The 55,270-nt window shown below is 64.7% G+C and carries 57 protein-coding genes (2 of these 57 running past the window's edge); 31 read left to right on the top strand and 26 right to left on the bottom strand.

Annotation, left to right across the window (positions count from 1 at the left end; genetic code table 11):
* Together ACVWY3_RS27805 and ACVWY3_RS27800 are read right to left on the bottom strand one after the other, a co-directional pair.
* Positions 1–472: the start of a hypothetical protein gene (locus tag ACVWY3_RS27805; RefSeq protein WP_456841309.1), read on the bottom strand. Its footprint begins 2,984 nt before the window's first position; only the first 472 of its 3,456 coding nucleotides appear in the window; the start codon lies at positions 470–472; the stop codon falls past the left edge of the window.
* Between the two features lie 306 nt (positions 473–778).
* Positions 779–1,366, bottom strand: coding sequence for a PadR family transcriptional regulator (locus tag ACVWY3_RS27800; RefSeq protein WP_456841308.1), 588 nt, complete (start codon positions 1,364–1,366; stop codon positions 779–781).
* Positions 1,367–1,565: 199 nt separating this feature from the next.
* On the opposite strand from ACVWY3_RS27800, the gene ACVWY3_RS27795 reads away from it, so the two are divergent.
* From ACVWY3_RS27795 to ACVWY3_RS27780, 4 genes are all read left to right on the top strand, one after another.
* Complete coding sequence (locus ACVWY3_RS27795; protein WP_456841307.1) at positions 1,566–1,949, top strand: nuclear transport factor 2 family protein; 384 nt, start codon at positions 1,566–1,568, stop codon at positions 1,947–1,949.
* Between the two features lie 38 nt (positions 1,950–1,987).
* On the top strand, positions 1,988–3,778 hold the full coding sequence (locus ACVWY3_RS27790) for an acyl-CoA dehydrogenase C-terminal domain-containing protein (protein ID WP_456841306.1): 1,791 nt from the start codon (positions 1,988–1,990) through the stop codon (positions 3,776–3,778).
* 47 nt (positions 3,779–3,825) lie between these two features.
* Positions 3,826–5,034, top strand: coding sequence for an acetyl-CoA C-acetyltransferase (locus ACVWY3_RS27785; protein ID WP_456841305.1), 1,209 nt, complete (start codon positions 3,826–3,828; stop codon positions 5,032–5,034).
* A gap of 145 nt (positions 5,035–5,179) precedes the next feature.
* A complete protein-coding gene (locus tag ACVWY3_RS27780) occupies positions 5,180–7,393 on the top strand; it encodes an FAD-dependent oxidoreductase (RefSeq protein WP_456841304.1) in 2,214 nt (737 codons plus the stop codon).
* A 400-nt stretch (positions 7,394–7,793) separates the two neighbouring features.
* On the opposite strand, the gene ACVWY3_RS27775 is transcribed toward ACVWY3_RS27780, so the two are convergent.
* Positions 7,794–8,102: a hypothetical protein gene (locus ACVWY3_RS27775; RefSeq protein WP_456841303.1), complete on the bottom strand. Its 309-nt coding sequence runs from the start codon at positions 8,100–8,102 to the stop codon at positions 7,794–7,796.
* A 591-nt stretch (positions 8,103–8,693) separates the two neighbouring features.
* On the opposite strand from ACVWY3_RS27775, the gene ACVWY3_RS27770 reads away from it, so the two are divergent.
* From ACVWY3_RS27770 to ACVWY3_RS27760, 3 genes are all read left to right on the top strand, one after another.
* Positions 8,694–9,191: a MarR family winged helix-turn-helix transcriptional regulator gene (locus tag ACVWY3_RS27770; RefSeq protein ID WP_456841302.1), complete on the top strand. Its 498-nt coding sequence runs from the start codon at positions 8,694–8,696 to the stop codon at positions 9,189–9,191.
* Positions 9,192–9,289: 98 nt separating this feature from the next.
* On the top strand, positions 9,290–10,660 hold the full coding sequence (locus ACVWY3_RS27765) for a glutamate--cysteine ligase (protein ID WP_456841301.1): 1,371 nt from the start codon (positions 9,290–9,292) through the stop codon (positions 10,658–10,660).
* Positions 10,661–10,774: 114 nt separating this feature from the next.
* Positions 10,775–11,353 (top strand): PAN domain-containing protein, encoded by a 579-nt coding sequence (locus tag ACVWY3_RS27760; protein WP_456841300.1) that lies wholly within the window; start codon positions 10,775–10,777, stop codon positions 11,351–11,353.
* A 98-nt stretch (positions 11,354–11,451) separates the two neighbouring features.
* On the opposite strand, the gene ACVWY3_RS27755 is transcribed toward ACVWY3_RS27760, so the two are convergent.
* Genes ACVWY3_RS27755 through tldD form a run of 4 tightly spaced genes read right to left on the bottom strand, consistent with a single transcriptional unit; the run spans position 11,452 to position 14,585 of the window.
* Entirely contained in the window at positions 11,452–12,018 is a 567-nt protein-coding gene (locus ACVWY3_RS27755; RefSeq protein ID WP_456843476.1) for a nucleotidyltransferase family protein, read from the bottom strand.
* An 8-nt stretch (positions 12,019–12,026) separates the two neighbouring features.
* A complete protein-coding gene (locus tag ACVWY3_RS27750; protein ID WP_456841299.1) occupies positions 12,027–12,374 on the bottom strand; it encodes an MmcQ/YjbR family DNA-binding protein in 348 nt (115 codons plus the stop codon).
* Positions 12,375–12,384: 10 nt separating this feature from the next.
* Positions 12,385–13,161 carry a signal peptidase I gene (gene lepB / locus ACVWY3_RS27745; protein WP_456841298.1) on the bottom strand — a complete coding sequence of 259 codons (777 nt, stop codon included), beginning with the start codon at positions 13,159–13,161 and terminating at the stop codon, positions 12,385–12,387.
* Positions 13,158–14,585, bottom strand: coding sequence for a metalloprotease TldD (gene tldD, locus ACVWY3_RS27740; RefSeq protein WP_456841297.1), 1,428 nt, complete (start codon positions 14,583–14,585; stop codon positions 13,158–13,160). Before tldD ends, lepB begins: the two co-directional genes overlap by 4 nt.
* 170 nt (positions 14,586–14,755) lie before the next feature.
* Here tldD and ACVWY3_RS27735 point away from each other — a divergent pair, with 170 nt between their 5' ends.
* Positions 14,756–15,043, top strand: a complete 288-nt coding sequence (locus ACVWY3_RS27735) for a hypothetical protein (RefSeq protein WP_456841296.1) — start codon at positions 14,756–14,758, stop codon at positions 15,041–15,043.
* A gap of 6 nt (positions 15,044–15,049) precedes the next feature.
* Here ACVWY3_RS27735 and ACVWY3_RS27730 read toward each other — a convergent pair whose 3' ends face one another.
* Positions 15,050–15,610 (bottom strand): invasion associated locus B family protein, encoded by a 561-nt coding sequence (locus tag ACVWY3_RS27730; RefSeq protein WP_456841295.1) that lies wholly within the window; start codon positions 15,608–15,610, stop codon positions 15,050–15,052.
* Between the two features lie 447 nt (positions 15,611–16,057).
* Between ACVWY3_RS27730 and coxB the strand changes: the two genes are divergently transcribed.
* The 9 genes from coxB (at position 16,058) to ACVWY3_RS27685 (ending at position 23,168) form a co-directional block, all read left to right on the top strand.
* Positions 16,058–16,912: a cytochrome c oxidase subunit II gene (gene coxB / locus ACVWY3_RS27725; protein WP_456841294.1), complete on the top strand. Its 855-nt coding sequence runs from the start codon at positions 16,058–16,060 to the stop codon at positions 16,910–16,912.
* An 87-nt stretch (positions 16,913–16,999) separates the two neighbouring features.
* Positions 17,000–18,628: a cytochrome c oxidase subunit I gene (gene ctaD / locus ACVWY3_RS27720; protein ID WP_456841293.1), complete on the top strand. Its 1,629-nt coding sequence runs from the start codon at positions 17,000–17,002 to the stop codon at positions 18,626–18,628.
* Between the two features lie 59 nt (positions 18,629–18,687).
* Positions 18,688–19,632, top strand: coding sequence for a heme o synthase (locus tag ACVWY3_RS27715; protein WP_456841292.1), 945 nt, complete (start codon positions 18,688–18,690; stop codon positions 19,630–19,632).
* 7 nt (positions 19,633–19,639) lie between these two features.
* On the top strand, positions 19,640–19,804 hold the full coding sequence (locus ACVWY3_RS27710) for a hypothetical protein (protein ID WP_018644977.1): 165 nt from the start codon (positions 19,640–19,642) through the stop codon (positions 19,802–19,804).
* 5 nt (positions 19,805–19,809) lie between these two features.
* A complete protein-coding gene (locus tag ACVWY3_RS27705) occupies positions 19,810–20,463 on the top strand; it encodes a cytochrome c oxidase assembly protein (RefSeq protein WP_456841291.1) in 654 nt (217 codons plus the stop codon).
* Between the two features lie 80 nt (positions 20,464–20,543).
* Complete coding sequence (locus tag ACVWY3_RS27700) at positions 20,544–21,440, top strand: cytochrome c oxidase subunit 3 (RefSeq protein WP_456841290.1); 897 nt, start codon at positions 20,544–20,546, stop codon at positions 21,438–21,440.
* A gap of 96 nt (positions 21,441–21,536) precedes the next feature.
* Positions 21,537–21,938: a DUF983 domain-containing protein gene (locus ACVWY3_RS27695; protein WP_456841289.1), complete on the top strand. Its 402-nt coding sequence runs from the start codon at positions 21,537–21,539 to the stop codon at positions 21,936–21,938.
* A complete protein-coding gene (locus ACVWY3_RS27690) occupies positions 21,935–22,687 on the top strand; it encodes an SURF1 family protein (RefSeq protein ID WP_456841288.1) in 753 nt (250 codons plus the stop codon). The genes ACVWY3_RS27695 and ACVWY3_RS27690 overlap by 4 nt, the downstream gene beginning before the upstream one ends.
* Positions 22,688–22,802: 115 nt before the next feature.
* Positions 22,803–23,168 carry a nuclear transport factor 2 family protein gene (locus tag ACVWY3_RS27685; protein WP_456841287.1) on the top strand — a complete coding sequence of 122 codons (366 nt, stop codon included), beginning with the start codon at positions 22,803–22,805 and terminating at the stop codon, positions 23,166–23,168.
* A 213-nt stretch (positions 23,169–23,381) separates the two neighbouring features.
* On the opposite strand, the gene ACVWY3_RS27680 is transcribed toward ACVWY3_RS27685, so the two are convergent.
* Complete coding sequence (locus ACVWY3_RS27680; protein ID WP_456841286.1) at positions 23,382–24,722, bottom strand: histidine kinase; 1,341 nt, start codon at positions 24,720–24,722, stop codon at positions 23,382–23,384.
* 86 nt (positions 24,723–24,808) lie between these two features.
* Here ACVWY3_RS27680 and ACVWY3_RS27675 point away from each other — a divergent pair, with 86 nt between their 5' ends.
* The 5 genes from ACVWY3_RS27675 (at position 24,809) to ACVWY3_RS27655 (ending at position 30,122) form a co-directional block, all read left to right on the top strand.
* Entirely contained in the window at positions 24,809–25,453 is a 645-nt protein-coding gene (locus ACVWY3_RS27675; RefSeq protein ID WP_235541153.1) for a response regulator transcription factor, read from the top strand.
* A gap of 547 nt (positions 25,454–26,000) precedes the next feature.
* A complete protein-coding gene (gene thrC, locus ACVWY3_RS27670; protein WP_456841285.1) occupies positions 26,001–27,419 on the top strand; it encodes a threonine synthase in 1,419 nt (472 codons plus the stop codon).
* Positions 27,416–28,705: a M16 family metallopeptidase gene (locus tag ACVWY3_RS27665; RefSeq protein ID WP_456841284.1), complete on the top strand. Its 1,290-nt coding sequence runs from the start codon at positions 27,416–27,418 to the stop codon at positions 28,703–28,705. The genes thrC and ACVWY3_RS27665 overlap by 4 nt, the downstream gene beginning before the upstream one ends.
* A gap of 40 nt (positions 28,706–28,745) precedes the next feature.
* A complete protein-coding gene (locus tag ACVWY3_RS27660) occupies positions 28,746–29,333 on the top strand; it encodes a GNAT family N-acetyltransferase (RefSeq protein WP_011084002.1) in 588 nt (195 codons plus the stop codon).
* A gap of 132 nt (positions 29,334–29,465) precedes the next feature.
* Positions 29,466–30,122 carry a hypothetical protein gene (locus ACVWY3_RS27655; RefSeq protein ID WP_456843475.1) on the top strand — a complete coding sequence of 219 codons (657 nt, stop codon included), beginning with the start codon at positions 29,466–29,468 and terminating at the stop codon, positions 30,120–30,122.
* A 165-nt stretch (positions 30,123–30,287) separates the two neighbouring features.
* On the opposite strand, the gene ACVWY3_RS27650 is transcribed toward ACVWY3_RS27655, so the two are convergent.
* The 5 genes from ACVWY3_RS27650 to ACVWY3_RS27630 form a co-directional block, all read right to left on the bottom strand.
* Complete coding sequence (locus tag ACVWY3_RS27650) at positions 30,288–30,773, bottom strand: F0F1 ATP synthase subunit B family protein (RefSeq protein WP_456841283.1); 486 nt, start codon at positions 30,771–30,773, stop codon at positions 30,288–30,290.
* Between the two features lie 5 nt (positions 30,774–30,778).
* Entirely contained in the window at positions 30,779–31,345 is a 567-nt protein-coding gene (locus ACVWY3_RS27645; RefSeq protein ID WP_456841282.1) for a F0F1 ATP synthase subunit B family protein, read from the bottom strand.
* Positions 31,346–31,406: 61 nt separating this feature from the next.
* Positions 31,407–31,634: a F0F1 ATP synthase subunit C gene (locus tag ACVWY3_RS27640; protein WP_018643436.1), complete on the bottom strand. Its 228-nt coding sequence runs from the start codon at positions 31,632–31,634 to the stop codon at positions 31,407–31,409.
* Between the two features lie 53 nt (positions 31,635–31,687).
* Positions 31,688–32,437: a F0F1 ATP synthase subunit A gene (locus ACVWY3_RS27635; RefSeq protein WP_456841281.1), complete on the bottom strand. Its 750-nt coding sequence runs from the start codon at positions 32,435–32,437 to the stop codon at positions 31,688–31,690.
* A gap of 111 nt (positions 32,438–32,548) precedes the next feature.
* Positions 32,549–32,923 (bottom strand): AtpZ/AtpI family protein, encoded by a 375-nt coding sequence (locus ACVWY3_RS27630; RefSeq protein ID WP_283082468.1) that lies wholly within the window; start codon positions 32,921–32,923, stop codon positions 32,549–32,551.
* Positions 32,924–32,998: 75 nt separating this feature from the next.
* Here ACVWY3_RS27630 and ACVWY3_RS27625 point away from each other — a divergent pair, with 75 nt between their 5' ends.
* The 3 genes from ACVWY3_RS27625 (at position 32,999) to ACVWY3_RS27615 (ending at position 34,414) form a co-directional block, all read left to right on the top strand.
* The gene (locus tag ACVWY3_RS27625; RefSeq protein WP_456841280.1) at positions 32,999–33,241 is read left to right on the top strand and encodes a hypothetical protein; all 243 of its coding nucleotides are present in this window, start codon (positions 32,999–33,001) and stop codon (positions 33,239–33,241) included.
* Positions 33,242–33,346: 105 nt separating this feature from the next.
* The gene (locus ACVWY3_RS27620) at positions 33,347–33,808 is read left to right on the top strand and encodes a hypothetical protein (protein WP_456843474.1); all 462 of its coding nucleotides are present in this window, start codon (positions 33,347–33,349) and stop codon (positions 33,806–33,808) included.
* 132 nt (positions 33,809–33,940) lie between these two features.
* Positions 33,941–34,414, top strand: coding sequence for a secondary thiamine-phosphate synthase enzyme YjbQ (locus tag ACVWY3_RS27615; RefSeq protein WP_456841279.1), 474 nt, complete (start codon positions 33,941–33,943; stop codon positions 34,412–34,414).
* A gap of 66 nt (positions 34,415–34,480) precedes the next feature.
* Here ACVWY3_RS27615 and ACVWY3_RS27610 read toward each other — a convergent pair whose 3' ends face one another.
* Entirely contained in the window at positions 34,481–36,106 is a 1,626-nt protein-coding gene (locus ACVWY3_RS27610; protein ID WP_456841278.1) for an MFS transporter, read from the bottom strand.
* Between the two features lie 339 nt (positions 36,107–36,445).
* On the opposite strand from ACVWY3_RS27610, the gene ACVWY3_RS27605 reads away from it, so the two are divergent.
* Positions 36,446–37,117, top strand: a complete 672-nt coding sequence (locus ACVWY3_RS27605; RefSeq protein WP_456841277.1) for a response regulator — start codon at positions 36,446–36,448, stop codon at positions 37,115–37,117.
* Between the two features lie 126 nt (positions 37,118–37,243).
* On the opposite strand, the gene ACVWY3_RS27600 is transcribed toward ACVWY3_RS27605, so the two are convergent.
* The gene (locus tag ACVWY3_RS27600) at positions 37,244–40,084 is read right to left on the bottom strand and encodes an ATP-binding protein (protein WP_456841276.1); all 2,841 of its coding nucleotides are present in this window, start codon (positions 40,082–40,084) and stop codon (positions 37,244–37,246) included.
* Positions 40,085–40,280: 196 nt separating this feature from the next.
* Between ACVWY3_RS27600 and ACVWY3_RS27595 the strand changes: the two genes are divergently transcribed.
* The 3 genes from ACVWY3_RS27595 (at position 40,281) to ACVWY3_RS27585 (ending at position 42,387) form a co-directional block, all read left to right on the top strand.
* Complete coding sequence (locus ACVWY3_RS27595) at positions 40,281–40,700, top strand: organic hydroperoxide resistance protein (RefSeq protein WP_456841275.1); 420 nt, start codon at positions 40,281–40,283, stop codon at positions 40,698–40,700.
* A 31-nt stretch (positions 40,701–40,731) separates the two neighbouring features.
* Complete coding sequence (locus ACVWY3_RS27590) at positions 40,732–41,760, top strand: alpha/beta fold hydrolase (RefSeq protein ID WP_456841274.1); 1,029 nt, start codon at positions 40,732–40,734, stop codon at positions 41,758–41,760.
* A gap of 72 nt (positions 41,761–41,832) precedes the next feature.
* Positions 41,833–42,387 (top strand): cytochrome P460 family protein, encoded by a 555-nt coding sequence (locus ACVWY3_RS27585; protein ID WP_456841273.1) that lies wholly within the window; start codon positions 41,833–41,835, stop codon positions 42,385–42,387.
* A gap of 29 nt (positions 42,388–42,416) precedes the next feature.
* Here ACVWY3_RS27585 and ACVWY3_RS27580 read toward each other — a convergent pair whose 3' ends face one another.
* Positions 42,417–45,926, bottom strand: coding sequence for a PAS domain-containing hybrid sensor histidine kinase/response regulator (locus ACVWY3_RS27580; RefSeq protein ID WP_456841272.1), 3,510 nt, complete (start codon positions 45,924–45,926; stop codon positions 42,417–42,419).
* A gap of 185 nt (positions 45,927–46,111) precedes the next feature.
* On the bottom strand, positions 46,112–47,341 hold the full coding sequence (hemA, locus tag ACVWY3_RS27575) for a 5-aminolevulinate synthase (RefSeq protein ID WP_456841271.1): 1,230 nt from the start codon (positions 47,339–47,341) through the stop codon (positions 46,112–46,114).
* 128 nt (positions 47,342–47,469) lie between these two features.
* Between hemA and ACVWY3_RS27570 the strand changes: the two genes are divergently transcribed.
* A complete protein-coding gene (locus ACVWY3_RS27570; protein ID WP_456841270.1) occupies positions 47,470–47,661 on the top strand; it encodes a type II 3-dehydroquinate dehydratase in 192 nt (63 codons plus the stop codon).
* Between the two features lie 63 nt (positions 47,662–47,724).
* Here the strand turns inward: ACVWY3_RS27570 and ACVWY3_RS27565 are convergent, their stop codons facing one another.
* From ACVWY3_RS27565 to ACVWY3_RS27550, 4 genes are all read right to left on the bottom strand, one after another.
* On the bottom strand, positions 47,725–48,786 hold the full coding sequence (locus tag ACVWY3_RS27565; protein ID WP_456841269.1) for an MBL fold metallo-hydrolase: 1,062 nt from the start codon (positions 48,784–48,786) through the stop codon (positions 47,725–47,727).
* 216 nt (positions 48,787–49,002) lie between these two features.
* A complete protein-coding gene (locus ACVWY3_RS27560; protein ID WP_456841268.1) occupies positions 49,003–51,156 on the bottom strand; it encodes a methyl-accepting chemotaxis protein in 2,154 nt (717 codons plus the stop codon).
* Positions 51,157–51,323: 167 nt separating this feature from the next.
* Positions 51,324–52,049: an outer membrane protein gene (locus ACVWY3_RS27555; protein WP_456841267.1), complete on the bottom strand. Its 726-nt coding sequence runs from the start codon at positions 52,047–52,049 to the stop codon at positions 51,324–51,326.
* Positions 52,050–52,272: 223 nt separating this feature from the next.
* Positions 52,273–52,593, bottom strand: a complete 321-nt coding sequence (locus ACVWY3_RS27550; protein ID WP_456841266.1) for a hypothetical protein — start codon at positions 52,591–52,593, stop codon at positions 52,273–52,275.
* Between the two features lie 307 nt (positions 52,594–52,900).
* Between ACVWY3_RS27550 and ACVWY3_RS27545 the strand changes: the two genes are divergently transcribed.
* Positions 52,901–53,182: a hypothetical protein gene (locus tag ACVWY3_RS27545; RefSeq protein ID WP_456841265.1), complete on the top strand. Its 282-nt coding sequence runs from the start codon at positions 52,901–52,903 to the stop codon at positions 53,180–53,182.
* Positions 53,183–53,194: 12 nt separating this feature from the next.
* Here ACVWY3_RS27545 and ACVWY3_RS27540 read toward each other — a convergent pair whose 3' ends face one another.
* The 4 genes from ACVWY3_RS27540 to ACVWY3_RS27525 all read right to left on the bottom strand — a co-directional run.
* Positions 53,195–54,124, bottom strand: a complete 930-nt coding sequence (locus tag ACVWY3_RS27540) for an AEC family transporter (protein ID WP_456841264.1) — start codon at positions 54,122–54,124, stop codon at positions 53,195–53,197.
* A 112-nt stretch (positions 54,125–54,236) separates the two neighbouring features.
* On the bottom strand, positions 54,237–54,446 hold the full coding sequence (locus ACVWY3_RS27535; RefSeq protein WP_027561994.1) for a hypothetical protein: 210 nt from the start codon (positions 54,444–54,446) through the stop codon (positions 54,237–54,239).
* Positions 54,443–54,604, bottom strand: coding sequence for a hypothetical protein (locus tag ACVWY3_RS27530; RefSeq protein WP_456841263.1), 162 nt, complete (start codon positions 54,602–54,604; stop codon positions 54,443–54,445). Before ACVWY3_RS27530 ends, ACVWY3_RS27535 begins: the two co-directional genes overlap by 4 nt.
* 288 nt (positions 54,605–54,892) lie before the next feature.
* Positions 54,893–55,270: the end of an ABC transporter ATP-binding protein gene (locus ACVWY3_RS27525; protein WP_456841262.1), read on the bottom strand. Its footprint extends 1,245 nt past the window's final position; only the last 378 of its 1,623 coding nucleotides appear in the window; the start codon falls outside the window, past its right edge; its stop codon occupies positions 54,893–54,895.

Here is a 55,270-nt window from a genome sequence, read left to right as displayed (position 1 = left end):
GCATCTCGACCGGCGAGGGCGCCGGTCGCGGCGCCTGGGGCTGCTGCGCCTGAGGCTGTGGGCGCGAGATTTGCGACAGCCGCGCATCGAGCCGCGAGATCGCGTCGTTGAGTTGGCGCGCGACGCCCTGCTCGCGCGAGACATCTCTGTCACGAGAAGAGTCTTGTCTTTCACGAGAAGAGTCTTGGCGCGGCGCGGGCTTCGAGATCCGTTCGATCTGCTGGGTGATCGCGTCGAGCCGCTGGTGAATGTCGGCGACTTCGCGGCTCGCCTGGCTAAATTCCTGGCTCGGCGTGTGTTGCTGTTGCTGGCGCGGATCGTAAGGCGGGCGAAAGTTCGGTGGGGCAGTCTCGCCGAGCGTGGAGTTCAGCCAATCGTTGAGTGACATGCCGGCACGACGCGCAGCAGCTTCGGCCCGCTCCCTGACGGATGGATCGATGCCGTCAACACTCCACGATACGCGCGAATTCATGACTCTGTCCGGTTCCGACTTCAGCGCCCCACCCCGGCGCCTCCAGCCTTCCCTCGCGTGCCGGTTGCAAAGACAATCGGATTTGGCGCGGGTCGTCTGCCTCGAAAACCGACTTTTTCCTGTTACGGTAAATAACGGGTTAAGGAATGCAGGCCGGGTGTCTTAAAGTTGGGCGGCGGGAACTAGCGGCGCCGTTGAGGCGCTCGTCCGGTTGGCCTGACAACCGGGGTCATGCCCCGTCCCAGTGTGCGCAAGTGCGGCACAAGGCGGGCGATGACAGCGGAGAGGGAGGCATCACCTCCCGCCTCAGCTCTTCTCCCGCTTGCCATCCTCCAGCGGCACCACGGTGCCTTTGCCTGACATCGCCGACAGCGCCTCAAGCGCTTCCTCGCAGAAATCGGCCACCATCTGCTCGTGCCGGGCGCCGAGGCGCAGCAGCAGGAGATTGCCGAGGTCCAGCACAGCTTCCGCCTTGCCGTCAGGGAAACGCTTTTTCAGAATCCGCTCGTAGTTCTCGTGGCGGTCGCGGTGGTGCTCGAGCCGGTCCATCAAATCGGTGCGGATCGGCTCGATGTCGATGCTGTCGAGCGCATGCAGCCGGACCAAGAGGTCGTCCTTGATCGACGGCGGGGTGCTCGGCCGCGCGGCCCAGTGCCGCAGCGCTGTTCGGCCCTCCGGAGTGAGCGTATAAATGAGCTTATTGGGCTTGCCTGTCTGCACGACCTCGCGGCCCTGGATATAGCCGCGGTCGCGCAGCTTGGAGAGCTCGCGGTAGATCTGCTGGTGGTCGGCCTTCCAGAAGAAGCCGATCGAGGAATCGAATGTCTTGGCGAGCTCGTAGCCTGTCATCGGACGTTCCGTCAGGCATGCGAGGATTGCGTCGCCCAGCGCCATGGCAGCTGCTCCTTCCTGAGGTCCCGACCAATTGACTTGACTTTATGCGTATTGGTGCATATGCGTCAATGTGCATATGAGGTGAATCGGGGGGCGGGCCGGAGGCTCGACCCAAAAAAACAGCGGAATCAACCTGCGCCCTACTGTGCATGGGGTTGTTTTCGCAGCTTTGCCCAAGGCCCTAGGGAGGCACCTGAGAATGATCGGCCTCGAGTGCTGGTACGCCTACATGAGGTCTCACGACACCAAGGCGCTGTGGGAGCTTCTGCATCCCGACGCGGTGTTCGAGAGCCCCGTCGTGCACACCCCGCAGCGTGGGCGCGACATCACCTTCAAATATCTCGCAAGCGCCGAGAAGGTGCTCGGCGGTCCCGGCTTCAGCTATGTCGGCGAGTGGAAAAACGAGAGCGGCGCCGTGCTCGAATTCAAGACCATCATCGACGGCATCGAGATCAACGGCGTCGACATCATCACCTTCGACGCCGAGGGACGCATCACCCATTTCAAGGTGATGGTGCGTCCGCTCAAGGCGATCAACATGCTGCATCGCCTGATGGCGGAGCAACTCGCCGCCCAATCCTAGAGAATTCCACCAATCCAAGCCCGTGCCGGGAGAACGCAATGCCGATCTATAAAGCCCCTGTCGAAGACGTGAACTTCCTGCTCAACGACGTCTTCCAGATCGACCGCTACGACAATCTCGCCGGCTTCTCCGATGCGTCGAGCGACGTGCGCGAAGCGATCCTGGGCGAAGCCGCCAAGCTCGCCGAAGAAGTGCTGCAGCCGCTGAATCGCGTGGGCGATCTCGAAGGCTGCAAGCGCGCCGATGACGGCAGCGTCACCACGCCGAAGGGCTTCAAGGAAGCGTTCAAGCAGGTCGCCGAGGGCGGCTGGCTCGGCCTGTCGGCGCCGACCGAGTTCGGCGGCCAGGGCCTGCCGGTGACGCTCTCGCAAGCCGTCAACGAATTCCAGATCTCCGCCAACATGGCGTTCTCGATGTATGGCGGCCTCACCATGGGTGCGACCGCGGCGCTGCTCGTTCACGGCTCGCCCGAGCAGAAGCAGACCTACGTGCCGAAGATGATCGCCGGCGAATGGACCGGCACCATGAACCTGACCGAGCCGCATTGCGGCACCGATCTCGGCATGCTCCGCACCAAGGCGGTGCGCCAGGCCGACGGCAGCTTCAAGATCACGGGCACCAAGATATTTATCTCGGCCGGCGAGCATGACCTCGCCGACAACATCATCCATCTCGTGCTCGCCCGCATCGAGGGCGCGCCCGCCGGTATCAAGGGCGTGTCGCTGTTCGTCGTGCCGAAATTCCTGGTCAATGCCGACGGTTCGGTCGGCGCACGCAACGGCGTCGTCTGCGGCTCGATCGAGCACAAGATGGGCATCCACGGTAATTCCACCTGCGTGATGAACTACGACAACGCCACCGGCTGGCTGATCGGCGAAGAGAACAAGGGCATGCAAGGCATGTTCGTGATGATGAACGAGGCTCGCCTCGGCGTCGCCGTGCAGGGCCTCGCGCAGTCCGAGGTTGCCTATCAGAACGCCGTCGCCTATGCCCGCGAGCGCATCCAGGGCCGCGCGCTCACTGGCGCGAAGGCGCCGGACAAGCCGGCCGATCCGATCATCGTGCATCCCGACGTGCGCCGCACGCTGCTCTCGATCCGCGCCTTCAACGAGGCCGCGCGCGCCTTCGTGATGTGGACCGCGCTGAAGAGCGACGTCGCCCACCGCTCCGAGGACCCGAAGGACCGCCAGGCCGCAGACGACCACATGGGCCTGATGACGCCGGTGCTGAAGGGCTTTCTCACCGATTACGGTTTCGCCAACGCGGTGCAGGCGCAGCAGATGTATGGCGGCCACGGCTACATCGCCGAGCAGGGCATGGAGCAGTTCGTGCGCGATGCCCGCATCGCGATGATCTATGAGGGCGCCAACGGCATCCAGGCGCTCGACCTCGTCGGCCGCAAGCTGCCGCGCGACGGCGGCCGTGCCATCATGGCGTTCTTCGGCGAGGTCATGGCCTTCGCCAAGGAGAACGGCGGCGACGAGGCGATGAAGCCGTTCATTACCCCGCTTTCCACCTCGCTCGGCCATCTCCAGCAGGCCACGACCTGGCTGATGCAGAACGCGATGGCGAAGCCCGACAATGCCGGTGCGGCCGCGACCGATTATCTGCATCTCTTCGGCTTCGTCGTGCTCGGCTACATGTGGGCGAAGATGGCCAAGGTGACCCAGGCCAAGATTGCCGCGAGCGGCGCTACGCCCTATCTCTCGACCAAGCTCGTCACCGGCCGCTTCTTCATGGAGCGGATGCTGCCGGAGACGGCGGCCAATCTCGCGCGCATCCAGTCCGGCTGTGTCACCATCATGGAATTGCCGGCGGAAGCGTTCTGAGGTGCTTCCGCGCCATCGAAATTCGAACAACAGATCAGGAGGGCGTCATGCCTGAGGCATTCATCTACGACCACGTTCGTACTCCTCGCGGTCGCGGCAAGCCGGACGGCGCGCTGCACGAAGTCACCGCGCTGGCGCTCGCCACAGTGCCGCTGAAGGCGCTGAAGGACCGCAACAACCTGCCGGAAGATTCGGTCGACGACGTCGTGCTCGGCGTGGTCGATCCGGTCGGTGAAGCCGGCTCTGATATCGCGCGCTTTGCGGCGCTGAAAGCAGGTCTCGGCGAAGCCGTGCCGGGCGTGCAGATCAGCCGCTTCTGCGCCTCCGGGCTCGACGCCGTGAACTTTGCGGCAGCCCAGGTGATGAGCGGCCAGCATGAGCTGGTGATCGGCGGCGGCGCCGAATCGATGAGCCGCGTCGGCATCGGTGCCTCCGGCGGCGCCTGGCCGATGGACCCGTCGATGGCGGTACCGGCCTATTTCATGCCGCAGGGCGTCTCGGCCGACCTGATCGCCACCAAGTATGGCTTCTCCCGTGACGACGTCGATGCCTACGCCGTGCAGAGCCAGCAGCGCGCCGGCAAGGCCTGGGACGAGGGCCGCTTCAACAAGTCGGTGGTGCCGGTGAAGGACATCAACGGCCTCACTATCCTCGCCAAGGACGAGCATATGCGTCCCTCGACGACGATGCAGTCGCTGGCGCAGCTGCAGCCGTCGTTCACAATGATGGCGCAGATGGGCGGCTTCGACGGCGTTGCGGTGCAGTCGCATCCCGAGATCGAGCGCGTCAACTACGTGCATCATGCCGGTAATTCCTCCGGCATCGTCGACGGCGCCGGCGCCGTGCTCCTCGGCAGCAAGGAAGCAGGCGCGAAGTACGGCATGAAGCCGCGTGCAAGAATCCGTGCGTTCGCCAACATTGGCTCTGAGCCGGCGATGATGCTGACCGGTCCGGTCGACGTCACCGAGAAGCTGTTCGCGCGCTCCGGCATGAAGAAGTCGGACATCGATCTGTTCGAGCTCAACGAGGCCTTCGCCTCCGTGGTGCTGCGCTACATCCAGGCCTTCGAGATCGACAACGACAAGATCAACGTCAATGGCGGCGCGATCGCGCTGGGCCATCCGCTGGGGGCGACCGGCGCGATGATCTTGGGCACTGTGCTCGACGAGCTCGAGCGCACCAACAAGTCCACGGCCCTCGTCACGCTCTGTATCGGCGGCGGCATGGGCACCGCGACCATCATCGAGCGGGTGTAACTGCCGTAGGGTGGGCAAAGCGAAGCGTGCCCACCATCACGAGCACAGCAAGAAATGGTGGGCACGCTGCGCCTTGCCCAGCCTACGAGATCGAGAATTCAACCGCCGCGCCTGGGATCGGCTGCGGCACCGAGGGAGCAACCAAATGGCCTTCAAGAACTTCGAGCTAGAGACCGATTCCGACGGCATTGCACTCGTCACCTGGGACATTCCGGGCCGTTCGATGAACGTGCTCGACGAGACCTCGACCAACGAGTTGGAGGCGATCGTCAAGGCGACCACGGCTGATGCCGCAGTGAAGGGCGTGGTCATCACCTCGGCCAAGGAGGCGTTCTGCGCCGGCGCAGATCTCTCCATGCTCGAAGGCATGAACCAGGCCTACGCCAAGGTTCTGAAGGAGCAGGGCGAGACCGCCGCGAACCAGATGCTGTTCGACCAGAGCCGCCGCTTCTCGCAGGTGCTGCGTTCGATCGAAACGTCAGGCAAGCCGTGGGCGGCCGCGATCAACGGCCTCGCGCTCGGCGGCGGTTTCGAGATCACGCTGTGCTGCCACTATCGCGTCGCCGCGGACAACCCCAAAACGCGCCTCGGCCTGCCCGAGGTCAAGGTCGGCCTGTTTCCCGGCGCCGGCGGCACGCAGCGCGTGCCGCGCCTGGTGCCGCCGCAGGATGCGATGACGATCCTGCTCAAGGGCGATCCGGTCACCGTCGAGAAGGCCAAGGCGCTGAACCTGATCCACGCCGTCGTTCCCGCCGCCGATCTCATCAGGGCCGCGAAGGACTGGATCAAGGGCGGTGGCAAGGCCGTCGCGCCCTGGGACGAGAAGGGTTTCAAGCTGCCCGGCGGCCCGGTGTTCTCCAAGGCCGGCATGATGATGTTCCCGGCCGGCAACGCGATCTATCGCCGCGAGACCTACGACAATTATCCGGCCGCGCGCGCGATCATGAGCTGCGTCTATGAAGGCCTGCAGCTGCCGATCGACGCCGCGCTGCGCGTCGAGTCGCGCTACTTCACCTCGGTGCTGCGTTCGAAGGAAGCGGCCGCGATGATCCGCAGCCTGTTCCTGTCGATGCAGGAGCTCAATAAGGGCGCGCGACGTCCGAAGGACGTGCCCGCGACCAAGGTGAAGAAGATCGCCGTGATCGGCGCCGGCTTCATGGGCGCGAGCGTCGGCTACGTCTCGGCCCGCGCCGGCCTCGACGTCGTGCTGATCGACCGCGACCAGGAAAGCGCCGACAAGGGCAAGGCCCATGCGCAGAAGGTGATCGAGGAGCAGATCAAGAAAGGCCGCGCCAAGCCCGGCGACGCCGAAGCGCTGCTGGCGCGCGTTACGGCGACCGCTGACTACGCCGCGCTGAAGGACGTCGACCTCGTGATCGAGGCGGTGTTCGAGGACCGCAAGGTCAAGGCCGAGACCTTCGCCAAGGCGCAGGAATATCTCAAGCCGGACGTGATCTTCGCGTCGAACACCTCGACGCTGCCGATCACCTCGCTGGCCGAGAACTTCAAGGACCAGGGCAAGTTCGTCGGCATCCACTTCTTCTCGCCGGTCGAGAAGATGATGCTGGTCGAGATCATCCTCGGCAAGAACACCGGCGACGTCGCACTCGCGACCGCGCTCGACTATGTCCGGCAGATCGGCAAGACGCCGATCGTCGTCAACGACAGCCGCGGCTTCTTCGCCAATCGCTGCGTCGGCCGCTACGTCGCCGAAGGCAACGAGATGTTCCTCGAAGGCGTGCCGCCGGCGATGATCGAGAACTGCGCCAAAATGGCCGGCATGCCGGTCGGCCCGCTCTCGCTGTCGGACGAAGTCGCCCTCGACCTCGGCCTCAAGATCATGAAGGCCACCGAAGCCGATCTAGGCCCCAACGCCATCAATCCCGATCAGAAGAAGCTGATGGTGGAGATGGTCGAGAACCAGGGCCGTCTCGGCCGCAAGAACGGCAAGGGCTTTTACGACTATCCCGAGAAGGGCAAGGGTCAGAAGAGCCTGTGGCCGGGCCTCTCGGCGCTGCAGCCGAAGCAGCTTGATCCTGACACCCTCGACGTCGAGGAGCTGAAGCAGCGCTTCCTGGTGGTGCAGGCGGTGGAAGCTGCGCGCACGGTCGAGGACCACGTCATCACCGATCCGCGCGAGGCGGATGTCGGCTCGATCCTCGGCTTCGGCTTTGCGCCGTTCACCGGCGGCACGCTGTCCTACATCGACTTCATGGGCACGAAGACGTTCGTCGAGCTCTGCCACAAGCTGGAGGCGAAATACGGCTCGCGCTTCACCCCGCCGAAGCTGCTCGAGGAGATGGCAGCGAAGGGCGAAACCTTCTACGGCCGGTTCGCGCCGAACAAGACGGCGGCCTGACGGCCTGCCGACGACGCAGAAACAACATGGGCCGGATCCTTGATCCGGCCGTTTATTTTCCGTCGCCGAACGGGGAGACCGCGCGGCCTCGTCACCGCGGTCAATGCTCCGACCCATTTGCCGTCCTGTCACATCGGCTCATGTGTTTCCGTGCCACACTAGGGTCGCTGCAAATCCCCGCTACGGCCACGCCCGCTCCGCACTGGCACCGCTCTTGCTAACGAATCCACACAGCGACCATTAGCATCGAAGGTGTCCCGCAATGAACCTCACCGTGTTTCAAGATAGCGCAGCCGGCGTTGCGGTCAGATACTCGCCGCTGTTGCTGCTGGGACGGCCATGGTCGCGTCGCAAGACGCTCAGGCGCCGCAGGAAAATTCCCTCGTGGGTGGGCCTGGCCCTACTCGTCCTGGTCGCCGATGTGGCGATGTCGGTGCTTGCCTGGTTCGCCGTCAGCGTCGTCCTGCATTGAGAGTTCCCCTCTTTGCAGGTGGAACGCCCCCGCCACATAGGCGAGCTGGCCAACCAGCAGGCAGCCGACGACGATTGGAATGCCCGTCCAGAATCCGAAGTTCGAGCTCTGCAGAACGATCGCTGCAAGAATTGCGATGGCCGGCGAGACGAGCACCAGCGCCCAGACCCGGAAGAATAGGCCTGTCGCCAGTCCGGTGATTCCGCTCGCGAGCAATAAGAAAAATACGATCGTCACGACAGCTTCCCAGTTCAGCGGTCCGCATTCGCGTCCCTAGCTGAGGTTGAGCCAACTGGATTGCTCTCACAAGGATGCTAATGTTCGCAGAGTATACACGGCGGAGTTATTGTTAACTCTGCCAATGCTCGTAAAATTGATATGGCAACGCCTCAGACCCTCCCGGGTTCCGCAAGGAAGGGCCGTCATCTCTTCGCCGCTGCTGACGTGATGCGCCTTTGCTTCGCGGCGCCAGCGCCCAGGCGAAAGCCCGATCGGCGGTCATCTGGACAATCACCGGACCTTCGGTCACGATCTCACCGCTGTCGAGGCCAGCTGGCCCTTGGAGTTCAGCTTCAGATAATCCTCGCATTTTCGAGCTTCTTGGCCCGGATATTCGACCTTGACCAGCTCGCAAGGCAGGCCGGCTTCCAGGAGCGATGCGGGGGACAGGGAGCCGACGCCGGGCGAATATTACAGTTTTATGGAATTTCCTCCTCTTGCCGCTTGGCCGAGGCGAAAGAACGACTACATGCGCCTGCATGAAATAGTCAAGATTGATGCAGCTGCATCAAATAGGGTAAGAGACGGACGACGAGCTTGAGCGGGACCATGAAACGCAAACCATCGACCGAGGCGACTGCCGCCTGGATCCGCCTGATGCGGGTGCAGAGCCGCGTGCTCGATTGCGTCGAGCAGGATTTGAAGAAGGCGGGGTTCCCGCCGCTCGCCTGGTATGACGCGCTGCTGGAATTGTCGCGTGCGCCGAGCGGAGAGCTGCGGCCGGTCGAGCTCGAGCGGCAGATGCTGATCCCGCAATACTCGACCTCGCGCCTGATCGACCGCCTGGTCGACGAGGGCCTTGCCTCCCGGCGCGAATGCAAGATCGACAAGCGCGGCCAGTTCGTCGAGATCACGGAAGCCGGCCGCGAATTGCAGAAGCGGATGTGGGGCGCCTATTCTGCCGCCATCGAGAAATATGTCGGCTCGAAACTGTCCGATGCCGATGCCGTCAAGCTCTGCGGTCTGCTCGACCGCCTGGGCTGCTCGTGCGGCGAGATGAAACTGCCGCCCGCCGCCAACGTCAACGAAACCTCGCCGACGCGATGATCGCGCGGCAAACCAGCACGTCTGCGCGCCCGGTGGGTTCGCGGACCATCCCGTCACCCGCGCGCATTCGGTCGAAGCGCTTTTGATTAGAGTTTGATATGGCGCGAGACCAGATCGATATGACGCCGCTGCAATCGCGCGACGAGCTTGTCGCGTGGTTCGAGGCCGGCTGCAAGGACCCGTCCGAATTCCGCATGGGCACCGAGCACGAGAAGACGCCGTTCACGCTCGAGGGCCACCATCCCGTGCCTTACGAAGGCCCGCGCGGCATCGGCGCGCTGCTCGAAGGCATGAAGCTCCTGCTCGGCTGGGAGCCGATCATGGAGAAGGGCAACATCATCGGCCTCTACGACGTCACCGGCGGCGGCGCGATCTCGCTCGAGCCCGGTGGACAGTTCGAGCTCTCCGGCGCGCCGGTCGAGAACGTGCACCAGACCCAGAGCGAGCTAATGGCGCATCTGGCACAGGTGCGCGAGATCGCGGCCCCGCTCGGGATCGGCTTCCTCGGCCTCGGCATGACGCCGTCCTGGTCGCGCGCCGACATCCCGGTGATGCCCAAGGGCCGCTACAAGATCATGACCAATTACATGCCGAAGGTCGGCCAATACGGCCTCGACATGATGTACCGGACCTGCACGGTGCAGACCAATCTCGATTTCTCCTCCGAAGCCGACATGGTCAAGAAGCTGCGCGTCTCGCTCGCGCTCCAGCCGGTCGCGACCGCCCTGTTCGCCAATTCGCCGTTCACGGAGGGCAGGCCGAACGGCTTCCTCTCGTTCCGCTCCGAGATCTGGCGCGACACCGACAATGCGCGCTCGGGCATGATGCCGTGGGCGTTCGAGGACGGCATGGGGTTTGAGCGCTATGTCGACTATGCGCTCGACGTGCCCATGTATTTCGTCAAGCGCGGCGAGGAGTATATCGACGTCTCGGGCTCCTCGTTCCGCGCTTTCTTCGACGGCCGCAACAACAACCTTCCCGGCGAGCGTCCGACCCTGTCGGACTGGGCCAACCATCTCTCGACCATCTTCCCGGAGGTGCGGCTGAAGCGCTATCTCGAGATGCGCGGCTCCGACGGCGGCCCGTGGGGCCGGCTGCCGGCACTGCCGGCATTCTGGGTTGGGCTGCTCTATGACGATGTCTCGCTTGATGCGGCCTGGGAGATCGTCAAGCACTGGAGCGCGCATGAGCGTCAGGCCCTGCGCGACGACGTGCCGCGCTTCGGCTTCAAGGCGCGGATCAAGGACCGTTATCTGTTCGAGATCGCCAAGGAATGCCTCGTCCTGGCACATGCCGGCCTGCGCCGGCGCGGCCGGATCGACCAGCTCGGCCGTGACGAGACGCGGCATCTAGAGCCGCTCGATCGCATCATCGATTCCGGCCGCACCCCGGCCGAGGAGATGCTCGAGAAGTTCAACGGTCCTTGGAACGGCTCGGTGGAACCGGCCTACGCGGAATACGCTTTCTAGACAGATAGGCCAACGCCCAGGAGTTTGAGCCGTTCATCGCCCATACAGGTTTGCGGCGATCAAATGACCGGCTGAAAAAACCTGAGCGTCGTCAATAACTCGAAAGCTGTTCTGATGGGGAAGGGCCGCCCGTCCAGGGCCGTCATGCCGAAGGTCTTGGCAAGCGTCGCGGCCTGCGTCGCGTTGCTTTCGTTCGCATTTGCGAGCTGGCCCGCGCGCGCCCAGACGGCGTTCGATCGGCCTGGCGGCGACTATTTCAGCGCGCCGGTCACCTCGGGCGATCCCGAGGATTGCGCGCTGCTCTGCGAGCGCGACCGCCGCTGTCGTTCCTGGAGCTTCAACTATCCCGACGTCGAAGGCGGCTCGGCTGTGTGCTGGCTCAAGAACGCCGTGCCGCCGCGTGTGCCCGGCAATTGCTGCATCTCCGGTGTGCGCGGTGCCGGCGTGATCGAGCCGCGCGTCGAAGGCGTGGAGACGTCGATCGACCGCCCCGGCGGCGATCTGCGCAATTTCGAGCTCAAGGACGGCGAAGGCGAGGAGGCCTGCAAGGCGGCCTGTATCGCCGACAACAAATGTCGCGCCTTCACCTATGCCCGCCCCGGTTACACCGGGCGCGAGGCGCGCTGCTTCCTCAAAAAGGAAATCAAGCCGCCGCGCCGCAAAGCGGGATTCACGTCGGGCGTGGTGCGGTAGGTAAGGTGCCGCAGGGGCAAAGGCGCGAAGCGCCGTGCCCGCCATCTTTCCGTGATCGCGAAGAAATCGTGGGCACGCTTCGCTTTGCCCACGACAACTCACTCCGCGGCAATCACCGTCAGCTCCGGCCATAGCCTCTTCCATCGCGCGGTCTTTGCGGCGTAGTTCGCGGCGGAAAAATTCAGCGCCCGATTGGGCCGCGCGATCAGCCCTGCGATATCGTCGAAGCCGTGCGGTGCGTAGACCTCATGGCCATCGCCCCTGCGCCTGACACCGACTTGCGTGTTCTGCGTCAGGAAGCGGTCGATGCCGTCGCTCGAACGCATCAACGGTGGATAAGGCAGGCCGTGCTTGTCGGGATACCAGAGGTGCACGCGTGCCTGGTTGCGGATCTCGATCCTGGCGCCGAGATGCCCGAGCCGTTCGTGCAGCGTGCGGATCACGGCATCCTCGGCTTCCCACGAGGTGTCGGGGTCGAAATAGAACACGTCATAATCCGAGATGCCGTGGTCGATCGCGCGCATCGTCAGCACGTTCCATACCGTCTGCGCGAGACACCCAGCGACCAGCCACGCATCCGGCAGCGCGAGGCGATGGAGTTCATCGACGATCGCGGCATTGACCGGATTTTTCAGCGCCAGTGCGAGAAAGCGCGCCTCGTCCATCGCGTGGCTCACGCGCCCTCGCGCGCGTCATACTGGGCCCGCGCCGCCTTCGATGCCAGTGCGCGCCAGCGCCGCCGCAGGAACGGCTCGACGATCCCGCGCTTGGCCTTCGACAGGCGGATCAGCACGATCGGATAGTCGGCGTAGTGATCGGTGAAATAGAAGATTTTTGGTTGGCGATCGACCAGCATGGCACGCTCGTCGATCGGCACATCCGGCATCACCAGGCTGTCGCCGTCTTCCTTCAGGCGCGCCAACAGCTTCTTGCGCACCTTCAGCGCCGGCGTGCCGTATGAGGTGCCGTCCTCGACCTCCGGCCACGTCAGCGCGAATTTTCTGACGTCGTCGAAGGTCATGAGGATCAGCTCAGTGCACGGCGGTGAAGAACCGCGCGAGCCGGAAACCGGAGAGCCAGGTCCACACCGGCTGGCCGCGCATGCCGAGATCCCAGGAGCCGAGCACGGCATCCGCGCGTCCGACCAGATTGTCGATCGGCAACAGGCCGACCCCGCCGGAACGCAGCGGCACGCGGCTGTCGGCGGAATTGTCGCGGTTATCGCCGAGCACGAAGAGATGGCCGGGGGGTACCGTCACCTCGGGCGTGTTGTCGAGCGGACCGTTGTCGCGCATCTTGAAGATCAGATGCGAGACGCCGTTCGGCAGCGTCTCGACATAGCGGTGGGCGGGCTCGCTGCCGCCATTGTCGTCCTCGGCCTGGCCGATGCCATCCGGCTTCAACTCGGCGGGACGGTCGTTGATGAAGAGCTGGCCCTGCCGCATCTGGATGCGATCGCCGGGCAGCCCCACGACGCGCTTGACCCAGGCCTGCGAGCGGTCGCCGGGCCAGCGGAACACGACGACGTCGCCCTGCTTCGGCGTCTCCGCGAACACGCGGCCGCTCTCGGGCAGGTTGATCTGGATCGGTAGCGACGAGGTACCGTAGCCGTAGGGGAATTTCGAGGCGAGCAGGGCGTCGCCGATCAGCAGCGTCGGCTCCATCGAGCCCGACGGCACGTAGAACGGCTCGGCGAGCGCGCCCTTGGCGATGAACACGGCCGCGACGATGCCGGCGAGCTGCATCAGCTGGCCGCCCCAGCCGCTGGTCTTCCGCTTGGCGGGGACAGTTACCTTCTCGACACTCATGCGCCTGTTCCACCCACCGTAATGCGTTCCATCAGAAGTGACGGCTGGCCAACGCCGACAGGCACGCCCTGGCCGTTCTTGCCGCAGGTGCCGATACCGGTATCGAGCGCCAGATCGTTGCCGATCATGCGGATGCGATGCAGGTCGGTTGGCCCGTTGCCGATCAGCATGGCGCCTTTCAGCGGCGCGCCGATCTTGCCGTTCTCGATCTTGTAGGCCTCGGTGCACTGGAACACGTATTTGCCCGAGGTGATGTCGACCTGCCCGCCGCCGAAATTTGCGGCGAACACGCCGTTCTTCACGGAGGCAAGGATCTCGGCCGGGTCGCGGTCGCCCGCGAGCATGTAGGTGTTGGTCATGCGCGGCATCGGCACATGGGCATAGCCCTGGCGGCGGCCGTTGCCGGTCGGCTTCATGTTCATCAGCCGCGCGTTCTGGCGGTCCTGCATGTAGCCGACGAGGATGCCGTCTTCGATCAGCACCGTGCGGTTAGTCGGCGTGCCCTCGTCGTCGATCGACAGCGAGCCGCGGCGCGAGGCGATGGTGCCGTCGTCGACGACAGTGACGCCCTTCGCGGCGACCTGCTGGCCCATCAGGCCGGCGAACGCGGACGTTTTCTTGCGGTTGAAGTCGCCTTCGAGGCCGTGGCCGACCGCTTCATGCAGCATCACGCCGGGCCAGCCGGCGCCGAGCACGACGTCCATCTCGCCGGCGGGGGCGGGGATCGATTCCAGATTGACCAGGGCCTCGCGCAACGCGCCGTCGGCGGCCTCGCGCCAGTTCTTGCTCTCGATGAATTCGGCATAGCCGGCGCGGCCGCCATAACCCTTGCTGCCGCTCTCCTGGCGGTCGCCTTGACCTGCGACGACGGAGATGTTGACGCGCACCAGCGGGCGGATGTCGCGATAGCTCTCGCCGTCGGGCCGCAGGATCTCGACCACCTGCCAGGTCGCGCCAAGGCTGACGCTGACCTGCCGCACCCGCGGATCCTTGTCGCGCAGATAAGCATCGATCTCGGCGAGCAGCTTGACCTTGGTCTCGAAGCCCGGCGCATCCAGCGGATTGTCGTCGCCATAGAGCCGCACATTGGTGTGCGGAGGCGGGGCGGCGAAGCTGCCGGAATAGCCGCCGCGCACGGCCGCGACCGCGTCGGCGGCGCGAATCAGCGCCGGCAGCGACACATCGGAGGAATGCGCATAGCCGACCGCGTCGTCCTTGACGGCGCGCAGGCCAAAACCCTGCGAGGTGTCGTAGGTCGCCTGCTTCAGCCGCCCATTGTCGAACATCAGCGCTTCGGTCTGGCTGTATTCCAGGAACAATTCGCCGTCGTCGGCGCCGGCAAGCCCGCGCGCGACCTCGTTGCGAACTTGGTCGCGATCGAGATTGGCGCGGTCGAGCAGGGAGGTTGTGGCAGGATTGGTCATGCGTCCGTCCATTATCGGGGGATGTTGGGCAAGATAATGGTTTCCCGCGCGTTCCGCGAGGGCCGGGCCGTCACATTACGGAAACGATAGGTACGGCTTCCGCTTAAGCCGGCTTTCAGGAATTACGGCTATCGAGGGCGACTCTTGATGAGAGATCTGCCGGCAAAAGCATGAGGAATTCCCTGCTTGTGTTCTGGGATCAGTATCACGGCCTGGTCATCGGCTTTGGCGCACTGGGGCTGGTCCTGCTCTTCAACCAGTTCGTCTATCGCCGCTTCTGGGCCTCCTATCCCACACGCGAGGATTATGTCGCAGCTCACCCTGGCTGCGACACCGCGGACGGCGTGGTCTGCGCGACATGCCGGCGCAAGGCGCTGGTCGGGCCGGTGGCCGGGAGAGGCGGCATCTACCGCTGCGGCTGGTGCGACACGGAGCTCTATCGCGTCGACGCGGCGTGAGCGCTGCTACGGCAGCTTGTCGTAGCCCTCGCCGAGCCCGTTCAGGCTGAGCGGGAAGCCGATGCCTTCTTCCGGCGTCTCGAAGATGATGAAGGTCGCGGTCTTGGCGTTGCGCAATTGGCCGAGCAGCTTGTCGTCCATGACGACCTCGGCGACGCAGCCATTGGGCAGGCAGCGGACGAAGCCGGCGCGGCCGACATCCTGGTTGTCGAGCTTCAGCCCGAGGCCGGAGGGCAGCAGCACGCCGAGCGGGGCGACCACCCGCATCAGCCGGCTTTTCTGGTCGGCGGTCTTGAGCACGATCACGGTCAGGCCGGCATTGGAGCGGTCCTCGGCCACCACGCTCTGGATCAGGGCGCATTGCTCAGTCTGGGCACCCGGCGGAGTGTCGCAGCGGATCTGCCAGTCGCCATGGACCGAGCGCACCGCGCCCTGCGCATGGGCAAGGCTTGGTACGAAAAGGCCCGGCAGCGCCAGCAGGACCACCGCGGCCAGCAGGGCTGCCAGCGACGTGAGGCCGTCAGCCTGCCTTTTGGCCTCCCTTGCCATGCATCTCGAAAACCCCATCGGGTCGATCCCTCTGCTCGCCTGGGTCGCTCGCACCTGGCGGACTGATACGGGAATGACGGCGGCTTGAAGGCGATTCCCTAGCAAATTCCGCGCCGCCCACACCGCCACCATCAGCACGAATCAGGTTCCTGCGCGGCTGTTCGCCAGTGCCTACCGCGGGCAATGCGGCTGTCAAGCCGCAGCATCCCGGGAAACGGTATTTTTGTCTGATGTTACTAGGAAATATCCTGCGGGTGATCGCTGACAGACCGGCCTCAAGACTGCATTGCGATAGATCAAGAATTATGGTTTGAGAGGCTTGATTTCGGCGTTCTAGCGATCTGGCCCCAATTCCTCTTAGAGGTATTCTTGCGCGGCGGTTTGTCAGACGGGCGGATCGAATAAGCGTTTCCCAGAAATAGGGAAACGCACTTGGGGTGATTTCGTAAGGGGAGCGCGAACGGCATGAGGATGTCGATGGGTCGGGTGGGCCGGCATTTGCTGGGATTGGCCACCATCGCCTTGGTGGCGGCTGGCATGACGCTGGCGACGGGCGGGGCGGCATTCGCCGAGCTCGGGCAGCCGGCGCCGTGGGAATGGACGCTCCAGCAATCCGGCTCGCCGGTGATGGACAACATCGTCTGGTTCCACAATTTCCTGTTTGTGCTGATTACCCTGATCACGCTGTTCGTTCTGGCGCTGCTGGTGATCGTGGTGCTGAAGTTCAACGCGAAGGCCAATCCGGTGCCGTCGCGGACCACCCACAACACGTTGATCGAGGTGGTGTGGACGCTGGTTCCTGTGCTGATCCTGGTCGGCATCGCGGTGCCGTCATTCCGGCTCCTGTTCCTGGAGCTCGACGTGCCGAAGGCGGATATCACCGTCAAGGCAACCGGCAAGCAGTGGTACTGGTCCTACGCCTACCCGGACAACGGCAAGTTCGAGTTCGACTCGCTGATGGCCCAGGACAAGCAGCCCCGCCTGCTCGGTGTCGACAACGAGATGGTGGTGCCGGTCAACAAGGTGATTCGCGTCCAGGTCACCGGCGCCGATGTCATCCACGCCTTCGCGCTGCCGGCCTTCGGCGTCAAGATCGACGCCATTCCGGGTCGGCTGAACGAGACCTGGTTCAAGGCCGCCAAGACCGGCATGTTCTACGGCCAGTGCTCGGAACTGTGCGGCAAGGATCACGCCTTCATGCCGATCGCTATCCGCGTGGTCAGCGATCAGGAGTTCGCCTCCTGGGTCGAGACGGCGAAGAAGAAATTTGCGAGCGGCGGCACCAGCACCTACGCCTCGGCGGCCGCCCCGACGCAGTAAGCGCCTGGCGACGGCTCGAGGGACTGAAAGCGACATAAAGGGCGGGACCTCCAAAGGTCCGAACGGGACGCAAGGCAGGATTTGAAAATGGCAACGAGCGCAGCGACACACGGCGATCACGCGCAAGACCACGGACATGACCACGAGCACGCTCATCCGACCGGATGGCGGCGCTACGTCTATTCGACCAATCACAAGGACATCGGCACGATGTACCTGATCTTCGCGGTCGTCGCCGGCATTATCGGTGCCGCGATGTCGATCGCGATCCGTGCCGAGCTGATGTATCCGGGCGTGCAGATCTTCCATGAGACGCACACCTACAACGTCTTCGTGACCAGCCACGGTCTGATCATGATCTTCTTCATGGTCATGCCCGCGATGATCGGCGGCTTCGGCAACTGGTTCGTGCCGCTGATGATCGGGGCGCCCGACATGGCGTTCCCGCGCATGAACAACATCTCGTTCTGGCTGCTGCCGGCCTCGTTCGCGCTGCTGCTGATGTCGACCTTCGTCGAGGGCGAGCCGGGCGCCAACGGCGTCGGCGCCGGCTGGACCATGTACGTTCCGCTGTCGAGCTCCGGCCATCCGGGCCCGGCCGTTGACTTCGCGATCCTGTCGCTGCACCTTGCCGGTGCCTCGTCGATCCTCGGCGCCATCAACTTCATCACCACCATCTTCAACATGCGCGCGCCGGGCATGACCCTGCACAAGATGCCGCTGTTCGTGTGGTCGATCCTGGTGACGGTGTTCCTGCTGCTGCTGTCGCTGCCGGTGCTCGCCGGCGCGATCACCATGCTGCTCACCGACCGCAATTTCGGCACGACGTTCTTCGCGCCCGACGGCGGCGGCGACCCCGTGCTGTTCCAGCACCTGTTCTGGTTCTTCGGCCACCCCGAGGTGTACATCCTGATCCTGCCCGGCTTCGGCATGATCAGCCAGATCGTCTCGACCTTCTCGCGCAAGCCCGTGTTCGGCTATCTCGGCATGGCCTACGCCATGGTCGCGATCGGCGGCATCGGCTTCGTGGTGTGGGCGCACCATATGTACACGGTCGGCATGTCCTCGGCGACGCAGGCCTATTTCGTCGCCGCGACCATGGTGATCGCCGTTCCGACCGGCGTGAAGATCTTTTCCTGGATCGCCACGATGTGGGGCGGCTCGATCGAATTCCGCGCCCCGATGATCTGGGCGGTGGGCTTCATCTTCCTGTTCACGATCGGCGGCGTCACCGGTGTCGTGCTGGCGAACGCGGGCGTCGACCGCGTGCTCCAGGAAACCTACTACGTCGTCGCGCACTTCCATTACGTGCTGTCGCTCGGCGCGGTGTTCGCGATCTTCGCCGGCTGGTACTACTGGTTCCCGAAGATGACGGGCTACATGTACAACGAGACGCTGGCGAAGGCGCATTTCTGGGTCACCTTCATCGGCGTGAACCTGGTGTTCTTCCCGCAGCACTTCCTCGGCCTGTCGGGCATGCCGCGCCGCTACGTCGACTATCCCGATGCCTTCGCCGGCTGGAACTTGGTCTCGTCGCTCGGCTCCTACATCTCGGGCTTCGGCGTCCTGATCTTCCTCTACTGCGTGATCGACGCTTTCGCCCGCAAGGTGCCGGCGGGCGACAATCCGTGGGGTGCGGGTGCGACCACGCTGGAGTGGACGCTGTCCTCGCCGCCGCCCTTCCACCAGTTCGAAGTGCTGCCCCGCGTGCAGTAAGCCATCTTCCGCGGCGCCCGCATGGGCGCCGCGGCTCTATAACGAAGCGAGCTAGATTAGTGTCCGTCCTCGACCACAACGCCATCGACATCAATCCGCGCATCTCCGAGGCGGAGGTTCGCGACTACATCGCGCTGCTCAAGCCGCGGGTGATGTCGCTGGTGATCTTCACCGCGCTGGTCGGCATGGCTATGGCGCCCGGGCATTTCCACTGGGTGCTTGCGATCACCTCACTACTCTGCATCGCCGTCGGCGCCGGCGCCTCCGGGGCGCTCAACATGGCGCTCGAAGGCGATATCGACGCGAAAATGTCGCGCACGGCGAACCGGCCGATCCCGCGCGGCCGCATAACCCGTCCTGAAGCCATGGCGTTCGGTACGACCCTCGCCTTCTTCTCGGTGATGACGCTCGGCATCCTCGTCAACTGGATCGCGGGCGCGCTGCTCGCCTTCACCATCTTCTTCTACGTCGTGATCTACACGATGCTCTTGAAGCGCTGGACCGCGCAGAACATCGTGATCGGCGGCGCCGCCGGCGCGCTGCCGCCGGTGGTGGCCTGGGCCGCGGTGACGGGCACGGTCGACGTCGAGCCGCTGCTGCTGTTCGCCATCATCTTCTTCTGGACGCCGCCGCATTTCTGGGCGCTGGCGCTGTTCCGCTCCGACGATTACGCGCGCGCCGGCATTCCGATGCTGCCCAACGTCGCGGGCCCCGACGCGACGCGGCTGCAGATCCTGCTCTACACCATCGTGCTGATCGCGGTCGCCGCCGCGCCGTGGGCGCTCGGCTATTTCGACGCCGTCTACGGCGTGGTCTCGCTGATCCTCGGCACCGGCATGCTGCTGCTCGCGATCAACGTCTACGTCCGCCGCGAGCGCAGCCAGTCCTTGCGCGCGACGCGGAAACTGTTCGCCTTCTCGATCCTGTATCTGTTCGCGCTGTTCGCGACCCTGCTGGCCGAGGTCGTGTTCCGGGCGCTTGCTCCGATGGTTGGGGGCGCATGAGGCAGGAATGGCCGACAAACCCGAGCCAGATGGAATCGTCCTCACCGAGGCGCAGAAAAAGAGTCGTCGTCAGCGCTCCATTGCCATTGCTTTGGCGCTCGGCGTGCTCGTCGTGCTGTTCTTCGCCGTCACCATGGTCAAGGGACCGGCAGTGCTAGTCCGGCCGATGTAGGAATCATGGATCACGATCCGACCATATCGCAGGACGTCAGCGCCAAGCCGGCCAATCGTAAGCCGGCAAAAGGCCGCGGGCTGGGCCGCGATGTGGTGGTTGCCTCCATCTGCGGCGGCGTGGTCGCACTGATGGTCAGCGCCTCCTATGCGGCGGTGCCGTTCTACAACTGGTTCTGCCGCGCCACCGGCTTCAACGGCACGACGCAAGTCGCGACCGCCGCGCCCGCCAACGGGCCGATCGCGCGGAAGATCGCCGTGCGCTTCGATTCCAACGTTGCGCCCGGCCTGCCCTGGAAGTTCGAGCCGGAGCAGAGCGAGATCGAGGTCAATATCGGCCAGGTCGTCACCGTGTTCTATACCGTCACCAACCAGGCCGCGCGCACCACCGCGGGCCAGGCCGCCTACAATGTCGCGCCGCTGACGGTCGGGTCCTACTTCCAGAAGATCAACTGCTTCTGCTTCACCGAGCAGACCATGGCGCCGGGCGAGAAGCGCGAGATGCCGGTCGTGTTCTATGTCGATCCGTCGATCGCCGACGATCACGAGAACGACGGGCTGAACACGATCACGCTGTCCTACACGTTCTATCCGGTGAAGGATCCGGTGGTGAAGCCGCTCGCATCCGGCGAGGACGACAAACGCAAGGGAAATCTCTGATCGCCGGGCTTCGCGCCACGGGGGTTGGAAACAAGGGGATAAGTGCCGGACAGGCACGGGATTGAGGAGAGAGACCGCAAATGGCTACCGCGCAAGGCAAGCATCACGACTACCACCTGGTCGATCCCTCTCCTTGGCCGGCCGTCGGCTCGCTCTCAGCCTTCATCATGGCGGTCGGCGCGATCGCCTGGATGCACCATATGTTCTCGGCAGCGCCGATCGTGTTCGGTGTCGGCACCGTCGGCGTGCTCTACACCATGGCGAGCTGGTGGGCCGACGTGATCAAGGAAGCCCAGTACAAGGGCGATCACACCCGCGTCGTGCAGCTCCATCACCGCTACGGCATGATCCTGTTCATCGCCTCCGAGGTGATGTTCTTCGTGGCCTGGTTCTGGGCCTATTTCAACGCGGCGCTGTTCCCGGCCGACGCCGTCCACGCCACCCGCGATGCGGTGTTCGGCTGCGGTCTCGGCACCCAGGCCGGCGCCTGCTCGGTCCCCGGCACCTGGCCGCCCCACGGCATCGAGACTTTCGATCCCTGGCATCTGCCGCTGCTGAACACGCTGATCCTGCTCACCTCGGGCACCACCGTGACCTGGGCCCACCATGCGCTGCTCGAGAACGATCGCCAGGGCCTGAAGTACGGCCTGATTCTCACGGTCTTGCTCGGCGCCGCCTTCACATGCGTGCAGGCCTATGAGTACAGCCATGCGGCGTTCTCCTTCGCCGGCAACGTCTACGGTGCCACCTTCTTCATGGCGACCGGCTTCCATGGCTTCCACGTGCTGGTCGGCACCATCTTCCTGATCGTGTGCCTCGCGCGCGCTTATGCCGGCCACTTCACGCCGAAGCAGCATCTCGGCTTCGAGTTCGCCGCCTGGTACTGGCATTTCGTCGACGTGGTCTGGCTGTTCCTGTTCCTCTGCATCTATGTGTGGGGACACGGTGCCGAGACCATGGCCCACGGCGCGCACTAAGTCGTCGTGAATTGATCAGAAGGGGCGGTCGCAGGGCCGCCCTTTCGCTTTTCGCCCGCCGCAAGCTCGGCGGAAACTGTGATAGAGTCCGCGATCATGAACGACACCACCGGCACATCCGAGCCCGAGACCACGGTCCTGCAAAGCGCGATGCGCGGGCTTGCCTGCAAATGCCCCCGCTGCGGCCAGGGCAAGCTCTATGCGGGCTTCCTGACGCTCGCGCCGTCCTGCGACCGCTGCGGCCTCGATTACGCCTTTATCGACAGCGGCGACGGTCCGGCGATCTTCATCATCATGCTGGCCGGTGCGATCGTGGTCGGCTGCGCGCTTGTCGTCGAGGTCAAGTACCAGCCGCCGTTCTGGCTGCATGCGGTGCTGTGGCTGCCGCTGATCCTCGCCACCACGCTGTTGCCACTGCGCTCCATGAAGTCGCTGCTGATCGCGCTGCAATTCCACCACAAGGCGGCGCCGGGCCGGCTGATCGACCGCGCGAAATGAACGAGACGGCGCGCAAGCCTCGCGTGGCCGGCTTCGCGCTGTTCACGCTCTTGCTGACGGCGATCTTCATCTCGCTCGGAGCCTGGCAATTGCAGCGCCGGGTCGCCAAGCACGAGCTGATCGCGGCACTCACCGAGCGGTTGGCCGAGGCGCCGATCGCGCTGCCGCCGCCGGCGCAATGGACCGCGCTCGATCCCGCGCACGACGAATTCCGCCGCGTCAGCTTCACCGCGACCTATGCACCGTTGCCTGATGCGATGATCTATTCCTCCGGCTCGGCCGTGCGCAAGGACGCATCCGGCCCCGGCACCTGGGCCTTCCTGCCTGCGCGCCTTCCGAACGGTGAGATGATCGTGATCGACACCGGCTTCGTCGACAACACGATGCAGGACCGCGGTGTCGAGGATCGTGCGGTAAAGAAGCTCGTCACCGGGCAGCCGGTCGCGCTCACCGGCTATCTGCGCTTTCCCGAGGCCCCTGGCTGGCTGACGCCGGCGGCGAATCGCGACAAGCGGCTATGGTTCGCGCGCGATCATCTGGCGATCGCAAGTGCGCTTGGCTGGGGCGCGGTTGCGCCGTTCTATATCGATCTGGAGCGGCCTGCGCCCGAGAACGGCATCCCGCGTCCGGGGCCGCTCGACGTGCATCTGAAGGATGATCATCTGCAATACGCCATCACCTGGTTCGCGCTCGCAGGCGCGGTGCTGATCGGGCTCGGCGTCTGGATGAGGGGCCGACGCCCCGCCTGACATGACCGTAGGTTCCGGAAGCAACCCGGGATCACCCGGGCTTTATTATTCAGCGCATATTCACGACTGTGGTCCTAAGCCCCGCGCACGTTTTCGCGGCAAACAGGATGTTGGCGTGAGCGATATTGATCAGATGGGAATTGTCGTCGACTGGGTCGACGCCTGCCGCACGGGCGACCTTGCGAGCCTGCTCGACCTCTACACGGACGACGCCCGGCTCGAATGCACCTGCAACGGCACGCAGCATTATCGTGGCCGAAGCGAGCTCGAAACCTACTGGAGACCCCGGCTCAGCACCTTCTCGTCGGTCGGATTCGGCCTCGAAGAAATCAATCCCGTGCCGCACGGCATCGATCTCGAATATTCCGTCGCTGGCTCACTGCGCATCCTCGCCTCGTTTCGCTTCAGTGCGGAAGGCAAGATCAACAGCACCCTGTGCACCCCGTCGCCGCAGAACTCCCACGACGGCTGCGCGTGCTAACTAAAACGCGATAAGTTTTGGTGCATCGATGCGTGCCCGGGAATCTGTTCGCCTCTTCCCCACGGGGAGAGGTGAACCACGGATAGCGCGCCGAACCTGATTTCATTATGCTCTAAAGCGCGATGAGATTTGGATGAATCGTCATCGCGCTTTAGGTTGTTGTTTACGCATGATCTTTCCGGAAAACCGCTTCGCACTTTTCCGGATCATGCTTTAGCTCTGCGGCGGCTGTTCTCGCGTCGCATCCACCGGCAGTCGGCAGCGCACATAGGTTCGCTCGTCCGCGCGCAGCAGTGACAATGAACCGCTGAGCGCGCGCACACGCTCGTGCATGCCGGTGAGGCCCCGGCCAAAGACGTTGTTCTCCGGAAAGCCGCCGCCATCGTCGGAGATCTCGATGGCGAGCGCCTCGTTTGCGCTGGTTGCCTGCACATGGGCATTGCGGGCATTGGCATGACGCAGGACGTTGGTCAGCGCCTCCTGGATCACGCGATAGACGGTCTGGGCCAGCGGTCCGTTGATCTCGTTCAGCGCGGGATCGATCGCGGCCGTCAGGCTGATATGCGGCGCCTGCCTGCGAAAGTTCTGGAGCAGCGTCTGCACGCTGGTCTCGAGCCCCAGTTGCTCGATGTAGAGCGGCCGCAGCCGGTCCAGGATGCGGCGATTGGCCTGCTGCAGCGCCTCGACCGATCGCATCACCTCCTGCGCCGAATTGCCGAGATTTCCTGCTTGCGGCGAGGCCTCGGCCAGCGCGATGGCGCTGGCGCGGATGCCGAACAGCAGCGGTCCGAGCTCGTCATGCAGCTCGCGGGCGAGGTCGCGCCGCTCGTCGTCCTGGAGCGACACCAGGCGATGCAGCAGGTCGCGATTGTCCTGGCTCAGTCGCGCAAGCGTCGTTGCCAGCGCGTTGGCCTCCTCGCAGCTCTGCCGGATCTCCGGCGGCCCTGCCACCGGGATCGGCATCGCGTAATCGCCGCGCCGCATTCGGGTGAGGCCTGCGCCGAGCTTTTGCAGAGGGCGCAGCGCCGATTCCGCGAACAGATAAGCGATCGTGCCGGTCAGCACCGTCAATACGGCGATCAGGCTCGTCAGCGCCAGAAAGCCGATCCATTTCTCGAACAGGTCGGCCGATAGATCGGGCATGAAGACGATGTCGCCGACACGCTTGCCATCGATGATGACAGGTGAGGCCGCATCCATATCCGGAATGACGATCAGGTCGGCGAACCATTGGGGTACGCCATGCGGATCGTGCAGACGGTCCTTCACAGCGGGCGCGGGACCTGCTTCCATGGGGCGGAATTGGATATCAGAGGAGGGATCCAGCGAATGGACGAACGCATCGAGGATCTTCCGTGGATTGTCCGAGGCGCCGAGGGCGTTGTTGAGCGCGACGGCGACGGTCCGGGTCGAACGGCGACCCGGCTCGTTCTCGTCGACCAGCTGGCCGGTCGCGAATGTCTGGAGCAGCACGCCGCCCATGGCCAGCGCGGCTAGAAAGCTCAGGCCGAGCGGAAGAAACAGTTGGGTTCTGAACGAGAGCCGTTGCCACATTAGGTCAATTCTAACGCGCATCGGGGCGATTTGCTCTTTCCATTTGTTCCCGCCGGTCTATGAGTCGAAAAACAAGAGAGCGCGCGATGCAAGATACCGCCAAGCCGGCGACCAAGGTTCTGATCGTCGACGACCATCCTGTGGTGCTGTCCGGATGCCGGACGCTTTTCGCGTCCGACCATTCGATCCGCATCGACGAGGCGACGGATGCCAAATCCGGGCATCGCGCCTATGTCAGCAAGCGGCCTGACGTCACCGTGATCGATATCAGCCTGCCCGACGTCTCCGGCTTCGAGCTGATGCGACGCATCCGCAAGGACGATCCCGAGGCCAAGATCATCATGTTCAGCATGAATGACGATCCGGCGTTCGTGGTGCGGGCGGTCGAGCTGGGCGCACAGGGCTATGTTTCCAAGGGCGACGATCCCAGGATCCTGCTGAAAGCCGTACGCAAGGTGGTCGCGGGTGACAATTTCATCTCGCCGCAGCTTGCCGAAGCCGTGACGTTCTCCGGCGCCGCGATCAAGGCCAATCCGGCCTCGCAGATGACGCCGCGGGAGCTCGAGATCCTCCGCCTGCTCGGGCGCGGCGACAAGATCGTCGAGGTCGCCGAGGCGCTCGGCATCTCCTACAAGACGGTGGCCAACACCACCTCTCTTCTCAAGCAGAAGTTAGGGGCCAAGAACCATTCCGACCTGATCAGGATCGCGGTGGAAATCGGGATGAACTGAGGTCCGATAGCGACCGAACCGGCTGCTCCAGGATGCAGCGGTTCGGTCGACGGATCGGCGCCGCCGTCGGCCGGGCAATGCATGGATGACGGCGGATACGATCCGCCGACACAATCGGCCGCCGGATCATTCGTTCCCGAGGCAACCGAAAAATTCGGGAAAAAGTGGCAGGTCCGGAACGAACCTGCGCGGGAAAGCGCAGGGACCGGCCCGAAACATCCCGGGAAAAACAGGGAACATCTTTCGGCGTACGCAGTTTTCGCTCTTGACGATCTGATGACGGGCAACGAAAGCTGGCGCCGACAGTTTAGTGGGCCTCGCCACCCGCACGAGCCAACCGGTCTGCACACATCAACGACAGACCTTCCAAGAGAGGGCTGCGGCATCGCCGCAGCCCTTTTCGTTGCAAAGGCCTCGGTGGGAAGCGGTTTCCCGACGCCGCAAAACACTTTATGGTGGCCCAAAGCCTCTGGCTGTTAACAAGTATTTTCGTGAAATCAAAGGCTTACGGATCGAGCTTCGGCCCGGGCGGCCTTTGGAGGGCAGTTTGACTCGTTATATCTCGACCCGGGGCGAGGCCCCCGAACTCGGCTTCTGCGACGTGATGCTGACCGGGCTCGCCCGGGATGGCGGGCTGTATGTGCCGGCCATTTGGCCGCAGCTCTCGACCGAAACCATCGCCGGCTTCTTCGGTCGCCCCTATTGGGAGGTCGCGGTCGACGTGATCCGCCCCTTCGCCGCCGGCGAGATATCGGACGCCGAACTCGGCCGCATGGCGAACGAGGCCTACGCCACCTTCCGTCATCCCGCGGTGGTGCCGCTGCGCCAGATGGCGCCGCACCAATTCGTGCTGGAGCTGTTTCACGGTCCGACGCTCGCCTTCAAGGACGTGGCGATGCAGCTGATCTCGCGGCTGATGGACCACGTGCTCGCCAAGCGCGGCCAGCGCACCACCATCGTGGTCGCGACCTCAGGCGACACCGGCGGTGCCGCAGTCGAAGCCTTCGCAGGCCTCGAGAATGTCGATCTCATCGTGCTGTTTCCGCACGGCCGCATCTCCGAGGTGCAGCAGCGGATGATGACGACGACGGGTGCGGCCAACGTCCATGCGCTCGCCATCGAAGGGACCTTCGACGACTGCCAGGCGCTCGTGAAGGGCATGTTCAACAACCATCGCTTCCGCGATGCGACCTCGCTTTCTGGCGTCAATTCCATCAACTGGGCGCGCATCGTTGCCCAGGTGGTCTACTATTTCACCTCGGCCGTTGCCGTCGGCGCGCCGGCGCGCGCGGTGGACTTCATCGTTCCGACCGGCAATTTCGGCGACATCTTTGCCGGCTATGTCGCCAAGCGCATGGGCCTACCGGTGCGCACGCTATGCATCGCCGCCAACGTCAACGACATCCTGGCGCGAACGCTGAAGACCGGCATCTACGAGGTGCGCGAGGTGCATGCGACCGCCTCGCCGTCGATGGACATCCAGATCTCCTCGAATTTCGAGCGGCTGCTGTTCGAAGCCGGCAAGCGCGATGCGGCCGGCGTGCGCCGGCTCATGGACTCGCTGAAGCAGTCGGGGCGCTTCGTGCTGCCCGATGCGACGCTCGCCGCCATCCGCGAGGAGTTCGACGCGGGCCGCGCCGACGAGACCGAGACCGCGGCCGCGATCCGCGCCGCCTGGCGCGAGGCGGGCGAGCTGGTCGACCCGCACACCGCGGTGGCGCTTGCTGTTGCCGACCGCGACACCACCGACACCACGGTGCCCAGCATCGTGCTCTCGACGGCCCATCCGGCCAAATTCCCTGACGCGGTCGAGGCGGCCTGCGGCCAGCGGCCGCAACTGCCGGCCTGGCTCGACGGTCTCATGACCAAATCCGAACACATGAAGGTGATGAAGAACGATCAGGCCGAGGTCGAGCGGTTCGTGCTGTCGGTCAGCCGCGCCGCAAAACAGGGAGTTGCCGGATGAGCGTCGAGATCTCCAAGCTTGCCTCCGGCCTGACCGTCGTCACCGACAAGATGCCCCATCTCGAGACCGCGGCGCTCGGCGTCTGGGCGGGCGTCGGCGGCCGCGACGAGAAGCCGAACGAGCACGGCATCTCGCATCTCCTGGAGCACATGGCGTTCAAGGGCACCACCAGGCGCTCCTCGCGCGAGATCGTCGAGGAGATCGAGGCGGTCGGCGGCGACCTCAATGCCGGCACCTCGACCGAGACCACGTCCTATTACGCGCGGGTGCTGAAGGCCGACGTGCCGCTGGCGCTCGACGTGCTCGCCGACATCCTCGCCAATCCCGCCTTCGAGCCCGACGAGCTTGAGCGCGAGAAGAACGTCATCGTGCAGGAGATCGGCGCCGCGCAGGACACGCCCGACGACGTCGTGTTCGAGCATCTCAACGAGCTCTGCTATCCCGACCAGCCGATGGGCCGCTCGCTGCTCGGCACCGCGAAAACGCTGCGCAGCTTCAACCGCGACATGCTGCGCGGCTATCTGTCGACGCATTATCGCGGCCCCGACATGGTGGTGGCGGCGGCGGGGGCGGTCGATCACAAGCAGGTGGTCGCCGAGGTCGAGAAGCGCTTTGCAAGCTTCGAGGCGACGCCGGGTCCGAAGCCGCAGTCGGCGCAGTTCGGCAAGGGCGGCGCCAAGGTGGTGCATCGCGAGCTCGAGCAGGCGCATCTAACGCTGGCGCTGGAAGGCGTGCCGCAGACCGACCTGTCGCTGTTCTCGCTCCAGGTCTTCACCAACATCCTCGGCGGCGGGATGTCGTCGCGGCTGTTCCAGGAGGTGCGCGAGAAGCGCGGCCTCTGCTATTCGATCTACAGCTTCCACGCTCCCTATACCGACACCGGCTTCTTCGGCCTCTACACCGGAACCGATCCGGCCGACGCGCCGGAGATGATGGAGGTCGTGGTCGACATCATGAATGATTCGGTCGAGACCCTGACCGAGGCCGAGATCGCGCGCGCCAAGGCGCAGATGAAGGCAGGCCTGCTGATGGCGCTGGAGAGCTGCTCGTCCCGCGCCGAGCAACTCGCCCGGCATGTGCTGGCCTATGGAAGGCCGCAGACGGTGCAGGAACTGGTCGCCCGGATCGACGCGGTCAGTGTCGAATCGACCCGGGATGCCGCGCGCGCGCTGCTTTCGCGTAGCCGCCCTGCAGTTGTCGCATTAGGCAGCGGCAGGGGTCTGGACACGGCGGTGTCTTTTGCGGAAGGATTGACGCGGGCGCGCGCCAAGGCGCGGCTGCATTAGGAGCCGCGCCACGGAGCCTCCGCCCCCGGGAAGCATCACCATGGCTCTCTTTCGCCTGCCTTCCAGTGGACCCGCCGCCCTTGCTCCGCGCGGCAACGGGCTGCTGCTGCGTGCGCCGCAGATGTCGGACTTCCTGCAATGGGCCCATCTGCGCGAGAGCAGCCGCGATTACCTGACGCCCTGGGAGCCGATCTGGCCGTCGGACGATCTCACCCGATCCGGCTTCCGTCGCCGCCTGCGCCGCTATTCCGAGGACATCGCCGCAGACCGCTCCTACCCGTTTCTGATCTTCCGCGAGCTCGACGGCGCGATGGTCGGCGGCATCACGCTCGCCAATGTCCGCCGCGGCATCGTGCAGGCCGGCACCATCGGCTATTGGGTCGGCCAGCCCCACGCCCATCGCGGCTACATGACGGCTGCGCTTCGCGTGCTGCTGCCGACGCTGTTCGGCGAGCTCAATCTGCACCGGGTCGAGGCCGCCTGCATCCCCACCAACGCGCCGTCGATCCGTGTGCTGGAGAAGTGCGGCTTCTCCCGCGAGGGGCTGGCGCGCCGCTATCTCTGCATCAACGGGGTCTGGCAGGACCATTTGCTGTTCGGTCTCCTGCACGAGGACTTCCGCGGCTGAACCCCGGCTATTCCTGTAGCCAAAGTCGCATTGCGACGGCCTTTTGCTGCCTTGGGTTCGCCGATTTTGACGATATAACGCGCAAGGCCGGTCGGCGATCGGCCGATGTTTGTCCATGGAGTATGAGTGTCGATGGTGCAGGAGCTTCGGTCATCGCGGATGACGTTGCGACGGGGGACGGCGGTCGCGCTGGCGTTGTCAATTGCACTCGCCTCGGTCTCGCCGGTGGCGGCCCAGTCGCTCACCGATCGCTTCAAGAACCTCTTTGGCGGCAAGTCCGACGAGCCGGCCCAGCCCAAGCCGGCGCCCGCGCCGGGCCAGCCGGCCGCCGACGACGACGTCGATTGCCCGCAGGTCACGGTGCGCGCCGGCGCCTCCACCTACGGGGTCGGCGCCACCGGCAAGCCAGCGGTCGGCAACGACGTCCGCTTCCAGGCCTCGATCACCAAGATGGCGCGTGAATGTACCCGGAACGGCGCCGAGATCACGGCCCGGATCGGCATCCAGGGCCGCGTCATCGCGGGTCCCGCCGGCGCGCCGTCGACGGTCGAGGTACCGCTGCGCGTCGCCGTGGTGCAGGGCGGCGTCGGCGAGAAGGTGATTGCCTCGAAGGCCTACCGGACCACGGTCGAGATGTCCGAGGGCGGCAGCGTGCCGTTCACCTTCGTCGCCGAGGATCTCTCTTATCCGGTGCCGTCGCCCGCGGTCGCCGATTCCTACATCTTCTATGTCGGCTTCGACCCGCAGGCGCTTTCGCCCGAGCCGAAAGGGCGAGGGAAGAAGAAGTAGCTACCAGCACGAAATTCAGCCGTCATGGCCGGGCCATCCACGTTCATCTTGCGGAGAAGACGTGGGTGCCCGGGACAAGCCCGGGCATGACGATGAGGAAGCATCTCGCACAAGCAAAAGCCGGCGCTTGTCGCGCCGGCTTGTTGATTGGGGAAGGCTATCCTGTCAGTTCAGCTTCTGCCTGACTTCGTTGATGCCCTTGGCGAGCAGATCGTCGGCGACCTGGCCCTTGACCGACTGCGACAGAATCGTCGAGGCGGCCTGCACGGCGGCTTCCGCGGCTGCGGCGCGGACGTCGGCCAGCGCCTGGGCTTCGGCGAGCGCGATCTTGCTCTCCGCGGTCTTGGTGCGGCGGGCGACGAAGTCTTCCATCTTCGCCTTGGCCTCGGCCGCGATGCGCTCGGCTTCGGACTTGGCATTGGCGATGATGTCGGCAGCCTCGCGCTCGGCCGTTGCGCTGCGCGCCTTGTAATCGGCGAGCACCTTGGCCGCTTCCTCCTTGAGGCGCCTCGCCTCGTCGAGCTCGGCCTTGATGCGGGCGGCGCGATGATCGAGCGCGGTCATCGCCGACTTGAAGACGCCGAGATAGCCGAACACGATCATCAGGATCACGAAGGCGACGGCGACCCAGGTTTCAGGATCGAAGAACATCTCGACTAACCCTTCAAGGACGCATCAACGGCGGCATTGACCGACGCCGCATCCGGAACGATGCCGGTAAGCTGCTGCACGATCTGGCCTGCCGCATCGGCCGCGATGCCGCGGACGTTGCTCATGGCGGTCGTGCGGGTCGAGGCGATGGTCTTTTCCGCCTCGGCGAGCTTGGCCGCCAGCTGCTCTTCCAGCGCCTTGCGCTCGACTTCCGCCTGCGCATTCGCCTTGTCGCGGGATTCGTTGCCGATCGCCTGCGCCCGCGAACGCGCCGAAGCGAGCTCGCCTTCATAGGCCTTCAGCGCCGCCTCGGACTGGTCCCTCAGCCTCTGAGCCTCAGCGAGGTCACCCTCGATCTTGTTCTGACGCGCTTCGATCGCACCGCCGACCTTCGGCAGAGCGAGCTTGGACACGATCACGTAAAGCGCGACGAAGAAGATCGCGAGCGACACCAGCTGCGAAGCAAAGGTGCTGCTCTCGAACGGCGGAAAGCCGCCGCCGTGATGACCGCCATCGGCTTCGGTGTGGGCGTCAGTCGCCGGACCTTTCGCCCCGCCATGACTCTCGGCCATGGAGTACTCCTGTTGCTGTCACGCGCCGCTTCGGATGAAGCGGCGCGGAAGAAGTCGTTCTTTAGAAAACGAACAGCAAAAGCAGAGCGATCAGCAGCGAGAAGATGCCGAGCGCCTCGGTCACGGCGAAGCCGAAGATCAGGTTGCCGAACTGGCCCTGAGCGGCGGACGGATTGCGGACGGCCGCGGCGAGGTAGTTGCCGAAGATCACGCCCACGCCGACGCCCGCACCGCCCATGCCGATGCACGCGATGCCCGCGCCGATAAGTTTTGCTGCTGCCGGATCCATTTTAGACTCCTTGGAAGAAAGATTGGGTTGTGGGTGGAAATTCCCCGGACCGCTCAGTGTCCCGGATGAATGGCGTCGTTGAGGTAGATGCAGGTCAGGATCGCAAACACGTAGGCTTGCAGGAACGCGACCAGAATCTCGAGGGCGTACAGCGCGATCGTGAGCGCCAGCGGCAGCACGCCGCCGACCCAGCCGATGGCACCGAGCGAGAAGCCCAGCATGGCGACGAAGCCCGCGAACACCTTCAGTGCGATATGGCCGGCCAGCATGTTGGCGAACAGACGAATGCTGTGCGAGACCGGCCGCAGGAAGAACGACAGGACCTCGATGAACATGACCAGCGGAAGGACGTAGCCGGGGACGCCGTGAGGAACGAAAATCTTGAAGAATTTCACCCCGTTCTTGGCGACGCCGTAGATCAGCACGGTGAAGAAGACCAGCAGTGCCAGCCCGGCGGTGACGATCAGATGACTCGAGACCGTGAAGGTGTAGGGGATGATGCCGACCAGGTTCGAGACGCAGATGAACATGAACAGCGAGAAGATCAGCGGGAAGAACTTCATGCCTTCCGCGCCGGCTGTCGAACGGATGGTCGACGCGACGAATTCGTAGGAGATCTCGGCGACCGACTGCAGGCGCCCGGGAACCAGCTGCCTGCCGCTGGCAAGCATCAGAATCGAGATGATGGCGACTGCCACCAGCATGTAGAGCGACGAATTGGTGAAGGCGATCGTGTGATTGCCGATATGGCCCAGGGTGAAGAGAGGCTCGATGTTGAACTGGTGGATCGGGTCGATTTTCATCAGCGCGGCATCTCTTGGTCTGCCGGGCGATGCCGGCGGGTCTCGGTCTGCCGGCCGGGCCGGCCCGCACCGGCAAGGCCGGCGCGATCATTCCTCTCCTGTACGGATCGGCTAAGAACCACCGCGCCTGTTTTGACCCGCGCCCGCAGATCTCACCACATTCACCACGCCGGCGACGAAGCCCAGCAGCAGGAACACGATAAACCCGAAGGGCGACGTCGACAGCAAGCGGTCGAACCCCCAGCCAATCCCCGCTCCGACAGCGACACCGGCGACCAACTCCGAAGATAACCGAAAACCAAGCGCCATCGCCGAGGCTCTGGCCGCTCCGTCTCCACCGTCACCTGTGGGTTGCTCGGTCTTGATGTGGCGGCCGCGAATTTCGGACAACCGCTTATCAAGACTTCCGAGCCGTTCGGAAAGCGCAGCTTCCTCAGGCGATCTATCGCGATTTCCATTCTCGTCGTGTCCCGTGTCTTGAGCCATGCCACGAAGACCAGAAACGCCACGGTTGAATGGAAATTACGCCCGCCACCCTCAAAAGCCGCGCGGACCATACTGATGGCCTATAATCAAGTCAAGCCAAGTCACGATTGCGTCGCTTTCAGCTATCTGACTGATTTTGTTCATGATATCGGCGCGCGCGGCAGCGCTGCACACAGCGTGACGCCGCACCGCAGCAGCTCTCGGCACGATCAGGGGAAGCGGTCGCCATTTCGCCGTGCTGCCGGGATCAAACAAGCCTCCGCGATCGTTGATGTTGGACGCGTGTTTTGGGCGGCGGATGGCCGGGCCGGGGTGTAGAATTGCCACAGCGCCACCGGCGCGTCGGAGAGCGCGATGAGACCTGCGAAACCATCCACAACTTGCACGGCATCTTGGCTTGCAGCGGCGGCGTTCGCCGCGGCCATGACCGCCGGCGGCGGCATCGTTGCCGCCCAATCCGTGCCCGACAGTGAAAACGGCCATTACAGCATGACGCCGATCCCCGAGGGCGTGCTGCGGCTCGACACCCGCACCGGCACGGTGTCGACCTGCACCAAGAACGGCGCCGGCTGGGCCTGCTACGCGGTGCCCGACGAACGGACCGCGCTCGACGCCGAGATCGGCCGGCTCCAAGCCGAAGTCGAGAAGCTGAAGGGGCAGCTCGCGGCCGGGCCGACCGTGTCGGGCAAGACCGAGGAGGCGCTGCCGAAATCCGATCCGCTCAAGAAGGCCGAGCCGAAGGTCGCCGAGGGCGAGCGCAAGATCGAGATCCCGCTGCCGAGCGACCAGGACATGGACCGCGTGATGTCGTTCCTGGAAAAGGCCTGGCGCCGGCTGATCGACATGGCCAACCGCGTGCAGAAGGACGTGTCGGGGAAGATTTGACGCGCGACGTGGTGCCGTAGGGTGGGCAAAGGCGTTCTTACGCCGTGCCCACCACCTGATTATCGTCGCGCGGATTCGTGGGCACGCTTCGCTTTGCCCACCCAACGGCACCTTTCGCGTTGAGAGACTTCGATGCCAATAGCCAAATCCATCTCCCGCTCGGCGCCATCGTCAGTGCAAGCCACCACGATCGCATCGTCGTTGCTGACCGTGCAGACGCCGGGCCGCGGCTTCACCGATCTCACCAGCGAAGCTGCGAAATTCATCGACGAGGCCCGCGCGCGCGAGGGCGCACTGGCCCTGTTCATCCGCCACACCTCTGCCTCGCTCACGATCCAGGAGAATGCCGATCCGTCCGTGCTGGTCGATCTCACCGCGGCATTGTCGCGTCTTGCGCCCGAGAATGCCGGCTGGACACACGACACTGAAGGACCCGACGACATGCCCGGCCATGTCAAGACGATGCTGACGCAGACCTCGCTCCAGGTGCCGGTCCTGAACGGCAGGCTCGCGCTCGGCACCTGGCAGGCGATCTACCTGATCGAGCATCGCGCGCGCCCGCACCGGCGCGAGGTGGTGCTGCAATTCATCGGCAGCAATCAATAACTTCCAAAACGAAACCGGCCGCGGATCGCTCCGCGGCCGGTTCGTGTTGTCGTTCGCTGCGTTCGATCAGGTCGCCTTGATGTCGACGTCCTTGGTCTCGGGCAGGAACAGGAAACCGATCACGACTGTGATGGCCGCGAAGACGACCGGGTACCAGAGACCCGCATAGATGTCGCCGGTGGAGGCCACGATCGCGAAGGCGGTTGCCGGCAGGAGGCCGCCGAACCAGCCGTTGCCGATGTGGTAGGGCAGCGACATCGAGGTGTAGCGGATGCGTGTCGGGAACAGTTCGACCAGCATCGCGGCGATCGGGCCGTACACCATGGTGACGAAGATCACCAGAATGAACAGCAGCCCGATGGTCGCGGCCACCTGCGGACGGAAGATGTCGAACGGATGTGCCATCTTCACGATGCCCGCATCGCCGGCTTTGGGATAACCGGCCGCCTGCACCGCGGCGAGCACGGCCGGGTTGCTGTCCTTGGCGCTCGTGTACGGAACTTCCTTGCCGTTGACCACCACCTTCACGCCGGAACCGGCCGGGGCCGACGTGGTGGAGTACTTGACCGACGATTGCGACAGGTAGGCGCGCGCGGTGTCGCAAGGCGCGGTGAAGACACGGGTACCGACCGGGTTGAACAGGTCGCCGCACCCTGCGGGATCCGCCACCACCTCGACCTTGATCGATTCGATCGCCTTTTCCAGCGCCGGATTGGCGTTGGTGGTGATCATCTTGAAGATCGGGAAGAAGGTCAGCGCCGCGATCAGGCAGCCGCCGAGGATGATCGGCTTGCGGCCGATCCGGTCGGAGAGCATGCCGAACACGATGAAGAAGCCGGTGCCGAGCAGCAGCGACCAGGCGATCAGGAGGTTGGCGGTGTAGCCGTCGACCTTCAGGATCGATTGCAGGAAGAACAGCGCGTAGAACTGGCCGGTGTACCAGACCACGCCCTGGCCCATGACGCCGCCGAGCAGCGCCAGCAGCACGAGCTTGCCGTTCTGCCAGTTGCCGAACGCTTCCGTCAGCGGCGCCTTCGAGCTCTTCCCTTCTTCCTTCATCTTCTGGAAGATCGGGGATTCATTGAGGCGGAGCCGGATCCAGACCGAGATGCCGAGCAGCAGCACCGAGACCAGGAACGGGATGCGCCAGCCCCACTTGGCGAACTCGGCTTCGCCGGTCGCGGTGCGGGTGAACAGGATCACCAGCAGCGACAGGAAGAGGCCGAGCGTCGCGGTGGTCTGGATGAAGGAGGTGTAGTAACCGCGCTTGCCGTTCGGGGCATGCTCCGCGACATAGGTCGCCGCGCCGCCATATTCGCCGCCGAGCGCCAGGCCCTGGGCGAGGCGCAGCGCGATCAGGATGATTGGCGCTGCGATGCCGATCGTCGCCGCGTTGGGCAAGAGGCCGACGATGAAGGTCGACAGACCCATGATCAGGATGGTGACGAGGAAGGTGTATTTGCGGCCGACAATGTCGCCGATACGGCCGAACACGATCGCGCCGAACGGCCGGACCAGGAAGCCCGCAGCGAACGCCAGCAGGGCGAAGATGTCGCGAGTGGCCGGCGGATAATCCGAGAAGAATTGCACGCCGATGATCGAGGCGAGCGAACCGTAAAGATAGAAATCGTACCACTCGAAGACGGTACCGAGCGAGGAAGCGAGAATGACGAAACGTTCGTCCTTCGTCATCCCTCCTGCGCCGGTCTGAGACACAGCCATTGTCGACATATTGAGTCGCTCCCCGAAATGCGTTTCCTCGCGTCCCGGATGTCCGGACATGCCGGATCAACCCAGGTCTTAGGCCCAAGGTAACATCGGCGTGAAACCAGCCCCAATACGACTTTCGGCCTTGGGCACTGACGCGCACCTGACGGCGCGCAGCCGCGAGGTGGCACGACTGGGTCCGACTTTGGATTAACCCCGTTCCCGCAAAGGGATATTGTTTGCTTGCATGCCACGGCGCGTCGGGAAAGAATTGACCGAGGCCCCGGACCGGCTTACTGGCCGGCGATTGCCAGCAAGAGAACGATGAACGCTCCCTCGACCCATCTCGTCATCGCCGATGACCATCCCCTGTTCCGCGATGCACTGCGGCAGGCGGTGGCGGGCGTCCTGACCTCGGCCAGGATCGATGAGGCCGGATCGTTCGAGGATCTGACCGGGATTTTGGAACGGGCCTCCGACGTCGACCTGATCCTGCTTGACCTGTCGATGCCGGGGATCTCCGGTTTTTCCGGCCTGATCTATCTGCGTGCGCAATATCCGGCGATTCCGGTCGTGATCGTCTCGGCCTCCGACGACAATGCCACGATCCGCCGCTCGCTCGATTTCGGCGCCTCGGGCTTCATTCCGAAGCGGTTCGGCGTCGAGACCTTGCGCGACGCCATCCTCAAGGTGATGGAGGGCGATGTCTGGGTTCCCGCCGACACCGACCTGTCCGCCGCCGCCGATCCCGACATGACGCGCCTGCGCGACCGCCTGGTGACGCTGACGCCGCAGCAGGTGCGGGTGCTGATGATGCTGTCGGAGGGGCTGCTCAACAAGCAGATCGCCTACGAGCTCGGCGTCTCCGAGGCCACCATCAAGGCGCATGTCTCGGCGATCCTGCAAAAGCTCGGCGTCGAGAGCCGGACCCAGGCCGTGATCGCCGCCGCGAAGATCGCCGGCGGCCAGTGGAAGCAGGGTACGCCGACGGCGTAGAGCATGATCCGGACCCGAAGGGCTGCGTTAGCGCAAAGTGCGCAGCGGTTTTCCGAAAAGATCCTGCTCAAACAACAACCTGAAGCGCGATGATGATTCCTCCTGATCTTATCGCGCTTCAGGTCGCTACAGCGTCGCCAGCAGCATGCTGGCCGCCGTGATATCGGCCGTTTCGGAGCCATCGGCAAAACCTTCGAGCGCCGCCTGGAGCAATTGTCTTGCATCTCTGCGGCCGCGCCGCTCAGCGAGAAGCTGCGCAAAATCAATCGCGGCTCGCAGCTCCCAGGCTTTCGCGCCCTTGTCGCGGCTGAGCTTCAGCGATCGCATGAGGCAGGCCTCGGCGTCCGCAATGTTCGGCTCCGGCAGCGACAGCAACACCCTGGCCCTCATGCGCAGCAGCTCGGGCATGTAAAGATGGTCGCCGCTCCGCTCGACGAGGCGGATCGCGTCGTCGATCTGACGCGCGCTCTGCTCGATCTGGCCGAGCGCCAGCAGGCCGTGGACCAGCGCGATGTTGAAGGTCGTGGTGAGCAACTCGTAGCCGGCGTCGTGAAGCTCGCGCAGGCAGGCTGTTATCGTCTCGACACCGCCCGCGGCGTCGCCCCGCAGGATCGCGATCTCGCCTTTGACGCCCCGGCCGACTGCGAGATACGGACCCATCGAGCGCGAATTGGCATGCGCGATGAAACGGTCGATGTTCGCTTCGGCGGCGTCGAGATCTCCGCTCCAGAGATCGATCGACACTGCCCAGATCAGCGCAATGCAGAGCGTGATCGGATGGTCCATCTGCGCAGCCTCGGCGATCGTCAGCTGCGCCAGTCGCGAAGCATCCGTGGGCCGGCCCTGCAACCAAAGCTCGCGCGCGAGCGAGATGCCGGCCCTGTTGCGGTGATCGAAGCCGTGGATCGTGCTGATCCGCTCCGTGCCCGGGCCTTGCCAAGCCGCCTTCAGCATGGGCATCGCGTCGCGATGCTCGCCGGCCAGATGCAGAGAGACACCCAGGAGCGACCTTGCGAGCGCAATTGAAGCGACATCGCCGAGCTCTTCGGCAATCTCGAGGCTCTGCTGGGCGTAACCGAGCGCGGCGTCGAACTGTCCCATCCGCTCGTGAAAGATATGCATCCGGCCGAGCAGCTGGAGGTGGTTCGGCACATCGCCGCGCGCCTTGGCGATTGCAAGGCTTCTCTCCAATGCTCCACGCGCCGCCTCGCTGCCACCGCGCGTGAACATCAACGTCAGGCCGAGTGCGGCCTGGATGTGCATTTCCTCCGCACTGCCGCGCGTTGACGGATCGATCGCGAGCAGTGCCCGTTCCGACCAGCGCCGGCATTCCGTCAGCAGCGACATCGCCAGGAACATGGGGGATGCCGATGCCGCGAGCGCGATGCCGATGCCGGCATCGCCGCCCGCGCCAAAGCACCAGTCGAGCGCGGCGCGCACATTGTGAAGCGCGGAGAAATGGATCGCGCGCTCGTCGGCGCTCGGCACGGTGGCCCATATCGCGCCGGCCTGTTCCAGCCATCGCCGATAGTAACTTGCGTGGCGGGCCGCGAGTGCCGCCTCATCAGGCTCGATCTCGAGCAGATAGGCGCGCGTCGTGTCGAGCAGGCGATAGCGCATCATGGCGCCCAAGGGGCGCGGTGCGACCATCGACTTGGCGACGAGGCTGTCGATGGCGTCGAACAGGCGGGAGCGGTCGACGCGCTCGTCCGGCACGACTTCCAGCGCGGCGTCGATGGTGAAGTGGCCTGCGAAGACCGCAAGGCGGCGCAGCACGAGGCGCTCGGTGTCGGACAGGAGGCCGTAGCTCCAGTCCAGCGTCGCCTGCAACGTCTTCTGGCGCGGCGGCGCGGTGCGCTGGCCCTGCCAGAGCAGGTTGAGGCGCTCGTCGAGCAGCGTGGCCGTCTGCTCCAGGCCGTAGGCTTCGACCCGGCCCGCAGCGAGCTCGATCGCCAGCGCCATACCGTCGAGCTTGCGGCAGATGTTCGCGATGATCGCGGCATTGGCATCGTCGAGCCCGATCTGCGCGCCGCCGGCGGAGGCCCGTTCGAGGAAGAGCTGGAGCGCTGGATAAGTCTGCGCCGTTGTCGCCGTCAGCTCGCTGCCGTCGGGCGGAACGGCAAGCGGTGCCAGGCGATAGACTTGCTCGCCCTCGACGCGCAGGGCTTCGCGGCTCGTCGCGAGGATATGGACATGCGGCGCGGCGCAGAAAATCTCCGCTGCGAGAGACGCCGCAGCCGCGATGACATGCTCGCAATTGTCCAGGATCAGCAGCATCCGCTTGTCCCGAAGATGGGCGAGCAATGCGGGCAGCGGGTCGTCAGCCTGCGCCGGCAGGCCGAGCATCAGCAGGATCGAGGTGATCACGAGATTGGGATCGCTGAGCGCAGCTAGGTCAACGAAATGCGCCGCGTCCGAGAATGTTTCGAGCAGGTCGTGAGCGATCGCCACTGCGACAGCGGTCTTGCCGACACCGCCGGGGCCGGCGATCGTGACGAATCGTGAGGTCGTGAGCCTGTCAGAGATGGCTGCCATCGCATCGTCACGCCCCACCATCCGCTGCAGCCGGTTCGGCAGTTTGACCGGCGGGAGCTCGCGCCGCGGTGCTGTGCGACGTTCTGCGGGAATCTCCGCTTGCGAGATCGGTGCCACGAAGCAATAGCCGCGGCCCGAGAGCGTGGTGATGTAGCGCGCGCCGTCTTTCCCGTCGCCGAGGGCTTTGCGAAGCGCTGCAATGTGGAAGCGCAGGTTGGCTTCCTCGACGGCCATACCGGGCCAGACCTGCGCCATCAGGTCCCATTTGCTGATGACCTCGTTCGGCCGCGACATGAGCGCGATCAGCGTATCGAAGCTCTTGGCGCCCATCGGCAGCGCGACGCCCTCGCGCATAACGAGCCGCTGATGCGGCGTCACGGTGAATGGCCCGAACGACAATGTCGATGCCGCGGGCGGAGCCGGTTCAGTCATCACGAAATCTTGCCCATTTGCACGACCGCATAACGAGCAGGCGCCGATCCCGCAAGACCGGCTTTGCATCGGCATCAGACCGCGTCTGCAGGTATCCCTGACGGGTTCCCTGCCGGTCTCACAATTTCTCACAACTCCCAACGAGCGCGCTGCGGAGCTGACTGCTAGTCAAGTGCGCGGCGGCAAGGAGACTTTCATGACACAAGCGGCAAAGCTGCTCTACACGGCGAGGACCCACACCAGCGGCGGACGCGGGGACGGCATGTCCCGCAGCTCCGATGGCCGCCTGGATGTGAAATTGTCGCCGCCGGGCGGAGCAGGCGTCGGCACCAACCCCGAGCAGTTGTTCGCGGCCGGCTGGTCGGCATGTTTCGAAAGCGCGATGGAGATCGCCGCGCGGAAGCGGAAGATCGCGCTTCCCAGGAGAAGTGCGATCGATGCGGAGATCGACCTTCTGCACGACGATGGCACTTACGCCCTGCGGGCACGCCTCAATGTCAGCCTGCCGGGCCTCGATCATGACGTCGCGCGCAGTATCGTCGATGAAGCGCATCAGACCTGTCCTTACTCCAAGGCCGTGCGCGGCAACATCGACGTTACGGTCGCACTGATCTGACCATCATAATCACCAACCGGGTAGCACCATCATGAAGCAGCTCATCGACCAGCATCGTCGCAAGTTTTTTGGCGTCGCCGCAGGAACCGTCGCCGTCGGCCTCGGCGTGATCGACCTCGCCCTCGCGCAAACGGAAGCGCAGCGATCCCGAGCGTCGAACGCGTCCTTCGGTCCGATCAAGCAGATCGATGCCGGCGTCCTCAACGTCGGTTATGCCGAGGCTGGCCCGTCGAACGGTCCCGTCGCGATCCTGCTGCACGGCTGGCCCTACGACATTCACGCCTTCGTCGATGTCGCGCCGATCCTGGCAAAATCCGGCTATCGCGTCATCATCCCATATCTGCGTGGCTACGGTTCGACGCACTTCCTCTCCAGCGAGACGCCGCGCAACGGCGAGCCCGCCGCAATGGCTGTCGACATCATCGCGCTGATGGACAAGCTCGACATCAAGACGGCTGTCGTTGCCGGCTTCGACTGGGGCGCACGCACTGCCGACATCATCGCCGCGCTGTGGCCGGATCGCTGCCGCGCACTGGTGTCGGTCAGCGGCTATCTGATCTCGAGCCAGGCTGCGGGAAATGCGCCGCTGCCGCCGTCGGCCGAACTGCAATGGTGGTACCAGTTCTATTTCGCGACCGAGCGCGGCCGCGCCGGATACGAGAAGTACACGCATGATTTCGCAAAACTGATCTGGAAGCTCGCCTCGCCGCAATGGAAGTTCGACGACGCCACGTTCGACCGCAGCGCGGCGGCGCTGGACAACAAGGATCACGTCGCCATCACGATCCACAATTACCGCTGGCGGCTCGGGCTCGCCCAGGGCGAAGCGAAGTACGAAGAGATCGAAAAGAAGCTCGCCGCAGCTCCGGTGATCCGCGTTCCGACGATCACGATGGAAGGCGACGCCAACGGCGCGCCGCACCCCGACCCCAGCGCCTACGCCAAGAAGTTCTCCGGCCGGTACGATTTCCGCCTGATCACCGGCGGCATCGGTCACAATCTTCCGCAGGAAGCGCCGCAAGCCTTTGCCAAAGCCGTCATCGAAGCTGGCGGCGCCTGAGCATTTATCCAATGCCCCGGTCCAGTACGTCCGGACCGAAAGACGCGCAGTGATCCCCCTTGAAGAAACCTCATGATGCCAACCGAATCTGAAAAGAAGAGATTCTCGTTCTCCACGGTGATCGTGCTCACCTTGCTGCTTCTCGTCGTTCTCCTGACGAGCGTGCCATATCTGGTTTCGATCGCGCTCGCGGAAGGCGACACGGCGGCCGCCGCTTCGCCGATCTTCGGCGTCACGATTCCGCCCGGTTACAAGCAGTGGGAGCTGATCGCGCCGGCCGAAGAGGCAGCGCCGCTCGACGAGCTTCGCGCCGTTGTCGGCAACCAGACCGCAATCGAGGCCTATCAAGCCGGAAACCTTCCGTTCCCCGACGGCACCATCCTGGTCAAGCGCGCCTGGAAGCGAAAGCAGTCGCCCGAGTTCGCATCCGCGACAATTCCCGGCGCCGCCACCACGGTGCAGGTGATGGTCAAGGATTCCAAGAAATATGCCTCGACCGGTGGCTGGGGCTTTGGCCGTTTCGTGAATGGCAAGCCGGTGGATGAGGCGCAGCACCGCACCTGCTGGGGCTGCCACGAGGCCCGCGCCAAGAGCCGGGATTACGTCTTCACGCGGCTCGAGCCTTAGGTCGCGAAGCCTGGCGTACCTCCATCAACTCACTCCGCCGCCACCATCTGCTGCGTTCGCCACTGGCCGAGAAGGGCGCGCAGCGAAGCCGGCTTCACCGGCTTGTTGAGCACTGCGATCTTTTCATCGCGCGCGGCGACCTGCACGGCCGGGCTGCGGTCGGCGGTGATCAGGATCGCCGGAATGGTGTCGCCGAAGCGGCGGCGGATATCGCGGATCGCGGCGATGCCGTTGCCGCGATCGAGATGATAGTCGACGAGCAGGCCGGTGACACGGCGGCCGGCTTTCTCGATCGCCGCGATCGCGCCTTCGGGATCGGCGACCGCGATCACCTCGGCGTCCCAGGCTTTCAGCAGTGTGCGCATACCGTCGAGGATCGCCGCGTCGTTCTCGATGCAGACGATCAGGGCACCCGAGATCGGCGTGCGCGCCAGCGGCGTCGCGCTGGTCACGGCGGCCGTATGCGTGACCGCCTTCGCCGTCGGCACCGTCACGGAGAACACGGAGCCGCCGCTCTTGTTGCCGTCGATGGCGATGCCGTGCTTGAGCACGCGCGCCAGCCGTTCGACGATCGAGAGGCCGAGCCCGAGGCCGCGCGCGATCCGCGCGCCCTGCTCGAGGCGGTGGAATTCCTTGAAGATCTCGGCGCGCTTGGCCGAGGGAATGCCGACGCCGGTGTCGTAGACGCAGATCTTGAGCGAGGAGCCGCGGCGGCGGCAGCCGACCAGCACGCGCCCACGCGGGGTGTATTTGATCGCGTTGGAGATCAGGTTCTGGAGCAGGCGCCGCAGCAGCAAGCGGTCGGATTCGACCGGAAGCGAGCAGGGCACGAAGGCGAGCGCGAGGCCCTTGGCGCGCGCGATCGGCGCGAACTCGATCTCGAGCGAGCGCATCAGATCCGCCATCTTGAAGCTCGAGATCGAGGTCGTCATCGCGCCGGCATCGAGCCTGGAGATGTCGAGCAGCGCGCCGAGGATCTCTTCGATGGCTTGCAGTGATTCGTCGATGTTCTCGACCAGCCGCGTCTCCTCGCCGCTGTGCTGGCGCTCGATCAGGCTCGTGATGTAGAGCCGCGCCGCGTTCAGCGGCTGGAGAATGTCGTGGCTGGCCGCGGCAAGAAAGCGCGTCTTGGAGCTGCTGGCATCCTCCGCCGCGCTCTTGGCCAGCGCCAGTTCGGAGTTCAGCCGCGTCAGTTCCTCGGTGCGGTCGCGCACGCGCTTTTCCAGCGACGCATTGGCGCGCTCCAGCGCTTCGGCGGCCTCGAAGGTCGGCGTGACGTCGGTGAAGGTGATGACGAAGCCGCCGCCGGGCATACGGTTGGTGAGCACCTCGATCACCATGTGGCGTTCCGGCAGGCGCTCCAGATAGGGCTCGCTGTCGGTCGTGTAGGCGACGAGCCGCTGCTCGATCATCGCCTCGCGATCGGCGTCACCGGCCGGATCGCTCACGCCCATGAATTCCAGGATCTCGCGCAAGGGCGTGCCGAACTGGATGAAATGCGGGGGGACGTTGAGGAGATCGCCGAACTGGCGGTTGGAGCAGATCAGCTGCAGATCGGCGTCGAACACCGCGATACCCTGCCGCACATGGTTGAGCGCGGTCTGGAGGATCTCGCGGTTGAAATGCAGCGCGGCGTGGGAATCGTCGAGCAGCTTCAGCGCGGCTTTCGCCGACACCGTGCGCTTGCGCAGCAGCAGCGACATCACGAGGCGCGAGGAGGCCGCACCGATCGAGGAGGCGATCAGGTGCTCGGCGTGCTGCAGCAGTTCGAAATCGGCAGGCGCCGCAAGCTCCAGGCGCACGTTGCGTCTGGCAGAGAAGGCCTCGAACGAATGCCGGGCGCGATCCGGCCCGAGATATTGGGCGACCGTGGTCTGGATGTCCTGCACCGTGACGGTGGTACGCCAGCGGCGGAAGCTCGGCGAGATCGGCGCGAGCGTGTTGGGCACGAACAAATCGGCCTGCACCAGCTCGATCGAGGACGGCTGGCGCGCCAGCGACAGCAGCACATAGGTGAGGATGTTGAGCGACAGCGACCAGATCACGCCATGCATCAGCGGCGGTAAATCGGCGCCGAACAGCGCTTGCGGGCGCAGCGCCTCGATTCCGAACGGACCGTGCTGGAGCAGCAGGATGCCTGCGGTCGAGGAATCCATGAAGCTCGGCATGAACAGCGTGTAGAGCCACACCGCGAAGCCGACCAGCATGCCGCCGATCGCGCCGCGCGCGGTTCCCCGCCGCCACAACAGACCGCCGAAGAAGCTCGGTGCAAGCTGGGCGATGGCGGCAAAGGAGAGCAGGCCGATCGCCGCGAGCTGGGTGTTGCCGAGCGCGCGATAGTAGAAATAGGCCATCACCATGATGGCGAAGATCGCGAGGCGCCGCGAGCGCAGCAGGAAGTCGCTGAAATCGGCACCGCCGGTGCGGCCCTCCGGCCGCCGTTGCAGCACCAGCGGCACAACCAGGTCGTTCGAGACCATGATCGACAGCGCGACGCATTCGACGATCACCATCGCGGTTGCCGCCGACAGGCCGCCGACGAAGATGGCGACGCTGAGCAGGTCCGCGCCGCCCTCCATCGGCAGCGCCAGCACATACATGTCGGGATCGGCCGTGCCGAACGGGAAGGTGACGAGGCCGGCGAGCGCGATCGGAATGACGAACACGTTGATGGCGACGAGATAGAGCGGGAACAGCCAGCGCGCGCGGCCGACCTCGGCATCGGATGAATTCTCCACCACGCTGACGTGGAACTGGCGCGGCAGCAGCATCACCGCGCACAGCGACAGCAGCGTCATGGTCAGGAAGTTGCCGATCGACGGCGAATAGTTGATGGCGCGCACCGCCTCCGGCGTCTTCATCGCGCGCTCGATCAATTCATGCGGCGAGAACATCCAGAAGGTGACGAAGATGCCGGCGGCGAGAAAGGCGACCAGCTTGACGATGGATTCGGTCGCGACCGCCAGCATCAATCCGTGCTGGTGCTCGGTGGCGTCGGTCTGCCGCGTCCCGAACAGCACGGCGAAGGCCGCCATCGCCAGCGTCACCATCAGCGCCATGTCGCCGAGGATCGGGATGTGGGAGAACGCCTGGTCCTCGCTCAGGATCGTCTCCAGCGAGGAGGCCACCGCCTTGAGCTGCAGCGCGATGTAGGGCACCGAGCCGATGATCGCGATCAGCGCGACGGTTGCCGCCACCGCCTGGCTCTTGCCGTAGCGCGCGCCGATGAAGTCGGCGATCGAGGTGATGTTGTGGGTCTTGGCGAGCTGGATCACGCGGCGGAGCACGCCGGCCCCCAACCCGATCATCAGGATCGGGCCGACATAGATCGCGAGGAAGTCGGTCGAGGTGCGGGTGGCGAAGCCGACCGAGCCGAAGAAGGTCCAGGAGGTGCAGTAGATCGCCAGCGACAGCGGATAGATCAGCCCCGAGGCGCGGCCGGCCCCCGCCGGCGAACGGCGGTCGCCATGGCTCGCCACCAGGAACAGGAAGCCGATATAGCCGAAGGCGGCGGCGATCACGCCCCAGTCGTGCAGCATGGCGAGCGTGCTTCTCCCTGGGCGCGGGCAGCGCCCGATCTCATTTTCGCTGTAAATCTAGCGCGTTGAGCGGACGCATGCGACAGCGAAATGTCCGGCGCGAGCGGGAACTGCAGGTGTCGTTAAGGTGCAATCGTGCGCAGCGGGCACCTGCCGTCCCTCCAGAGGAGGGTAAGAGCGGACGCCTACTCGGCCGCCAGCGACTTCTCGCGCAGCGGCAGGCCGAGCCGGTCCCATACCTGCAGCAGGGCTTCGGCGAGCTGGTCGATCAGGCCGTCGTCATGGTAGGGCGAGGGCGTGATGCGCAGGCGCTCGGTGCCCTTGGCGACGGTCGGATAATTGATCGGCTGGATGTAGATGCCGTGCTCTTCGAGCAAGAGGTCGGACGCCTGCTTGCATTTCTCGGGATCGCCGACGAACAGCGGCACGATGTGGGTGTCGTTCGACATCACCGGCAGGCCGGCGGCATTGAGGATCGCCTTGGTGCGGGCGGCGCGGTCCTGATGACGCTCGCGCTCCCAGCTCGAGGTCTTCAGATGCCTGATCGCGGCGGTCGCGGCCGAGCAGATCGCCGGCGGCAGCGCCGTGGTGAAGATGAAACCCGGCGCATAGGAGCGCACCGCGTCGATGATCTGGCCGTTGGCGGCGATGTAGCCGCCGAGGCAGCCGAACGCTTTCGCCAGCGTGCCTTCGAGGATGTCGATGCGGTGCATCACGCCGTCACGCTCGGCGATGCCGCCGCCGCGCGGACCGTACATGCCGACGGCGTGGACCTCGTCCACATAGGTCATGGCCCCGTACTTCTCGGCGAGATCGCAGATCTTCGCGAGCGGCGCGACGTCGCCATCCATCGAATAGAGGCTCTCGCAGGCGATCAGCTTCGGCCGGTTCGGACCCGCTGCCTTCAGCTTCTCTTCGAGGTCAGCCAGATCGTTGTGGCGGAACACGATGCGCTCGCAGCCGGACTGGCGGATGCCTTCGATCATCGAATTGTGGTTGAGCTCGTCCGACAGGATCAGGCAATTCGGAATGAGCTTTGCGATGGTGGCGATGCCGGTCTGGTTCGAGACGTAGCCCGAGGTGAACAGCAGCGCGGCTTCCTTGCCATGGAGATCGGCAAGTTCCGCCTCGAGCTGCACCAGCGGATGATGCGTGCCGGCGATGTTGCGGGTGCCGCCCGCGCCGGTGCCGACGCGGGTCGCGGTCTCGACCATCGCGCCGACCACCTTGGGGTGCTGGCCCATGCCGAGATAATCGTTGGAGCACCAGATCACGACATCGCGCTTGCCCTTGGGCGAGTGCCAGACCGCGTGCGGGAACCGGCCGGCGGTCCGCTCCAGATCCGCGAACACGCGGTAGCGCCGCTCGGTGTGGAGACGATCGAGGGCGGAATTGAAGAACTGGCTGTAATCCATCGGCAAAACCTGAGACGGAACTGCCCAAAAGGGCCGCATCTTCTTAGAGCTTTTCCAGCTCCAATGTCTATGCGCTTTCCCACATTTGGGCGTGAGGGGCATTTGGGCAAAATGCCCTATCGTGGGAATTGAAACTTGATCCCGATCAAGCTCGCGCGAGGTGCAATGCTGCTTCGCACCATCTGCCGGGCTGCTGCGGCCACGCCCGCGACGAATATCACCGCCACTCCAAGTTCTCGTTCGTGGCGACCGGCGTGATCTGCGGTCTCGGGCCGTTCGGCTACATCGCCGCGCTGCACGCGATCGCGAACATGAGGTGAGCTGCTGGCCCTGGCGGCGCTGCGCACCTTCGCCCCGCAAGCGGGGCGAGGTGAGGAAAGAGCTCACGTCGTCCTGAACTGGAGCACGCCGTCCTTCATCTCCGCCGTCAGCCGGCCCTCGACGATCATGTAGTTGACGTGAGCAACGAGCTCGCCGGCGGCAAAGCCCATCTGGTGCTCGTCCAGCACATGCTTGTTGAACACCACGGGCACCAGGGCGCGCGAGGTCTGCGGCACCTCGCGGCAGGCCTCCGCGATCAGGCGGCAGCGTTCCTCGTGGTGATCGGCGAGTTGCTTGATGCGGGTCTTGAGGCCGTAGAACGGCACGCCGTGGCCGGGCAGCACCAGCAGGTCATAGGGCAGGGTGGTGGTGAGGCTCGCGAGCGAGGCCAGATATTCGCCGAGCGAGTTCTGGTCGGGCTCGACCGCCCACACGCTGACATTGGGCGAAATCTTGCTCAGCACCTGGTCGGCCGAGAGGAACAGCTTGTCGTCGGCGCAATACAGCATCACCTGGTCGAGCGCGTGGCCGCCGCCGGTGATCACCTTGAAGCGGCGCGTGCCGATCACGACCTCGTCGCCATGCGAGATGCGGCGGTAGGACGGCGGTAGCACCGACACCTGCTTGAGATAATCCTGGCCGCGGCCGAGCAGCTTTTCGGTGAGCGACTCGTCCATGCCGTGACGGCGGAAGAACAGGCGCTGTGCGTTGCGCCGCTCCTCGGTGCCGCGGTTCTGGTGATAAACCGATTGCAGATATTCGACCTGCGACATCACCAGCGGGCAGCCGAAGCGCTCCACGATCCAGCCTGCGAGCCCGACATGATCTGGGTGCGAATGGGTGACGATCAGGCGCGTGATGTTTACGCCCTTGAGCGGGCCATCGAACAGTTTGGTCCAGGCCTCGATCGTCTCCTCATTGCCGAAGCCGGCATCGACCATCGCATAGCCGTCGCCGTCGGCGAGCAGATAGATGTTCACGTGGTTGAGGCGGAACGGCAGCTTCAGCCGCACCCACAATATGCCGGGCCTGACTTCGACGACGTCATCGGGGCCGGGATGCTGGTCCCAGGGGTAGCGCAAGGCCTCGGCCGAGGACTGCACGGTGTCGGTTTTCGCGTTCATGCTACCGGCTTAAACCCAGCGCGGGCGGGGCGCCAGCCGAAAAAGGCCCGGCCGGGACTCCGCATGGCGGTCATACCGGACGTTGTTTTTCCGTGTGCCGGTCGAAGCCTGCCCAAAACGCAGTGATTCCGGGGCGCGTGTGAGCGCGAACCCGGAATCCAGAAGTTGTCATTGCGAAATTCCGGGTTCGGCGCGACGCGCCGTCCGGAATGACAATCAGGCCGCCCGCATATTGTTGAGGAACGCGTCGATCTCCCCGCGCAGCATGTCGGCCTCGCGGCGAAGCGCGTCCGAGGCGCTCAGCACTTCGCCTGCCGCCGCGCCGGCTTCGGCCGAGGCGGTGGAGACGCCGACGATGTTGCTGGAGACCTCGCTGGTGCCCCCCGCAGCATGCTGGATGTTGCGGGCGATCTCGCGGGTGGCCGCGCCCTGTTCCTCGACCGCGGCGGCGATCGTCGTCGTGACGTCGTTGATCTCGCCGATGATCCGGCCGATGCCCTGGATGGCGCCGACTGCGGAGGTCGTGACCTGCTGCATGCTGGCGATCTGGGTACGGATCTCCTCGGTCGCTTTCGCGGTCTGGCTCGCGAGGCTCTTCACCTCGGAGGCGACCACCGCGAAGCCGCGGCCGGCCTCGCCCGCGCGCGCCGCCTCGATGGTGGCGTTGAGGGCGAGCAGATTGGTCTGCGAGGCGATGGTCTGGATCAGGTCGACGACGACGCTGATGCGGCTCGCGCTGTCGGCAAGGCTCTGCACCGTGGTGTCGGTGGCGCCGGCCTCGTCGACGGCCTTCTTGGCGATTGCGGCGGAGGTGACGACCTGCTTGCTGATTTCCTCGATCGAGGACGACAGCTGCTCGGTGCCCGACGAGACGGTCTGCACGTTGACCGAGGTCTCTTCCGCCGCGGAAGCGACCGCGTTCACCAGCGCGTTGGACTGATCGGCGGTGTTGGACATGCTCTGCGCGGTCGACTGCATCGAGTTGGCCGACTGCGCCAGATTGTCGAGCGCGGTCCGCACCGTGCTCTCGAACTCGGCGATCCTGGCCTCCATGCGTGCGGCGCGCTCGGCCTTGGCGACGCGGTCCTTGTCCTGCTCGCTGGCCAGTGCGCGCGCCTCGATCATGCTGTCGCGGAACACGGTCAGCGTGTCGGTCATCGCGCTGATCTCGTCATTGTGCCTGGAGCGCGCGATCTCGGTGTCGAGATCGCCGGCCGAGAGCAGCTGCATGGCGCGCTGCAGGCCGGTGATCCGGCGCAGGATGTTGCGGCCGACATAGAGCCACACGAACAGGACCGAGCCGACCAGCATCAGCGCACCCAGCGCCAGCATGACCGATGTCGCCAGCGAGATCTCCTGCCGCGCCTGGAAGGTCGAGGCATTGGTCTCCTTCTGCACGCCGTCGACGAGCTGCTGCACGCTGATGCCGAGGCCGACATTGAGCTTGCGCGTCTCGTCCAGGATGGTCTGGCCGTAGTCGATGGAGTCGAGCTCCTTCTCACGCAGATTGAACACGCCGGTCTTGCCGGTGCCGAGCGCAAGCAGCTTTTCCGCCGTCGCGCGCAGCATCTTGTTGCCCTCATTGTCCGGCAGCAGGTCGAGGTTCGAGCGCAGGCGTCCTTGTGCCGTCTTGAACTCCTTCTGGATGTCGTCGAGCTTGTCGCTCGTGCTCGCCGACAGCGCGGCGCTCATGTCGGCGGCCGCGAGATTGCCGCTGGCGACGACGTTGCCGAGCTGGCCGACGGTCTGCGCGGCTTCGGTGGCGTCTTCGGGGGACAGGTTTGCCGAGCCGAGAATGGCGTTGACCCGGGTCTGCGCTTCCAGCATCGCTGGGCTGGCCGCGCCGACGAAGGCGCCCTGGGCGCTGCGCAGCGCGTCATATTGCTTGTCATGGAGCGCTGCGATGTCCAGCCGTTCGCGGGCTGCCTTGGCCAGGCTCTGGGCCGCCTCGTTGATGCTCTTCATCGTCTCGCCGAGACCGGCGACGACGGACTTGTCGCCGCCGAGCTCGATGATCTCGTTGAGTTTCTGCTGCGTCTGCTCCTGCAATTCCTTGAGTTTCTTGGTGCGCTCGCTGAGGGCTTCGTCGCTTTGAGCCGCGAGCAGGGCCGGTCCCTGTGCCGCGAGGCTCGCGCTCAGGGCCGACAATTGCAGGCTGGCGGCGAGGCGCGGAATATCCTGTCCGCTCAGCTCGATCATGCGTCCGCCGAGATTCTGCAGCGCGAGGCCAGCGCCGGCTGCGATCACGAGGCCCATGCCCGCGATCACGCCGAAGGCCGCAAACAGACTGCCGCGTACCCCCCATTTCAGCATTTTGAAGCGAGGTTTCAATCGACCGAGCAAACGGCCAACGCCCAGACGGATCGCCATCGAAATTTCCCCCACGCTCTTGCTTCTGTTTTGTGGCCGGCAGTATCCGCAGGGTCGGTTAAAAAATCGCAATCGGTGCAACTGCTTGCATTGGTTCCGCAGGACGAAAAAATGAAGGGCCGGCGAGAACGCCGGCCCTTGGTCGGGGGTAAGATTTTGCTAACCGATCAGTAGCGCGCGACGGTCGGGCTCGCCCAATTGAAGCGGTAGTTGACGCCCGCCTTGATCGTGTGGTCGTCGGTGGTGAAGTTGCCGGTGCCCGCCAGCGGGCCTCCGGTGAAGTGCGCATCGCCGAAATTGTAGTACTGGTACTCCGCCTTGGCCGACCAGTTCGGGGCGAACATGTACTCGAGGCCGGCGCCGACGGTATAGCCGTTGCGGTGATCGCCGGTGATGACGAAGGCGGTCGGCACGCCGCCGACGGTCACCTTCTCGTTGTTGTCCGAATAGGCGTAGCCGCCCTTCACATAGACGAGACCCGGACCCCAGGTGTAGCCGACGCGGCCGGTGAGAGAGCCGAGGCCGCGCTGGTCGTTGGTGTAGGTGATGCCGCCCGGGAACACCGCCCCGACGCTGCCGGAGAGCCAGGAATACTGGCCCTCGACGCCGACCACGAAGTTCGGGTTGAACTGCCAGTCCGCGCCGACCTGCACGCCGCCAAGGAAACGGCCGTTGCCGTTGTTGCCGGTGGAGAGGCCGTTGAAATTGTTGTCGCTGGAGAAGGCGCCGCCGACATGGCCGCCGATATAGAACCCCGTCCAGTTGTAGATCGGCGCGGCATAGGCCGGCGCGGGCGCCTTATAGTAGCCGCGGTTACCGAGATCGGCACCGAGCGCCGGCGCGGCAGCGCCCGCCACGAGCAGCGCAACGGTCGCAATCAGAATCTTCTTCATAGTCCAAACTCCAAAACTAAAGGTCCCCGGCAGGCGCGCTGTCCGCGCCGCGTTGGTTCTGCAGATAGCTCGCTTTTGTCGAAAATGCTGTCACATCCGTGGCACAGCGGCACCCAACCTAACGTGTTGGGCCGCAAATGATTTTCGTGCTTAATGGGGATTTAAGAAATGCTGAAGGAAGGCTTAATTCGCAAGTCGTCGAGCAACCTTCGCGTCGTTTTCGTTAACCAAGACGCCGCCGCGCTTCGTCGCGCATCTGTTCGCGGAACGCGGCGCGCTTGGCTGGCCGGTCTTCCTCGCGCACGTCGTGACGATCGAAGATGTCGAACTTCTCCATGATCGGATAGCGCTCACTCGCCATCGCGAGCACGCGCAGCACTTTGGTCGCAGACGGCGAGGGGCCGCTCACCTCCCAGCGCCGGATGGTGTCGGCGCCGCCCTGCTCCGGCAATCCGCAAAGCTTTGCCATATCGGCCGCCGTGAGCGTCCGTCCGAGGGCCTCGGAGAGGTCGTTGCGGAGCTGCTTCAGTTCGGCGCCGGTCATGTGGCTTGTCGTCCAGTGACATTGCTTGATGAGCAATGCACTACCGCTGATTCGGGTCCATCCGAAGGCAGGTCGTCCACGACAAACTCATCCATCGCGCCCTGCCAGGGCGATGCAGCCGACGTCGAGCGTTTATCACACTGCCGGCCACCTCGGTGCTGAGATCCATCATTGCTGCCTGGAGCGCGGCTGGCTGAGGCGGACCGCGACATTCGCCCGCGCACGGAGTTATGAACGCGTGCCTATGGACATCCGCCGGCGAATGAACACATGGCAGGAGGGGCTCCCAACGATCGAGGGATCAGCCATGACCAGCATGAAATTCGCCATTGCCGCGCTCATCACGACCGGACTGCTCGCCGTGCCCTTCGCGGCTGAGGCGAAGAAGCACCGCTCCAGCCGGTACAGCACCAGCGTCGTGGCCCCCGCCTATAGCGGCGTCGGCGCGCCGGTCGCGCAGCCCAGGGCCTCTTACGGCTCGTCCGGACAGACGGTCGGCACTGTTACGGCACCCTCGATCGGCACGTACAACTGGCCGTCAGTCGGCGTGACCAATTCGGTGCCGACCTGGAGCAACACCACCCGATAAGGCCGATGTGGTTCAGCGCGATCCCGTGGCGAGGCCCGACAGCAGGTAGAGCGCGACCAGCAATGTTCCGACCGACAGCATTGTCGTCACCGACACCGTGGCCGCAACCAGCCTCTCCTCGACCTTGTGCTCGTGCGCCAGCACATACACGGTCTTTGCTGTCGGCACGGCCGCGCAGATGACGGCGGCCACGGTGTAGAGTGGATTGAGGCCCAGCATCACGCAAAGCCCGTAGACGAGCAGCGGCATGATCACCAGTTTTACGGCCGCAAGCGCGAACGATGCCTTCAGGTTCGACCGCAGTCCCTCGAGCGACAGGCCGAGCCCGATGGCAAACAGCGCGCAGGGCGTGAGCGCGGCCGCGATCATGTTCAGATAGGCCGCGACGGCTGTTGGAATCGGCAAGCCCGTACTCGACCAGACGAGGCCGATGAGGGTCGACAGCACCATCGGATTGAGCAGGATCTGTCTTGCGAGTCCAGCGGAATGCGAAGGCCCGCGCGCGTCGCGCTCCAGCAGGATGACGGTGATCGGAAACAGCACGGCGGCCACGAACACCGTCGCCACCGCGGCAGGCAGCACGGCGGGCTGGCCGTAGATCGCATGCAGGATCGGCAGCGCGACGAAGCCGGTATTGGTCATCGCCGCCGCCATGCCGTGGATCGTGCTGCTGGCGAGATCATGTTTTCCGCGGACGGCGACGAAGACCAGCGCGAAACAGATGAGGGAGCCGCCGCCGAACGCGAGCAGGAAGCGCCATTCCAGGAGATTGCGTGCCGGCTCCTGGGCGATGGTGACGACCAGCAGTGCCGGCATCGCCACGTTGTAGGCGAAATGCACCAACGCGTCGGCGAGCGAGTGCGAGAGATAACCGAGCTCGCCGGCGAGCCAGCCGGTGACGATGATCGCGAATACGGGAAGAACGAGGCTGGCGACTTCCATCCGGCTTCCCCCTTGCTGCCAATGGCCGCAACAAAAGGTTACTCCGGCAAGGGAGCGTCGTCACTGTCCAGGAGGCTCTTGTCGCGAAGCGCCCATGGAAAGCAGGCCGGCGTTAAATGCCCCGGCCGTTCTGCTGACCGATCACACAGCGCCAGGCCGCCAGGCGCTCGGCGGGATGCTGGTTCATCCATTCGGCGAGCTGCGGCGCGCCCATCAGGCAGGACTGCACCGAGACCTGCGCAAAGTCGGAGCTGGTGACGAGCTGCTCGTGACAATTGGTCGGCGAGGCGAGGCTGCAAAGCACGGCGATGATCTTGATCACGACAGGTTCCCCCCGTCGCGGCCGATCGTTGCCTTGTCCTGTTCTTCGTTGCCCGGATCGCCCGGCGGGAAGATGCTGTCGTAGATGGCGCGCGCCTCCTGAATGAGACGAACGCGCTCCCGCTCGGATTTCGAGACAAATCGAATAACTTCGCCCATGTTGGCTCCGGATATCGGTTGGCAAACGGTCATGAGATGACGTTGATCATTCAATCGCGATCTATGGCGCCGCTTTGGATTTGCAGCGGTGCACCAGGTCACGACGGATAAAAAGCGCGTGACCGCGCCTCATGCGTCGCAACGCATGCTGGTGTCACCTTACCCCTCGCTGTCATCAGCGAGGATCGTCTCATCAAGCAAATGCTGCCGGATCGAATATGTTTCGCCCCGGACCGCGTGCAAGTTTTTGGAACCATCGCGAAGATTGATGAACGACAACGATGCGTCTCACGCCGCCGGCGCGCATTCCTTCCGTCCCGGCACCGCCGCCAGCAACTCCCGCGTATAGGCGTGCTCCGGCGCGGCGAAGAGCTGCGAGGTCGGCTTCAACTCGACGATGGCGCCGCGCTGCATCACCGCGATGCGGTCGCAGATCTGCGCCGCGACGCGCAGGTCGTGAGTGATGAACAGCATCGACAGACCAAGGCGTGCCTTGAGGTCTTCGAGCAGCTTCAACACTTGCGCCTGCACGGAGACGTCGAGCGCGGAGACGGCCTCGTCCGCGACGATGATCTCCGGCTCGAGCGCGAGCGCGCGGGCAATTCCGATGCGCTGGCGCTGGCCGCCGGAGAATTCGTGCGGATAGCGTTCGAGCGCGCCGGTGTC

Source organism: Bradyrhizobium sp. USDA 4486 (assembly GCF_054057995.1).
This window is presented reverse-complemented; position numbering and strand designations above follow the sequence as displayed.

Bases quoted from the DNA above. Each gene is read 5' to 3' on its own strand.
- ACVWY3_RS27800 (WP_456841308.1), bottom strand. From the start codon at position 1,366: ATGGCGCTGGGCGACGCAATCCTCGCATGCCTGACGGAACGTCCGATG.
- ACVWY3_RS27795 (WP_456841307.1), top strand. From the start codon at position 1,566: ATGATCGGCCTCGAGTGCTGGTACGCCTACATGAGGTCTCACGACACC.
- ACVWY3_RS27790 (WP_456841306.1), top strand. From the start codon at position 1,988: ATGCCGATCTATAAAGCCCCTGTCGAAGACGTGAACTTCCTGCTCAAC.
- ACVWY3_RS27785 (WP_456841305.1), top strand. From the start codon at position 3,826: ATGCCTGAGGCATTCATCTACGACCACGTTCGTACTCCTCGCGGTCGC.
- ACVWY3_RS27780 (WP_456841304.1), top strand. From the start codon at position 5,180: ATGGCCTTCAAGAACTTCGAGCTAGAGACCGATTCCGACGGCATTGCA.
- ACVWY3_RS27770 (WP_456841302.1), top strand. From the start codon at position 8,694: ATGAAACGCAAACCATCGACCGAGGCGACTGCCGCCTGGATCCGCCTG.
- ACVWY3_RS27765 (WP_456841301.1), top strand. From the start codon at position 9,290: ATGGCGCGAGACCAGATCGATATGACGCCGCTGCAATCGCGCGACGAG.
- ACVWY3_RS27760 (WP_456841300.1), top strand. From the start codon at position 10,775: ATGGGGAAGGGCCGCCCGTCCAGGGCCGTCATGCCGAAGGTCTTGGCA.
- ACVWY3_RS27755 (WP_456843476.1), bottom strand. From the start codon at position 12,018: ATGGACGAGGCGCGCTTTCTCGCACTGGCGCTGAAAAATCCGGTCAAT.
- ACVWY3_RS27750 (WP_456841299.1), bottom strand. From the start codon at position 12,374: ATGACCTTCGACGACGTCAGAAAATTCGCGCTGACGTGGCCGGAGGTC.
- lepB (WP_456841298.1), bottom strand. From the start codon at position 13,161: ATGAGTGTCGAGAAGGTAACTGTCCCCGCCAAGCGGAAGACCAGCGGC.
- tldD (WP_456841297.1), bottom strand. From the start codon at position 14,585: ATGACCAATCCTGCCACAACCTCCCTGCTCGACCGCGCCAATCTCGAT.
- ACVWY3_RS27735 (WP_456841296.1), top strand. From the start codon at position 14,756: ATGAGGAATTCCCTGCTTGTGTTCTGGGATCAGTATCACGGCCTGGTC.
- ACVWY3_RS27730 (WP_456841295.1), bottom strand. From the start codon at position 15,610: ATGGGGTTTTCGAGATGCATGGCAAGGGAGGCCAAAAGGCAGGCTGAC.
- coxB (WP_456841294.1), top strand. From the start codon at position 16,058: ATGAGGATGTCGATGGGTCGGGTGGGCCGGCATTTGCTGGGATTGGCC.
- ctaD (WP_456841293.1), top strand. From the start codon at position 17,000: ATGGCAACGAGCGCAGCGACACACGGCGATCACGCGCAAGACCACGGA.
- ACVWY3_RS27710 (WP_018644977.1), top strand. From the start codon at position 19,640: ATGGCCGACAAACCCGAGCCAGATGGAATCGTCCTCACCGAGGCGCAG.
- ACVWY3_RS27705 (WP_456841291.1), top strand. From the start codon at position 19,810: ATGGATCACGATCCGACCATATCGCAGGACGTCAGCGCCAAGCCGGCC.
- ACVWY3_RS27700 (WP_456841290.1), top strand. From the start codon at position 20,544: ATGGCTACCGCGCAAGGCAAGCATCACGACTACCACCTGGTCGATCCC.
- ACVWY3_RS27695 (WP_456841289.1), top strand. From the start codon at position 21,537: ATGAACGACACCACCGGCACATCCGAGCCCGAGACCACGGTCCTGCAA.
- ACVWY3_RS27690 (WP_456841288.1), top strand. From the start codon at position 21,935: ATGAACGAGACGGCGCGCAAGCCTCGCGTGGCCGGCTTCGCGCTGTTC.
- ACVWY3_RS27680 (WP_456841286.1), bottom strand. From the start codon at position 24,722: ATGTGGCAACGGCTCTCGTTCAGAACCCAACTGTTTCTTCCGCTCGGC.
- ACVWY3_RS27675 (WP_235541153.1), top strand. From the start codon at position 24,809: ATGCAAGATACCGCCAAGCCGGCGACCAAGGTTCTGATCGTCGACGAC.
- ACVWY3_RS27665 (WP_456841284.1), top strand. From the start codon at position 27,416: ATGAGCGTCGAGATCTCCAAGCTTGCCTCCGGCCTGACCGTCGTCACC.
- ACVWY3_RS27660 (WP_011084002.1), top strand. From the start codon at position 28,746: ATGGCTCTCTTTCGCCTGCCTTCCAGTGGACCCGCCGCCCTTGCTCCG.
- ACVWY3_RS27655 (WP_456843475.1), top strand. From the start codon at position 29,466: ATGGTGCAGGAGCTTCGGTCATCGCGGATGACGTTGCGACGGGGGACG.
- ACVWY3_RS27650 (WP_456841283.1), bottom strand. From the start codon at position 30,773: ATGTTCTTCGATCCTGAAACCTGGGTCGCCGTCGCCTTCGTGATCCTG.
- ACVWY3_RS27645 (WP_456841282.1), bottom strand. From the start codon at position 31,345: ATGGCCGAGAGTCATGGCGGGGCGAAAGGTCCGGCGACTGACGCCCAC.
- ACVWY3_RS27640 (WP_018643436.1), bottom strand. From the start codon at position 31,634: ATGGATCCGGCAGCAGCAAAACTTATCGGCGCGGGCATCGCGTGCATC.
- ACVWY3_RS27635 (WP_456841281.1), bottom strand. From the start codon at position 32,437: ATGAAAATCGACCCGATCCACCAGTTCAACATCGAGCCTCTCTTCACC.
- ACVWY3_RS27630 (WP_283082468.1), bottom strand. From the start codon at position 32,923: ATGGCTCAAGACACGGGACACGACGAGAATGGAAATCGCGATAGATCG.
- ACVWY3_RS27625 (WP_456841280.1), top strand. From the start codon at position 32,999: ATGGCCTATAATCAAGTCAAGCCAAGTCACGATTGCGTCGCTTTCAGC.
- ACVWY3_RS27620 (WP_456843474.1), top strand. From the start codon at position 33,347: ATGACCGCCGGCGGCGGCATCGTTGCCGCCCAATCCGTGCCCGACAGT.
- ACVWY3_RS27615 (WP_456841279.1), top strand. From the start codon at position 33,941: ATGCCAATAGCCAAATCCATCTCCCGCTCGGCGCCATCGTCAGTGCAA.
- ACVWY3_RS27610 (WP_456841278.1), bottom strand. From the start codon at position 36,106: ATGACGAAGGACGAACGTTTCGTCATTCTCGCTTCCTCGCTCGGTACC.
- ACVWY3_RS27605 (WP_456841277.1), top strand. From the start codon at position 36,446: ATGAACGCTCCCTCGACCCATCTCGTCATCGCCGATGACCATCCCCTG.
- ACVWY3_RS27600 (WP_456841276.1), bottom strand. From the start codon at position 40,084: ATGACTGAACCGGCTCCGCCCGCGGCATCGACATTGTCGTTCGGGCCA.
- ACVWY3_RS27595 (WP_456841275.1), top strand. From the start codon at position 40,281: ATGACACAAGCGGCAAAGCTGCTCTACACGGCGAGGACCCACACCAGC.
- ACVWY3_RS27590 (WP_456841274.1), top strand. From the start codon at position 40,732: ATGAAGCAGCTCATCGACCAGCATCGTCGCAAGTTTTTTGGCGTCGCC.
- ACVWY3_RS27585 (WP_456841273.1), top strand. From the start codon at position 41,833: ATGATGCCAACCGAATCTGAAAAGAAGAGATTCTCGTTCTCCACGGTG.
- ACVWY3_RS27580 (WP_456841272.1), bottom strand. From the start codon at position 45,926: ATGCTGCACGACTGGGGCGTGATCGCCGCCGCCTTCGGCTATATCGGC.
- hemA (WP_456841271.1), bottom strand. From the start codon at position 47,341: ATGGATTACAGCCAGTTCTTCAATTCCGCCCTCGATCGTCTCCACACC.
- ACVWY3_RS27565 (WP_456841269.1), bottom strand. From the start codon at position 48,786: ATGAACGCGAAAACCGACACCGTGCAGTCCTCGGCCGAGGCCTTGCGC.
- ACVWY3_RS27560 (WP_456841268.1), bottom strand. From the start codon at position 51,156: ATGGCGATCCGTCTGGGCGTTGGCCGTTTGCTCGGTCGATTGAAACCT.
- ACVWY3_RS27555 (WP_456841267.1), bottom strand. From the start codon at position 52,049: ATGAAGAAGATTCTGATTGCGACCGTTGCGCTGCTCGTGGCGGGCGCT.
- ACVWY3_RS27550 (WP_456841266.1), bottom strand. From the start codon at position 52,593: ATGACCGGCGCCGAACTGAAGCAGCTCCGCAACGACCTCTCCGAGGCC.
- ACVWY3_RS27545 (WP_456841265.1), top strand. From the start codon at position 52,901: ATGACCAGCATGAAATTCGCCATTGCCGCGCTCATCACGACCGGACTG.
- ACVWY3_RS27540 (WP_456841264.1), bottom strand. From the start codon at position 54,124: ATGGAAGTCGCCAGCCTCGTTCTTCCCGTATTCGCGATCATCGTCACC.
- ACVWY3_RS27530 (WP_456841263.1), bottom strand. From the start codon at position 54,604: ATGGGCGAAGTTATTCGATTTGTCTCGAAATCCGAGCGGGAGCGCGTT.